This is a genomic window from Achromobacter sp. ACM04, from assembly GCF_014851465.1.
GTDB classification, from domain to species: Bacteria; Pseudomonadota; Gammaproteobacteria; order Burkholderiales; family Burkholderiaceae_B; genus Achromobacter; species Achromobacter aegrifaciens.
Genome location: NZ_JACUZS010000007.1, coordinates 1 through 57,671 on the forward strand (window position 1 = coordinate 1; position 57,671 = coordinate 57,671).

The 57,671-nt window shown below is 64.1% G+C and carries 50 protein-coding genes, 1 tRNA gene and 1 pseudogene (1 of these 52 running past the window's edge); 13 read left to right on the top strand and 39 right to left on the bottom strand.

The features are described from left to right. The first annotated feature begins 107 nt into the window (after nt 1-107). The 4 genes from IB259_RS30065 (at nt 108) to IB259_RS30080 (ending at nt 11,906) form a co-directional block, all read left to right on the top strand. Entirely contained in the window at nt 108-4,745 is a 4,638-nt protein-coding gene (locus IB259_RS30065; protein ID WP_370528724.1) for a VCBS domain-containing protein, read from the top strand. A 161-nt stretch (nt 4,746-4,906) separates the two neighbouring features. Next, nucleotides 4,907-9,142 carry a retention module-containing protein gene (locus IB259_RS30070; RefSeq protein ID WP_192330985.1) on the top strand — a complete coding sequence of 1,412 codons (4,236 nt, stop codon included), beginning with the start codon at nt 4,907-4,909 and terminating at the stop codon, nt 9,140-9,142. A 104-nt stretch (nt 9,143-9,246) separates the two neighbouring features. After that, entirely contained in the window at nt 9,247-9,930 is a 684-nt protein-coding gene (locus IB259_RS30075; RefSeq protein ID WP_175162500.1) for a transglutaminase-like cysteine peptidase, read from the top strand. A 17-nt stretch (nt 9,931-9,947) separates the two neighbouring features. Further along, nucleotides 9,948-11,906, top strand: a complete 1,959-nt coding sequence (locus IB259_RS30080; protein WP_192330986.1) for a LapD/MoxY N-terminal periplasmic domain-containing protein — start codon at nt 9,948-9,950, stop codon at nt 11,904-11,906. Between the two features lie 47 nt (nt 11,907-11,953). Here IB259_RS30080 and IB259_RS30085 read toward each other — a convergent pair whose 3' ends face one another. The 3 genes from IB259_RS30085 to IB259_RS30095 are packed head-to-tail and all read right to left on the bottom strand — an operon-like array spanning nt 11,954 to nt 15,320. After that, nucleotides 11,954-12,793 carry a M48 family metallopeptidase gene (locus tag IB259_RS30085; RefSeq protein WP_054458568.1) on the bottom strand — a complete coding sequence of 280 codons (840 nt, stop codon included), beginning with the start codon at nt 12,791-12,793 and terminating at the stop codon, nt 11,954-11,956. A 37-nt stretch (nt 12,794-12,830) separates the two neighbouring features. Then, the gene (gene aroC / locus IB259_RS30090; RefSeq protein ID WP_054458570.1) at nt 12,831-13,901 is read right to left on the bottom strand and encodes a chorismate synthase; all 1,071 of its coding nucleotides are present in this window, start codon (nt 13,899-13,901) and stop codon (nt 12,831-12,833) included. Between the two features lie 36 nt (nt 13,902-13,937). Next, on the bottom strand, nt 13,938-15,320 hold the full coding sequence (locus tag IB259_RS30095) for a bifunctional diguanylate cyclase/phosphodiesterase (RefSeq protein WP_054458572.1): 1,383 nt from the start codon (nt 15,318-15,320) through the stop codon (nt 13,938-13,940). 509 nt (nt 15,321-15,829) lie between these two features. Between IB259_RS30095 and IB259_RS30100 the strand changes: the two genes are divergently transcribed. Together IB259_RS30100 and IB259_RS30105 are read left to right on the top strand one after the other, a co-directional pair. Next, nucleotides 15,830-17,803, top strand: a complete 1,974-nt coding sequence (locus tag IB259_RS30100) for an EAL domain-containing protein (protein ID WP_192330987.1) — start codon at nt 15,830-15,832, stop codon at nt 17,801-17,803. 95 nt (nt 17,804-17,898) lie between these two features. Beyond that, entirely contained in the window at nt 17,899-19,344 is a 1,446-nt protein-coding gene (locus IB259_RS30105; protein WP_225596984.1) for a sensor histidine kinase KdpD, read from the top strand. 15 nt (nt 19,345-19,359) lie between these two features. Here the strand turns inward: IB259_RS30105 and IB259_RS30110 are convergent, their stop codons facing one another. From IB259_RS30110 to IB259_RS30120, 3 genes are all read right to left on the bottom strand, one after another. Then, a complete protein-coding gene (locus tag IB259_RS30110) occupies nt 19,360-20,079 on the bottom strand; it encodes a response regulator transcription factor (RefSeq protein WP_054458575.1) in 720 nt (239 codons plus the stop codon). A 215-nt stretch (nt 20,080-20,294) separates the two neighbouring features. Then, nucleotides 20,295-21,782 (bottom strand): YdiU family protein, encoded by a 1,488-nt coding sequence (locus IB259_RS30115; RefSeq protein WP_175162506.1) that lies wholly within the window; start codon nt 21,780-21,782, stop codon nt 20,295-20,297. After that, nucleotides 21,779-22,150: a DUF2069 domain-containing protein gene (locus IB259_RS30120; RefSeq protein ID WP_054458579.1), complete on the bottom strand. Its 372-nt coding sequence runs from the start codon at nt 22,148-22,150 to the stop codon at nt 21,779-21,781. The genes IB259_RS30115 and IB259_RS30120 overlap by 4 nt, the downstream gene beginning before the upstream one ends. A 17-nt stretch (nt 22,151-22,167) precedes the next feature. Here IB259_RS30120 and IB259_RS30125 point away from each other — a divergent pair, with 17 nt between their 5' ends. Together IB259_RS30125 and IB259_RS30130 are read left to right on the top strand one after the other, a co-directional pair. Then, on the top strand, nt 22,168-23,481 hold the full coding sequence (locus IB259_RS30125) for a YihY family inner membrane protein (RefSeq protein ID WP_054458580.1): 1,314 nt from the start codon (nt 22,168-22,170) through the stop codon (nt 23,479-23,481). Between the two features lie 38 nt (nt 23,482-23,519). After that, the gene (locus IB259_RS30130) at nt 23,520-23,978 is read left to right on the top strand and encodes a CBS domain-containing protein (RefSeq protein ID WP_054458582.1); all 459 of its coding nucleotides are present in this window, start codon (nt 23,520-23,522) and stop codon (nt 23,976-23,978) included. Between the two features lie 28 nt (nt 23,979-24,006). Here IB259_RS30130 and dusA read toward each other — a convergent pair whose 3' ends face one another. Next, nucleotides 24,007-25,023 (bottom strand): tRNA dihydrouridine(20/20a) synthase DusA, encoded by a 1,017-nt coding sequence (gene dusA, locus IB259_RS30135; protein WP_192330988.1) that lies wholly within the window; start codon nt 25,021-25,023, stop codon nt 24,007-24,009. Nucleotides 25,024-25,208: 185 nt separating this feature from the next. Between dusA and IB259_RS30140 the strand changes: the two genes are divergently transcribed. Both IB259_RS30140 and IB259_RS31060 read left to right on the top strand, forming a co-directional pair. Beyond that, nucleotides 25,209-26,177, top strand: a complete 969-nt coding sequence (locus IB259_RS30140; protein ID WP_119450729.1) for a homoserine kinase — start codon at nt 25,209-25,211, stop codon at nt 26,175-26,177. A gap of 66 nt (nt 26,178-26,243) precedes the next feature. Next, complete coding sequence (locus tag IB259_RS31060) at nt 26,244-27,047, top strand: BPSS1780 family membrane protein (protein ID WP_054458588.1); 804 nt, start codon at nt 26,244-26,246, stop codon at nt 27,045-27,047. 9 nt (nt 27,048-27,056) lie between these two features. Here IB259_RS31060 and IB259_RS31115 read toward each other — a convergent pair. Next, nucleotides 27,057-27,164, bottom strand: a pseudogene (locus IB259_RS31115) (DUF192 domain-containing protein); the annotation flags it as partial. On the opposite strand from IB259_RS31115, the gene IB259_RS31070 reads away from it, so the two are divergent. After that, a complete protein-coding gene (locus IB259_RS31070; RefSeq protein WP_225589319.1) occupies nt 27,133-27,279 on the top strand; it encodes a hypothetical protein in 147 nt (48 codons plus the stop codon). The pseudogene IB259_RS31115 and the gene IB259_RS31070 sit on opposite strands and share 32 nt — an antisense overlap. 7 nt (nt 27,280-27,286) lie before the next feature. On the opposite strand, the gene IB259_RS30150 is transcribed toward IB259_RS31070, so the two are convergent. The 19 genes from IB259_RS30150 to IB259_RS30240 form a co-directional block, all read right to left on the bottom strand. Then, nucleotides 27,287-28,159: a type II secretion system F family protein gene (locus IB259_RS30150; protein ID WP_192330990.1), complete on the bottom strand. Its 873-nt coding sequence runs from the start codon at nt 28,157-28,159 to the stop codon at nt 27,287-27,289. A 14-nt stretch (nt 28,160-28,173) separates the two neighbouring features. Further along, the gene (locus IB259_RS30155) at nt 28,174-29,019 is read right to left on the bottom strand and encodes a type II secretion system F family protein (RefSeq protein WP_119450731.1); all 846 of its coding nucleotides are present in this window, start codon (nt 29,017-29,019) and stop codon (nt 28,174-28,176) included. Continuing rightward, the gene (locus IB259_RS30160) at nt 29,016-30,710 is read right to left on the bottom strand and encodes an ATPase, T2SS/T4P/T4SS family (protein WP_192330992.1); all 1,695 of its coding nucleotides are present in this window, start codon (nt 30,708-30,710) and stop codon (nt 29,016-29,018) included. The genes IB259_RS30155 and IB259_RS30160 overlap by 4 nt, the downstream gene beginning before the upstream one ends. After that, complete coding sequence (locus tag IB259_RS30165) at nt 30,707-32,077, bottom strand: type II and III secretion system protein family protein (RefSeq protein WP_175214373.1); 1,371 nt, start codon at nt 32,075-32,077, stop codon at nt 30,707-30,709. Before IB259_RS30165 ends, IB259_RS30160 begins: the two co-directional genes overlap by 4 nt. Then, entirely contained in the window at nt 32,074-32,928 is an 855-nt protein-coding gene (gene cpaB, locus IB259_RS30170) for a Flp pilus assembly protein CpaB (RefSeq protein ID WP_192330994.1), read from the bottom strand. Before cpaB ends, IB259_RS30165 begins: the two co-directional genes overlap by 4 nt. Further along, the gene (locus IB259_RS30175; protein WP_175162531.1) at nt 32,925-33,710 is read right to left on the bottom strand and encodes a hypothetical protein; all 786 of its coding nucleotides are present in this window, start codon (nt 33,708-33,710) and stop codon (nt 32,925-32,927) included. Before IB259_RS30175 ends, cpaB begins: the two co-directional genes overlap by 4 nt. Next, complete coding sequence (locus IB259_RS30180) at nt 33,707-34,324, bottom strand: pilus assembly protein (protein WP_192330996.1); 618 nt, start codon at nt 34,322-34,324, stop codon at nt 33,707-33,709. Before IB259_RS30180 ends, IB259_RS30175 begins: the two co-directional genes overlap by 4 nt. After that, nucleotides 34,321-35,739 carry a pilus assembly protein TadG-related protein gene (locus tag IB259_RS30185; protein ID WP_192330998.1) on the bottom strand — a complete coding sequence of 473 codons (1,419 nt, stop codon included), beginning with the start codon at nt 35,737-35,739 and terminating at the stop codon, nt 34,321-34,323. The genes IB259_RS30180 and IB259_RS30185 overlap by 4 nt, the downstream gene beginning before the upstream one ends. Next, a complete protein-coding gene (locus IB259_RS30190; RefSeq protein WP_054458606.1) occupies nt 35,736-36,002 on the bottom strand; it encodes a hypothetical protein in 267 nt (88 codons plus the stop codon). Before IB259_RS30190 ends, IB259_RS30185 begins: the two co-directional genes overlap by 4 nt. A gap of 371 nt (nt 36,003-36,373) precedes the next feature. Then, nucleotides 36,374-37,222, bottom strand: coding sequence for a MaoC/PaaZ C-terminal domain-containing protein (locus tag IB259_RS30195; RefSeq protein WP_054458608.1), 849 nt, complete (start codon nt 37,220-37,222; stop codon nt 36,374-36,376). Nucleotides 37,223-37,273: 51 nt separating this feature from the next. Then, complete coding sequence (locus tag IB259_RS30200; protein ID WP_054458610.1) at nt 37,274-38,194, bottom strand: SDR family NAD(P)-dependent oxidoreductase; 921 nt, start codon at nt 38,192-38,194, stop codon at nt 37,274-37,276. A 62-nt stretch (nt 38,195-38,256) separates the two neighbouring features. Continuing rightward, nucleotides 38,257-39,282: a tripartite tricarboxylate transporter substrate binding protein gene (locus tag IB259_RS30205; RefSeq protein ID WP_054458611.1), complete on the bottom strand. Its 1,026-nt coding sequence runs from the start codon at nt 39,280-39,282 to the stop codon at nt 38,257-38,259. Nucleotides 39,283-39,324: 42 nt separating this feature from the next. After that, on the bottom strand, nt 39,325-39,537 hold the full coding sequence (locus IB259_RS30210; protein ID WP_054458613.1) for an acetyl-CoA carboxylase biotin carboxyl carrier protein subunit: 213 nt from the start codon (nt 39,535-39,537) through the stop codon (nt 39,325-39,327). Further along, nucleotides 39,534-40,901: an acetyl/propionyl/methylcrotonyl-CoA carboxylase subunit alpha gene (locus IB259_RS30215; protein ID WP_192331000.1), complete on the bottom strand. Its 1,368-nt coding sequence runs from the start codon at nt 40,899-40,901 to the stop codon at nt 39,534-39,536. Before IB259_RS30215 ends, IB259_RS30210 begins: the two co-directional genes overlap by 4 nt. A gap of 10 nt (nt 40,902-40,911) precedes the next feature. Further along, nucleotides 40,912-42,456: an acyl-CoA carboxylase subunit beta gene (locus IB259_RS30220; RefSeq protein WP_192331002.1), complete on the bottom strand. Its 1,545-nt coding sequence runs from the start codon at nt 42,454-42,456 to the stop codon at nt 40,912-40,914. Nucleotides 42,457-42,488: 32 nt separating this feature from the next. Further along, nucleotides 42,489-43,157: a 3-oxoacid CoA-transferase subunit B gene (locus IB259_RS30225; protein WP_192331004.1), complete on the bottom strand. Its 669-nt coding sequence runs from the start codon at nt 43,155-43,157 to the stop codon at nt 42,489-42,491. Continuing rightward, a complete protein-coding gene (locus IB259_RS30230) occupies nt 43,144-43,833 on the bottom strand; it encodes a 3-oxoacid CoA-transferase subunit A (RefSeq protein WP_054458619.1) in 690 nt (229 codons plus the stop codon). Before IB259_RS30230 ends, IB259_RS30225 begins: the two co-directional genes overlap by 14 nt. Before the next feature lie 59 nt (nt 43,834-43,892). Beyond that, complete coding sequence (locus tag IB259_RS30235; RefSeq protein ID WP_192331005.1) at nt 43,893-45,065, bottom strand: thiolase; 1,173 nt, start codon at nt 45,063-45,065, stop codon at nt 43,893-43,895. Then, complete coding sequence (locus tag IB259_RS30240; RefSeq protein WP_119450742.1) at nt 45,062-45,463, bottom strand: Zn-ribbon domain-containing OB-fold protein; 402 nt, start codon at nt 45,461-45,463, stop codon at nt 45,062-45,064. Before IB259_RS30240 ends, IB259_RS30235 begins: the two co-directional genes overlap by 4 nt. A 150-nt stretch (nt 45,464-45,613) precedes the next feature. On the opposite strand from IB259_RS30240, the gene IB259_RS30245 reads away from it, so the two are divergent. Then, nucleotides 45,614-46,546: a LysR family transcriptional regulator gene (locus IB259_RS30245; protein WP_054458626.1), complete on the top strand. Its 933-nt coding sequence runs from the start codon at nt 45,614-45,616 to the stop codon at nt 46,544-46,546. A 13-nt stretch (nt 46,547-46,559) separates the two neighbouring features. Here the strand turns inward: IB259_RS30245 and IB259_RS30250 are convergent, their stop codons facing one another. Continuing rightward, nucleotides 46,560-47,153, bottom strand: a complete 594-nt coding sequence (locus IB259_RS30250; protein WP_054458628.1) for a YSC84-related protein — start codon at nt 47,151-47,153, stop codon at nt 46,560-46,562. A 328-nt stretch (nt 47,154-47,481) separates the two neighbouring features. Between IB259_RS30250 and IB259_RS30255 the strand changes: the two genes are divergently transcribed. Beyond that, on the top strand, nt 47,482-47,640 hold the full coding sequence (locus tag IB259_RS30255; protein WP_054458630.1) for a DUF6726 family protein: 159 nt from the start codon (nt 47,482-47,484) through the stop codon (nt 47,638-47,640). A 54-nt stretch (nt 47,641-47,694) separates the two neighbouring features. On the opposite strand, the gene IB259_RS30260 is transcribed toward IB259_RS30255, so the two are convergent. The 11 genes from IB259_RS30260 to IB259_RS30305 form a co-directional block, all read right to left on the bottom strand. After that, nucleotides 47,695-47,937, bottom strand: a complete 243-nt coding sequence (locus tag IB259_RS30260; protein WP_054458632.1) for a hypothetical protein — start codon at nt 47,935-47,937, stop codon at nt 47,695-47,697. A gap of 207 nt (nt 47,938-48,144) precedes the next feature. Then, nucleotides 48,145-48,678 (bottom strand): DUF4189 domain-containing protein, encoded by a 534-nt coding sequence (locus IB259_RS30265; RefSeq protein WP_119450744.1) that lies wholly within the window; start codon nt 48,676-48,678, stop codon nt 48,145-48,147. Between the two features lie 81 nt (nt 48,679-48,759). After that, the gene (locus IB259_RS30270; RefSeq protein ID WP_255509616.1) at nt 48,760-49,059 is read right to left on the bottom strand and encodes a DUF2514 family protein; all 300 of its coding nucleotides are present in this window, start codon (nt 49,057-49,059) and stop codon (nt 48,760-48,762) included. Next, a complete protein-coding gene (locus IB259_RS31120; RefSeq protein WP_309600015.1) occupies nt 49,025-49,213 on the bottom strand; it encodes a DUF2514 family protein in 189 nt (62 codons plus the stop codon). The genes IB259_RS30270 and IB259_RS31120 overlap by 35 nt, the downstream gene beginning before the upstream one ends. A gap of 106 nt (nt 49,214-49,319) precedes the next feature. Further along, nucleotides 49,320-49,398: transfer RNA gene (locus IB259_RS30275), tRNA-Ile, on the bottom strand. Between the two features lie 9 nt (nt 49,399-49,407). After that, nucleotides 49,408-51,672 (bottom strand): RNA polymerase sigma factor RpoD, encoded by a 2,265-nt coding sequence (gene rpoD / locus IB259_RS30280; protein WP_192331007.1) that lies wholly within the window; start codon nt 51,670-51,672, stop codon nt 49,408-49,410. Nucleotides 51,673-52,418: 746 nt separating this feature from the next. Beyond that, complete coding sequence (dnaG, locus tag IB259_RS30285) at nt 52,419-54,473, bottom strand: DNA primase (RefSeq protein WP_054458641.1); 2,055 nt, start codon at nt 54,471-54,473, stop codon at nt 52,419-52,421. Nucleotides 54,474-54,492: 19 nt separating this feature from the next. Beyond that, entirely contained in the window at nt 54,493-54,705 is a 213-nt protein-coding gene (rpsU, locus tag IB259_RS30290) for a 30S ribosomal protein S21 (RefSeq protein ID WP_006218592.1), read from the bottom strand. A 390-nt stretch (nt 54,706-55,095) separates the two neighbouring features. Beyond that, nucleotides 55,096-55,638: a phosphoribosyltransferase gene (locus IB259_RS30295; RefSeq protein ID WP_042792860.1), complete on the bottom strand. Its 543-nt coding sequence runs from the start codon at nt 55,636-55,638 to the stop codon at nt 55,096-55,098. A gap of 84 nt (nt 55,639-55,722) precedes the next feature. After that, nucleotides 55,723-57,018 carry an adenylosuccinate synthase gene (locus IB259_RS30300; RefSeq protein WP_042792859.1) on the bottom strand — a complete coding sequence of 432 codons (1,296 nt, stop codon included), beginning with the start codon at nt 57,016-57,018 and terminating at the stop codon, nt 55,723-55,725. A 76-nt stretch (nt 57,019-57,094) separates the two neighbouring features. Beyond that, a protein-coding gene (locus IB259_RS30305; protein ID WP_054458643.1) for an ATP phosphoribosyltransferase regulatory subunit crosses the window boundary here: on the bottom strand, nt 57,095-57,671 show its 3' portion. It continues 581 nt past the right edge of the window; only the last 577 of its 1,158 coding nucleotides appear in the window; its start codon lies beyond the right edge, outside the window; it ends in the stop codon at nt 57,095-57,097.

A 57,671-nucleotide genomic window follows, 5' to 3' on the forward strand; every position in this document is an offset into this window, starting at 1 on the left:
AGGACGGGACGGCCAAGAACCACACCGCCGGCGACGACTCCGTCACCGACAAGTTCACCGTCACCGTCACCGATGCGGCCAACCAGGTCAAGTCCGACGACCTGGTCGTGCTCATCACCGACACCGCTCCGGAAGCCAAGAACGACACGGCGGGCATCACGGAAGGCACGACCGCCCCCATCTCCGGCAACTTGTTGGGCAACGACACGCTCGGCGCCGATGCAGTCACGACGGTCATCACTACCGGCGATGCCAAGTACGGCACGCTGGTAGACAATGGCGACGGCACCTGGTCCTATCAGCTCAACAACAGCCTGCAAGCTGTCCAGGGGCTGCAGGCGGGCGAATTGCTGACCGAGACCATCCGCTACACCATCACCGATGCCGACGGCGACAAGAGCGAGGCCGTGCTGACGATTACGATCACCGGCACGAACGATCTGCCCTCGATCAGCAGCGCCAGCATCAACCTGTCTGAAGAAGGCCTGCCGCACGGCATACCTGACAGCAATGGCACCACGGATACGACGAACGCTGTCACCTACTCCGGCAACCTGACCATCTCCGATTTGGATGTGAAGGACACCCATACCGTCACCTTGGTCAAGCCGGCGGACAACGCCCTGACCTCACAAGGAAAACCTGTCGTCTGGACCCTGTCGGACAATGGCCACACCCTGGTCGGCAAGGACTTCCACGGAAACTCCGTCATCACTGTCACGATGACCGACGCGGGCGGCTACACCGTAACCCTGTCGGGCCAAGTGGATCACCCGACGAACTCGGTCGAGGACGTGCTCCAGCTGGGTATCGGCGTGCAGGTCAGCGATGGCCACGCCACCAGCAACGGCACCATCACGATCAATATCGAGGATGACAGTCCGGAATTCGGCGCCGTCTCCAATACTGTGATGGAGAATGCCGCCACCAGCGCCACCGGCACCCTGGAATTCCATACGGGCGCCGACGCCGTGGGCGCCACGCTGGTCGTGTCGTCTGTCGGTCAGCTGCCGCAGAACTGGACGACCAGCGCGCTCAACAAGTCTTCGGTCGACATCTTCTCGCCCAACGGGACCAAGATCTTCACGGTGACCCTGAATCCGGAGGGCGGCTATACCGTCACCCAGCACGAAGCCCGGCCCGGGACGACCGCGTCGATCGACTTGGCCTCCTCGATCAGCAACAACCCCCAATCCACCTATGACCTCGGCTATGCCACGCTGAGCGCCGGCGGCGGAAAGACGTTCAATGCCAACACGTTCGGCAGCGGAAATTCGTTCGGGATCGGCAACACCTCCTTCGACTCGGGCGAAAGCTTCCGCATGGACTTCAACGAAGCCCTCTCGGATTTCAAGCTGAATGTCGCGGAAGTCAAGGGAAGCGGCACGCTCAATATCACGGTATGGAGCGACGGCGTCTCCAAGATGATCTCCGTACCCGTGAACAGTACGACTGGCGCCATTCACATCACGAAGGAGATGTTGAGCCAGGGCACCCCCTCGTTCACTCAATTCGATAGCATCGAGGTCACCGCGGGCAGCGGCGTCAGGATGTCCTTCCTCACGACCGGCTCCTATACGGAAAGCGTTCCCGCCGGCCCGATGGACTTCACGGTTGGCGTTACCGGAACGGATGGCGACGGCGACAAGGTGAACACGCATTTCAACGTGACCTCCACCGCGGAATCCGCCGTTACGAACGCGACGAACAAGGTGGCGGAAGCCACCGGCGACACCGTTACGGGAACGATGCAGATTTCCGCGGCGTTGGGCATCGTGAGCGTCGACGTAAATGGCGTGGACGTCACCAAGGCGACGAATGCCAACCCCGTCAGCCTGACCACGGGCAAGGGCACGCTCAAGATCACCGGCTACGATCCAGCTACCGGCAAGCTCACTTACACCTATACCGAGAAGGGGAAATCCCAGAATCACTCGAACGGCAAGGACAGCGTGCATGACGACTTCATCGTGACCGCCAAGAATGCTGGCGGCCACGGCAGCAGCGGCAGCCTGATCATCCAGATCACCGACACGGCGCCCGAGGCAAAGCCGGACACGGCCAGTGTGACGGAAGACAAGGTCTTGGAAGCCACCGGCAACGTCATCACCGGCACCGGTGCGGACGCCGTGGGCGCCGACGTGACCACGGTGGTCGGCGTGGCCAAGGGTTCGGCCAACGCGAACAAGGCGATCGAAGGCAACGTCAACGCCGAGGTCAATGGCGTGTACGGCAAGATCACCATCCACGCCGATGGCACCTATACCTATACCCTGAACAACACCGATCCGCGCGTCAATGCACTGGGGCAAGGCGACAAGCTCTCGGACGTGTTCTCGTACACCATCCGCGATTCCGACGGCGACTTCAGCACCACGACCATCACCATCACGATCAATGGCACCAATGACGTGCCGGTGATGACCAACGACTTCCGGTCGGTCACGGAAGATGTGAACGTCACGGGCGGAAATCTCACCGTCAAGGGCGCGGTCACGATCACGGATCCCGATGCCGGCCAGTCGACCTTCGACACCGCCACCCTCAAGCTCACCAACAGCACGCATGCCGGCGGAGCGCTGGGCGTCATCGTAATGAAACCCGATGGCACCTATACCTACAACGTCAACAACGCCGCGATCCAGTTCCTCAAGGCGGGCGAAAGCATCGTCGAGACCTACACGGTCGCCTCCGCCGACGGCTCGGCCACCAGCACCATCACCATCACCATCAATGGCGTCAACGACGCGCCCACGACCGTGGACGGTTCCGCGAACCTGGAAGTTGGCGATAACCAGTACGTCTTCTCGCTGAACGATTTCCGCTTCGACGATGGAGCGGAAGGCAACAGCCTGCAAAGCGTCATCATCACCCAACCGCCCACCAGCGGCACGATGACCTATAACGGCAAGCCGGTCACGGCCGGCATGGAGATTCCGAAGTCGGCCATCGAACAAGGCCTGCTGAAGTTCACGCCGGGCGCCGACAAGCAGGACAGCTCCTTCAATTTCCAAGTGAAGGACAATGGCGGCACGGCGAATGGCGGCAACGACACCTCGACCGAGCACAAGTTCGTCATCTCCGCCGATCACCTGGTGACCCATGGCAATGACGACAGCGGCAGCGGCGGCAAACCGCCGCTGAACGGCGGGTCGGGTGATGACGTCATCCTGGCGGACCAGGGCGGCTACGTCACGAACGTCACCCCCGGCACGAACTACAACATTGCGCTGGTGGTGGACCGTTCAGGCAGCATGTCCGCGCAGTCCGGTTCCGGTGTCAACCGCATGCAACTGGTTAAGGACGCGCTGGTCAAGCTCGCCGCCGACCTGGAGCACCACGACGGCGTCGTCAACGTATCGCTGATCGGCTTCGCAACCCATGCTCAAGATCCGATCACGTTCAACAACCTCACGCAGGCCAACCTGAGCAAGTTGATCGAGGCTATCAACAAACTCACGATTGCGAGCGGCGATACCGCGGGCACCAACTACGAGGCGGCGTTCGACGCTACCGTGAAATGGTTTGCTGACCAAGGTAAAGCGAACCCGAATGGGGTGAAGTTCGAAAACCTGACGTTCTTCCTGACCGACGGCAACCCGACGCAGTACTACAACAACGGAGGGAGCGTCAAGGGACCGGGTAACGATACCGACTACAACACCATGAAGGAAGCCGTCGACGCCTTCAAAGCCCTCAACGGCGCCAGCAAGGTCCACGGGATCGGCATCGGAACCGGCATCGACAGCAACATCCTGCGCTTTTTCGATAACACGGACAGCTCCGGCGATGGCCAGATCAGGCTGCCCACCGGGTGGGACTGGTTCGGCAATCCCTCGGGATACCAAACCGTGTACGGCAAGACTGGCGCAATTGACATCGTCAACACCGCCAACGACCTGGAGGCCGCTCTCAAGGGAGGCAGCAGCACGAGCAATCCGGCCGAAGTCGGCCACGACACGGTCTACGGTGGCGACGGCAACGACATCATCTTCGGTGACGCGATCAACACCGACCACCTCGCGTGGGCCGGCAATCCCGCGGGATCCCACAATGGTGGCGGTCTCGACTCGCTGAAGGACTACCTCAAGGCGGTGGACGGCGTCGCCCCGACGAACGAACGGATATACGAGTTCATCAAGCAGAATCCGGGTCAGTTCGATGCGGCTGGCGACACGCGTGGCGGCAATGACGAATTGCATGGCGGCAAGGGCGACGACATCATCTACGGCCAGGGCGGCAACGATGTCCTGTGGGGTGATGACGGCAACGACAAGCTCTATGGCGGAACCGGCAACGACGAGCTCCACGGCGGCGCCGGCAACGACATCCTGGTCGGCGGCAAGGGCAACGACACCATGTGGGGTGACGGCGGCAGCGACACGTTCAAGTGGCAGCTTGGCGACCAGGGCACCACGGCGCAGCCTGCGATCGACACGATCAAGGACTTCTCGAAGGCCTCGGTCGTCGACGGCGGGGATGTGCTGGACCTGAAGGACCTGCTCGTGGGCGAGAAGGACGGCAACCTGTCGCAGTACTTGAACTTCAAGCAGGATCCGGCCAACTCCAACAATACGCTCGTCGAGATCAACACCCAGGGCAAGCTTGGCTCCCAGGGCGCGGATCAGAAGATCGTGCTGGAGAACGTTGATCTCACCCATGACGCGAACGGTCAGGCCATGAGCAATCAGGCCATCATCAACGACCTGCTGCAGAAGGGTAAGCTGAACGTCGACCACAGCTAAGCAGCAAGCCCCGGGAAGGCCGGCAACGGCCTTCCCGGCGGTGCATTTCCCGCCTAGCATCTGCATTGCTGCTTGACCCTATAAGTGTTGCCAGTATCTAGTCCCGGCAACGACATCTAGTATCTGGCCATCTTGGATAACGCCCTGAAGAGGGAACCAACATGGCCAATACGTCTCCCGCAATCGTCAACGAAATTTCCGGTCGCGCGTGGTTGCGCCATGGCGACGGATCCCTGACCGAACTGCACCTCGGCAGCAAGGTTCCTGCCGGCAGTGACGTCGTCACGGCGTCAGGCGCCACGGTTTCCCTTCAAGTCGAAAACGGCATGCCGATCATCATCGGCGAAGGCCGCGAGGTCGCGCTGACCAGCGAAATGACCGGCACGCTCGACGATGTGTCCGAAGCGGCGTTCACGCCCCCCAAAGGCACCGACTCCGAACGTTTGCTGGCAGCCCTGCGCAATGGCCGCGATCTGTTCGATGAACTCGATCCCACCGCCGCCGTGGTAGCAGGCGGGGGTAGCGCCGGTGGCAGCAGCTTCGTCCGTTTGGCGCGCCTTCTTGAAACCACCAGTCCGCTTGATCTGAGCTATTCCAATCCCGGTCGCAGCGATGCAGTACTGCCTCGCATGTCCAGCACTGGCGCCATCAGCAACGACGACGAGACACCCACGCCGGTCAGCGTCAACCATGCGCCCGCCGCACGAGACGATGCAGGACTAGGTGAGCAGAACCATCAGGTGCGCGGCAACCTGCTCGCGAACGACACGGACCCAGACGGCGATCCATTGGCAATAGCGTCGGTCGGCGGCAGGACCATGACCTCGAGCGGCGTTACGGTCGCGGGCAGCAATGGCGGCACGTTCACTGTTCTGGCTGACGGGAGCTACGTCTACACGCCGGGGAAAGAGCATCAACACCTGGCCGCGGGCGAAACCGCCACCAGTACCGTTTCGTACTCCATCACGGACCCCAGCGGTGCCGCCGCCACGGCAACGGTCGTCGTGACGATCGCCGGCGTCAACGACGGTCCGGTTTCCACCACGATCTCCGATACCTCCAGCCTGGATGCGCAGACGAGCGTGCGCTACGACGTTTCCGGCCACTTCTCGGACCCAGACACCAGCGACAGGCTTACCTTTGCCGCCACCGGCTTACCGCCCGGCTTGAGCATCGACCCGAACACCGGAATTATCGGCGGTGATGTCGACCATTCCGCTTCGCAGGGCGGTGTCGGCGGAAGGTATACGGCCACCATTACTGCGACCGACGCGTCCGGCGCCACGACGTCCCAGGAATTCCACTGGAACGTCATCCATACGATCCCTGTCGTTGCCGACGATACGGGCACCGCGGACGAGGACACCACCCTCAACGTCAACGCCCAGCACGGTGTACTGGCCAATGACAGCGATCCGGATGGCGACACCCTGTTTGTTTTACGCGTCAACGGCAGCGCAGCCAATGTCGGCGTGGCGATCGCCGGGACTCATGGCGGTAGCTTCACGCTGAATGCCGACGGTTCCTACACCTTCAACCCTGGCTCTGCCTTCCAGCATCTCGGCATCGGCGAAAAAGCCCACAGTTCGATTACCTACTCCGTTTCCGATGGAGAGGGAGGCACGGCCATCGCCACCCTCACGATCGAAATCCTCGGAACCAACGACGCGCCAGTCCTTCTAGCCCAAGTCCACCAATTATCGGAGGACCACTCGGCGTCTGGCAACGTGCTCATAGGCGCGGTCGACGTCGACAACGACACGCTGACAATCACAACCTTCACTGTCAACGACACAAAGTACGACGCAGGCAGTACCGCAAATCTCGTTGGCGTGGGTTCGATCCTCATCAAAGCGGATGGCAGCTATGTCTTTACGCCGGATTCGAACTGGAACGGAGATGTCCCGCCGATCACGTACACCGCGACGGACGGTGCGACGACGACCTCATCCACCCTCGATCTCCAGGTCCAGTCCGTCAATGACGCCCCCGTCTCGCTGGACTTCACCGGCAACGTAGCGGCTGGCAATAGCTACATATTCGGTCTCGACGACTTTCCTTTCTCCGATTCAGGGGAAGGCGATTCGATGCACTCCGTGATCATCGACTCCCTGCCCTCCTGCGGCATGCTGTTGCTGGACGGAAAGCCGGTGGTACAGGGGCAGGAGATCAGTGCCGGGGATCTGGCCAGCGGCAAGTTGGTGTTCGAGTCCGGCGCTTTCAATACCGGCATAGACGCCGGCGCCTCCTTCGACTTTCGCGTCAAGGATACCGGCGGCACCGCCAACGGGGGGCACGACACATCTAGTCAGCAAACGTTCAAGCTGCATCTGGACCAATTCGTCAGTGGCAACAACGATGACGAAACCTTGAACGGCGGCTCGGGCAACGACGTGCTGCTGGGCGACCAGGGTGGCATGGTGAAGAACGTGATGCCGGGTACAAGCTACAACATTGCTCTGGTTCTGGATCTGTCGTATTCAATGAATTGGGTTGTTGATTCCAACGCGGCAACACCACTCGATACGGTCAAGACAGCCCTAAAGACCATGCTGGAGACTCAACTGGCGGTTCATGACGGCACCATCAACGTATCACTGATCACTTTCGGGAACCACAGAACCACGCTGCAGAAGACGGTTTCGGGGCTGACACCCGACAATGTTGACGAAATCGTGGACACCCTTCTTGGCCTACAGCCATATAGCTGGACCAAACCATATGGCGCGGCCTTCCATGCAACCAAGGACTGGTTCGACGGCCAGCCAACGGTTGACAGCAACGGCAATCCGTACAAGAACCTGACCTACTTCCTGACAAATGGCGTTCCGGAATTAGAACTGACTTACGACCGCGACGCTGAATTCAGCAATCTCGCCGAAATCAGCGACGTGCATGCCATTGGCGTTGGCACCCTTTCTCATACTTCTGGGACCTTCAAATTCGATAACGCCGTACTCGACAAATATGACAACACCGGCGGCGAATTCACGTACTACAAGAATCTTCTTCAGTTCGACGGCGGTGATTCAGATCTATTGACTGCGAACGATCCCGAGAATTGGCAGCAAGAGGGTGACGGCAGAGTAGGTTATGGCAGCTACGCAGTGAAGGATGAGGGTCCCTTTACGGAGATCGCCCACTTCCTGGTCATTGCCGACACGACGGCAGACGGCCAGCCCTTCGCCGTAACCATGCGCGAAGCCGACAGAATTACGGTGACCCATTCCGCAGGCGTCTCGTTCGACTTCGATACGGTGAATGCGGGAGAATTGCGTGAAGTTGGCACGTTCAAGTGGGTCTTGCTAAAGCGGATCGGTTCGACGTGGGCAGAAGTCGAGGCAGGTACAGACGCCAACACCAAAACACTTATCCACGGTCCTGGCGACTATAGGTACCAGTTCATAGTCAACAATATCAATGGCGGTTTCGGCGCGTCTATCGCTATCAACACGATCCGGATGTGGTACTCAGGCCGCCCAGACAACGGTTCGGATCTCATCGACAGTGACCTTGCTCGTACTGGCAACTCGCAGTTCCTGCAGAGGCCGTCGGATCTGCAAGCGGCCTTGCTCTATGACAGAACGACTCCGGTCGCTAACGACAAGATTCATGGTGGAGAGGGCTCGGACATCCTGTTTGGTGATGCAATCAACACTGATCACTTGCCGTGGAACGTTGACGGCAACGCCGCCAGGCCCGCAGGTCTTCCCGACGGGGCCAGCCTCGACGCGCTCAAGCAGTTCCTGCTATTGAAGAACGGCATCCAACCGACCGACGCCGATCTACACAAGTTCATCTCGGACAACCACGCGCTTTTCGACGTGCAGGGCGATCTGCGCGGCGGCAACGACGAGCTGCATGGCGGCGCGGCCAACGATATTCTTTACGGCCAGGGTGGAAATGACCAGCTCCACGGAGATGAGGGCAATGACGTCCTGTCGGGCGGCACCGGCAGCGACACGCTGTTTGGCGATGCAGGTAACGACGTGCTGATCGGGGGCAAGGGCAATGACATTCTGTACGGCGGTTCGGGCAGCGATACGTTCAAATGGGTACTCGACGACCAAGGCGCCGCAGGCACGCCAGCCGTAGACACGATCAAGGACTTCTCGATCCTGAAGCCCGCCGATGGCGGCGACATTCTGGATCTGCAAGGATTGCTGGTCGGCGAGGATGACGGCTCACTCTCCAAGTACCTGGCTTTCCACCTGGAAGGCAACGATACGGTCATCGATGTGAATACCCGGGGCAAGCTGAGTACCATGGGTGCGAGCCAAAAGATCGTGTTGGAAAACGTGGACCTCACCCACGATGCCCACGGCCAATCCATGAGCAACCAGGCCATCATCAATGACTTGCTGCAAAAAGGTATGCTGGCCGTCGACCATGCCTGAGCAATAGCTCCAGGGAAGACCCAGCAGGATCTTCCCGCGCCCGCATGACGCATTTTTTCCCAAGGCGCATCTAAGATGCCCGGAAAAATGTGAAAATCCGTTTCATGCCATCGTCCCGCCGTTTCCGCCGCACGCTGAATCTGTGCCGATTGGCTTTGCTATGCCTGGCTTGCGGCTGGGGCGGAAGTTCCGCCCTGGAAGTGAATGCCGACCGGCTGCAAAGCCTGTCGGCCAGCCGCTATGGCGCAAAAGGCTCCAAGGCGGTTTCGGAATGGCTGCAATTGATGCGCAGCCCCGCCCCTGCCCAGGAAAAAGGCGCACTGACACAGGCCAATGATTTCTGGAACCGCTCCCTGATGTCCGGCGAGGACATCACCATCTGGAAACAGGCCGATTATTGGGCCACGCCATTAGAATCGCTGGGCAGGGGCGCGGGCGATTGCGAAGACTACGTCATCGGCAAGTACTTCACGCTGCTGGCGCTGGGCGTGCCTGCCAACAAACTGCGCTTCATCTACGTCCGCGCGCGCATCGGCGGCGCGGCCAGCAGCACCCAGATCGCCCACATGGTGCTGGGCTATTACGAAACCCCCAACGCCGTGCCGCTGGTGCTGGACAACCTGATCTCGACCATTTTGCCCGCCACGCAGCGCCGCGACCTGACGCCAGTATTCAGTTTCAATGCGGACGGCGTCTATGTGGACGGCAAGCCCGCCGCGCCGGTTGACCGTCTCAGCCGCTGGCGTGATCTACTTCAACGCATGGAACGGGAAGGCGTGCGCCCCTGATGTCCGGAAATAAGACTATGTCCATACTTCGACAGCTATTGCTCAGCGTTACCCTCGCCATCGGCGTCATCCTGCTGGGCACGCTCGCGCTCAGCGTGAATTCCGCCCGGGAGTACCTGTCCGGCCAACTGCAAGTGCAGAGCACAGACGCTGCCGTGTCGCTGGCGCTGTCGCTGTCGCAGCCCGCGAACAACGACCCGGTCGTGCAAGAGCTGCTGGTGTCGGCGCTGTACGACGGCGGGCATTTCTCGCTGGTGCGCTTGAGCGATCCTGAAGGCAAGGTCCTGATCGAACGGAAATCCACGGCCACCGCGGCGTCGGTCCCCGCCTGGTTTCAGGCGCTGGCTCCCTTGACGACGCAATCGGCCAGCCATGCCGTCAGCGACGGCTGGCGCCAGATCGGCGAGGTCACGCTGATCGCCAACGACGCCTATGCCTGGGAAGCCCTGTGGCGCAGCAGCCTCAAGATGATCGCCCTGGTGGTGGGCGCCGGCATTCTTTGGGCCGTGTTCGCCTTCATGCTGGTGGGCTGGATCAAGAACCGCCTGCTGCGTGAAATCAGCGATCACGTGCGCAGCATCGGCCAGGAATCCCCGACGGAACAGGTCGAGGCGCGCGTGCCTGAACTGTCCGGGGTGGTGCAGGCGTTGAACCAGACCCGCGAACGCATCCATGCCAGCGTCGAAGAACAGAACGCCAAGATCGAATCGCTGGAACTGGAACTGAACCAGGACCCAGTCACGGGCCTGCCCAACCGCAAGTACTTCGTCAACGAGTTCCGCCGCGCGCTGGAGGCCCCTGCCCTCACGACCGTCCGCAGCATCGACGGCGGCCACGTCCTGGTGTTCCGCCAGCGCGACCTGGCGGACCTGAATCGCCATATGCCGCGCGAGTTCATCGACCAATGGCTGCGCACGGCCTGCGAACGCATCCGCGGCACACTCAAGAGCATGCATGTGGCATCGCCCCTGCTGGCCCGTCTGAACGGCTCGGATTTCGCCCTGCTGCTGCCCGGTTGCGCGGCGCCCCAGGCCATGATGGTGGCCGAGCAGGTGCGCGCCGACCTGCACGCGTCCCGCATCCCCGTGGGTGAAGGACATCTGTGCCGCTGGGCGCAGGCCATGACCGACTATGGCCACGGCAGCCAGGCCGGGCCGGTGCTTGCGCGCCTGGACTTCGGCTTGATGCGGGCGGAAAGCGCCGGCAACGACCATGTCGTGATCGCTGGCGCGACCGACATGCAGTCGCCTTCGGAATCGGGCGAACGCGCCTGGAAGGACGCGATCCAATCCGCTTTGGAAGAGCACCGCTTCGAGCTGGCCACGGAAGCCCTGCAAGCCACCGACGGCAGCACCGTCCGCACCGAAGCGATGCTGATGCTGCGAACCGCGGCCGACCAGGTGCCGATACCCGCCACGCTGTTCATCCCGCCGGCCGTGCGTCTGGATCTGGTGGCCGATTGCGACCTGGAGGCCGTGAGCCTGGGACTGGACTGGCTGGCCGCCAACCCTGGCGAATTGGCTGTTCGGGTGGCTCTGCCCTCGTTGCGGGGCCAGAAGTTCTTCCGCCAATTGGCGCTGCTGCTGACCGAACACCGGTCTCTGGCGCGGCGCCTGTACCTGGAAATCGATGCGCACGGCCTGGTGGAATGCCACGAGCAGATCGCCACGCTGGCCCGCGTCGCCTCGGAGTTCGGCACGCATATCGGCGTGCGCCGCCTGGCTCAGCAGTTCGGCGCAGTTGCGCAACTGCACACCCTGCCCTTGTCGTACGTGAAACTGGGCGGCGGCTTCGTCGGCGGCATGTCCCAAAGCCCCGGCAGCCAGCAGTTGACGGCATCGGTGCTGGAAACCGCGCGCGGCCTGAAGATAGCGGTCTATGCAGAAGATGTGCCGGATGCCGAAACCCAACGCATTCTGGCCAGGCTGGGCATCGCCGTCATGCGCGGCCCCGGCGTCAAGACAGCCGCGGCATAAGACAGCGGATCGAGGCGGCCGTAATAGTCACGGCCGCCGCTAGAGCCTCAGCGGGAGGCTTTGCCCTTGGACTGTTCGTACAGCGGCAGCACCTGCTGGGCTGCGGCCTGCAGATCGCTGATGCGCGATGCGGCGGACGGGTGAGTCGACAGGATCTCGGGCGGTGCGCTGCCCTGGTCGGCCGCGCCCATTTTCTGCCACAGCGTCACGGCGGCGCGCGGATCGAATCCCGCCCTGGCCGCAAGCTCCACACCCATGCGGTCGGCTTCGGTTTCATGCGTGCGGCTATTGGGCAGCGTGAACATGACGCTGGTGAACTGTCCGCCCAAGTCGGACGCCGCGGAAGAACCCGTGGCGATCGCCAGCACCGACAGCCCCAGATTGGTCGCCATCTGCTGGGACACTCGTTCGCGCGCGTGCTCCCGCAAGGCGTGCGAAATCTCATGGCCCAGCACCGCCGCCAGCTCATCGTCCGTGGGCTTGATCTTGCCAAGCAGGCCCGTGTAGACAGCGATCTTGCCGCCCGGCATGCACCAGGCATTGATCTCGTTGCTGGACAGCACATGCACTTCCCATTTCCAGCTGGCGGCGTCAGGCCGGAAGACTCCTGCCTGCGCGATCAGCCGCTGGGAAATGGTGCGGACCCGCGCCACCTGTTGGGGGTCGCGGTCCAGCAGGCCCTTGGCCTGCGCCTGCTTGAGTATGTCGGCGTACTGCTGGGTCGCTTCCTGTTCCAGCGCCTGCGAAGGCACCATGCTGGACATGTACTGGGTCCGGTTGACGCCAATGGCGCCCGACTGCGTGGTATTCATGCCCGTGCAGCCCGCCAGGGCTGCCAGCGCGAGCGCTGCACCCGCGTTGCGCAGCAGAAGACGTTTCCGGTTCATGGCAGACCTCCCAGGCAATTCGAAGAGCAACAGCGTATCAGACTACCGGATCGCCACACTGGCCGCGGTGGCGCAAGGCGTGGTCGATCAAGACCAGCGCCAGCATCGCCTCAGCGATGGGCGTGGCGCGGATGCCGACGCAAGGGTCATGGCGACCCAGCGTCTGCACCATGACCGGGTCATTGGCGCGGTTCACGGAGCGGCGCTCGACGCGGATACTGGAGGTAGGCTTGATGGCCAGCGAAACGGTGACTGGCTGACCAGTGGAAATGCCGCCCAGCACCCCGCCCGCGTTATTGGTCAGGAAACCGTCCGGAGTGATTTCGTCGCCGTGCTCCGAGCCGCGCTGAGCGATGCTGTCAAAGCCCGCGCCGATCGACACGCCCTTCACGGCATTCAGGCCCATCATGACGTGCGCGATGTCGGCGTCCAGCCGGTCATAGATCGGTTCGCCCCAGCCCGCGGGCAGGTTCTCGGCCACGACCTCGATCCGGGCGCCGACGGAGTCGCCGTCGCGGCGCAACTGGTCCATGTAGGCCTCCAGTTCGGGCACGACTGCGGCATTGGGCGCATAGAACGGATTATTGGGAACCTCTTCCCAGGAATCGAAGGGGATTGCAATGGGCCCCAACTGGCTCATGTAGCCGCGCACCTTGACGCCGTATTGCTCCGCCAGCCATTTCTTGGCGATGGCGCCTGCCGCGACGGTCGGCGCCGTCAGGCGCGCCGAAGAACGGCCGCCCCCGCGCGGATCGCGCACGCCGAACTTGCGCCAATAGGCATAGTCGGCATGGCCCGGTCGAAACGTGTCGGCGATGTTGGAGTAGTCCTTGCTGCGCGCGTCTGTGTTGCGGATCAGCAGGCCGATGGGCGTACCCGTGGTCACTCCCTCGTATACGCCCGACAGGATTTCCACCTGGTCGGCTTCCTGGCGCTGCGTAACATGGCGCGACGTGCCGGGACGGCGACGGTCCAGTTCGAGCTGGATGTCGGAGGCATCCAGCGACAGCCCCGGAGGACAGCCGTCCACGACGCAACCGATGGCTGGCCCGTGGGATTCGCCGAAATTGGTGACGGTAAAGAGGGTACCTAGGGTATTGCCGGGCATAGGGAGTCAACAGGTGGGGTTTGCAAGCAACCCCGATTATGACACCGCCGAGGCCAAAGCCTGGATTTCGGAGGCCGGTGCGGGACGTCCCAACAGGAAACCCTGCATGACCCGGCATCCCAGCGACTTCAGGATTTCACGCTGGCCCTCGGTTTCGACGCCCTCGGCCACCACCGGCAGATGCATCGCCTGGCACAGGCCGAACAGCGCCGAGACCACCTCGCGGCTGCCGGCGTCGGATTCCAGCGCTGAGATGAAGCTGCGGTCGATCTTGACCCAATCGATCGGCAGGCAGCGCAGGTGGTTCAGGCTGGAATAGCCGCAGCCGAAGTCGTCCAGCGCCACGCCGATGCCCATCGCCCGCAACGTGTTCAGGATCTTCACGTGCCGTTCGTAGTGCAGGATGAAGAGAGATTCCGTGATTTCCAGCACCAGCTTGCGCGGGGCAAGGTTTGCGGCCGCAAGCGCATTCGACACGAGTTCGACCAGGCCATCCTCGTTCATCTGCTTGACTGACAGGTTCACATGCACGCGCCAGGTCGCCGGCCATAACGCAGCCTGGGTACATGCCCGCTCCAATATCCAGGCCCCCAGCGGCACGATCAGGCCGCTGCGCTCGGCCAATTCGATGGTCACCGCGGGCGAGACGCTGCCGAGCACGGGGTGATGCCAGCGCAGCAGCGCCTCGCAGCCCTGCACCATGCCGGTGCCGCTGTCACAGACCGGCTGGTAATACAGTTCGAACTGATCCATGTCCGGCGTGGTCAGCGCCAGCCGCAGGTCGTTCTCCAGCCCCTGCTGGTCGCGCTGGCGCGCCAGCATGCGGAAATCGAACAGGTTCCAGCCCGGCCCGCCGCGCTCCTTCAGCGGCAGCAAGGCGACCTGCACGCAGCGCTGCAGTTCTTCCACGCTGCGGCCATGCTCGGGATACAGGGCAGCGCCGACGCGGAACATCGCCATCAGGGGACGCCCGCCGAGTTCGTAAGGCACGCTCAGGGCTTCCAGCAGCTTGGCCGACACCTGAGCGGCTCCGGCCTCATCCACGTCGGGTGCGCAGACCGTGAACGCATCCGCCCCCGAACGCGCCACCATGCCGCCCATGGACCGGCAGATCAGGCCCAGGCGATTGGCCACCTGCACCAGCAGAGCCTGGTCTTCGCCGGCGCGCAACATGGCGCTGATCTCGGCGTATTGCTCGAAGCTCACCAGAAAGAAAGCGCCGCGGCGCGAACGGCCCTCGGCATCGTTGAGCCAGGCACGGGCGCGCCGGTGCAATTCCTGCTGATTCAGGACCCCGGTCAGTTCATCGCGCGTCAGGCGTTGACGCAGCAGGCGTTCCCTGCGTACGAAGACCCAGCATATCGCTACAAGTGCGCCCGCAAGCGTCAGGCACAGTGCGAGCAGGTAACTCTCACGCACGAAGCCCCCTATCCATAAGCCCCTGGCGTTGCGGTTCGAAAGGGAACCCAAGGACTGTAACATTTTTTAAAATATGCATTATTTTCGCAAAAAACGCCACACTTCAGAGGCAACGCACCTCTTTTCCCTGTATTCCTACGGTTACTTTGGTTGCTCACGGAGGGTTTGGGATGAGCCACGACAGACTGGCGCCGGCCCTTGCGCCATGCTCGCCTACTACTTACGACAGCTACACCCGAAAAATTAATACACCGTGTCTCGATAGTTGTCATTGAAAATCAGACAGCTTCGAAATAATTGCACAGCTTGGCGTCTTACGGCGTGAATTTAGTAATATTCGGCACGTTCTGTGACATGTAGAATTGCTGTACCACTGATGTATTAGTGACTCGTATCACACCCGTATCCCGGCCCTCCAGCCCTGATCTCGATCCGACGCCATTCCATCCGGACACCTGGCAGTCCTCAGTGCAGGCCACGCAACGGCCAGGAAGGGAACCTCCAAATACATGTCCACATTCCGCCGGCTACTTTTCTTCACCGCCCTCCTGATCGGCCTCGTTCTGCTCGGCGCACAGACGGTGGGAATGCTGGCCGCGCACCGCTATCTGAGCGCGGAGTTGGCGCGGCAAAGCGACGACGGCGCTAATGCGCTGGCCTGGGCCTTGTCGCATGCGGCCGCCGCCCCCGAAGAACGGACTGCGCTGGTGGATGACATGTTTGCAGGAGGGGAATATGCGCTGGTGCGCATCACGGACGACAATGGCGCGCCCGTGGTCGAACGGCAAACGCCGCAAACCGACCCACAAACCAGAGAGCACGATTGGCGTGATGCCTGGCTGAACATGGTCGCACCCGCCGTCTCGCGGCCTTACGCTGCGCCAGACGGCAGTTCGCAAGGCGTCGTGACCGTGCAAGCAGATTCGCGGACTGCTCGCGATACGCTATGGCAAGGCGGCGTGCGGGTCCTGGGACTGGTGCTGGCCGCGAGCCTGCTGTGGGCCCTGTTCTGCGTGAATCTGGCGCGGCGAATAGAAGCGCGCATCTCACGCGACGTCCGTGAACGCGAGCGCGCGCTCGCGCCTGGCGACCGCAAGACATCGAATGGCGCCAGCGAACAGGCGGGTGTCGACCAGGCGCTGGTGGACGCTCAACGCCTGGTCGCCGCCACGGTCCAGGAACAGAATGCTCGGATCGAATCGCTACAGAGCGAGATCTACAGGGATCCCGTCACCCGGCTGCACAACCGCAAGTATTTTGTCGACCAATTCAGATTGGCGCTGGCGGACAAGGACCCTGATGCGGGCGGCCATCTGCTGATGTTTCGTCAACGCGATTTGGCGCAGATCAACCGGCACCTCTCGCGCGCGTTCACGGACCAGTGGCTGCGCTCGTCTTCGGACCGGCTGCGCAAGCTGGTCGCTGAATTCGGCGCTCCGGGGGCCATGCTCGCGCGCATCAGCGGTTCGGATTTTGCGCTGCTGCTGCCCCGCGCCTCGGCGCCTCAGGCCAGCCTGCTGGCCGAGCGGGTGCGGCGCGAACTGCGCTCGCTGCGCGTGCCCATGGACAAGCATGAATCCTGCCGCTGGGCCCTGGCGATGGCCACCTACGCGCCAGGAGACAGCATGAGCGACATCCTGGCACGGCTGGATCACGCGCTGATGTGCGCCGAAAGCGCCGACGACGACCAGATAGCCTCGGCCAGCCGCGCGCCGGACAGCACGCACATCGGCGAATACAGCTGGCATGACGCTCTGGTCACGGCGCTCGAACAACACAGGTTCTCCTTGTCCGTGCAGCCTCTGCACGATCTTTCCGGCGGCCTGCTGCACCAGGAAGCCAGCCTGACCCTGCACGACACCAGCGGCGCCGACCCCGTTCCGGCTTCGATCTTCATGCCTCCCGCCGTCCGCCTCGGCCTGTCCGCCGAATGCGACATACAAGCCATCCGCCTGGGGCTGGACTGGCTGTATGCGCGCTCCGGCGCGCTGGCAGTGCCGATTTCGCTGGCATCGATCGCCCAACCGTCGTTCCAGTCCAGGCTTCAACGCATGCTGACCGACCGCCCCGCCCTGAGCGCGCGCCTGATCGTGGAAATCGACGCGGCGGCCCTGGCCGCTCAGGGAACCGACTTGCACCCGCTTTGCGACATCGTCGTGGCTGCGGGCGCCCGCGTCGGTGTAAGCCGACTGTCGTACCAGTTCGGCGCCATCGAGCACCTGCACGAATTCCCCTTGTCCTATCTGAAGCTGTGCGGCGGCTTCATCGCCGGCCTGCTCCACAGTCCGGGCAGCCAGCACCTCGCCGCCACGGTGGTGGCCACCGCGGCCGCGCTGAATATCGCGGTCTACGCCGAGGACGTGCCAGACATTGCCACGCAAAACGTCCTGGCGGGCCTGGGCGTCCATGCCATGCGCGGGCCTGTCGTAAACTCCGCCCAGACGCACGACATCGCACCTGATCATCCATGGGTTTCCAGTTGACGGAAGGCATGCTGCTTCGCATCTGTTGGCTTTTTCGCGCCCGCTGGCCTTCCCGCCTGCGGCGCACCGGTAACGCCTCCGCGGTTCGGCAAGCCATGCTGCCTCGCGTGGGGATGCTGCTATGCGCCTTGCTCGGCCCCGACGCGGCGCTGGCCTACGGCGTAGGCGTTTCACACGAAGACCTGCATCTGGGCCTGACAGCCGGTGTCGCCACGGCCTGTGGCGTGGCCTGCGCAGTCGCATGGGCGGCCACCCGCAATGCCATTTTCGGCGCGGGGCTGGCCTTCATGTTGATCGAAGGGGTTTTCCGCTCCATGCCCACGCTGTTGCCGGCGGCGGCGCTGCAAGCCGGCTCCTATGCCGCCCTGCTGGCGCTCACGGCGCCCATCCTTAAAGAAGCATCCGCCGACAAACTGGCGACGGCCTGCCGCTGGGCCAGCCTGGCCTTGACGCTGGTAGCGGTACTGGCGCTGATCGTCGCATACGCCCCGGGCAACGGCGTCGTGTCCGCCGCCATCGCCGGGGCCTGCGCCATCGCCAGTCTGCCGCTGGCCACCTGGTTCATGGTCCGCGCCGCCAGTCCGTCGCCAGCGCGAGCGACCGCGCTGGCCTTGGCCGGCGCCTATGGCATCTCGGTCTGGCTGCTGGGACAGGACGCCTGGCTGCCCCAGGCCGCGGCAGGAACGATCGCCGAATTGGCGCGACTGCTGCTGGTGTCTAGCGCCTTGATCCTGCTGGCGATCCATCAGCACGGCCACCCGCAACTGGGGTCGAAACGCGCAGGCCACGAGCACGCCGACGCGGAACACCTTGCCCAAGGCGAACTGCGGCTGGCAGAACTGGCCGGCGCGCTGGATACGCAGCGCCAGATGAACGCACTGATCTCGCACGAACTGCGCGCACCGCTGGCCACCGTCAGCGCGGCAGCCCAATCCCTGGACATGATACTTGCCGAGAGCGGCGAGGCCGTGGACAACCGCCTGGCGCGCATTCATCGGTCGGTCACCCGGATGACCGAACTCATGGATCAGTTGCTGAACCAGGACAGGCTGGGCGAACAGGCCTGGATGCCGCGCGGCGAACAAACGGACATGGCGGATCTGGTGCTCGATGTCGTCACCGCCATGCAGCCCGATACGGCGCATGCGCTGATGGTCCAAGCCAGCCCCTCCCTGCCGGTCTACTGCGACCGTCCGCTGACCAGCGTGGTGGTACGCAACCTGATCCACAATGCCATCAAGTATTCGCCGGCGAATGAGCCCGTGCGCATAGAAACCGGCGAAACCCGGGTGGGCGCCATTCCCATGGCGTGGGTCGCCGTCACCGACCGCGGCCCGGGCATAGGCGTCGAGGAACAGGCCAAAATCTTCGAACCGCATTTCCGGCGCACAGCGCACCGCGAAACGCAAGGCATGGGTATCGGGCTCTACCTGGCCCGGCGCATCTGCCAGAACCAGGGCGGCACACTGACCATGGAAAGCGAAGTAGGCGTAGGCACGCGCTTCGTCGTCACCCTGCCGGCCAGCGCTCCGGCGGCTTGACCGCCTCTGGCGGGTTCAGGCCGCGAACACGTAGCCCTGGCCGCGCACCGACAACACGGGGAGCTTCAGGCCCGCGCTTTGCGCCTTGGCGCGCAAACGGCTGACCAGCACGTCGATGCGGCGCAATTCAAAGCCGCCCGGGCTGTCCGGCAGGAACAACTCCGCCAGGACCTGACGGCTGACCGCGCTGCCGGCGGCATCCATCAGGGCAACCAGGAAGGTCCGTTCCTGGGCGCTCAGATGCAGCGAGGCGCCATCCGGCGCAACCAGGATCCAGCCCCCGTCCTGCAGGGACCACGAAGTGTCCGCGGTGGCGCGCGTTTCCGCATCCACCGGCCGAGGCGCCTTCGCAAGACGCATCCGACGAGCCAAACTACGGATGACGGAACTGAGTTCCAGCAGATCCACTGGCTTGGTCATGTAGACATCGGCGCCGCCTTCCAGGCCGCGCACCCGGTCTTCCAGCGCGCTGCGACCTGTCAGCATGACGATACCGACGGGGCTGAGGGCGCGCAGGCGGGTCGCCACGGAGAAACCGTCTTCACCGGGCAGGTGGGCGTCAAGAATGACGATGTCGCAGGGTTGTTCCTGCAACCGGCGATAAAACGCCGCGGCATTATCACAGGCGAATGCCACCCGGAAACCATAGCCACCCAAGCCTAACGCCAACTCCTCCCGGAAGTCGGCGTCATCCTCAAGCAGACCGATACACAGCAAACCATCTGCGCCAGCCATATTTAGAGTGCTTTATTTTGAAGATTATCGACAAATGCCCCGCGGACGCAGAGTCCCCGGGTATTCCGTTGGCGACAATCTTACGTCTTTTACAATGGAAACGAATGATTGCAATGAAAAAAACTGCGATATTCCTTGTCCAAATGGTTATTTTCCCGTAAATCGCGGGAAAACGGCTTTCGTAAATGTCCCGGTTGTTCGGCTGGCGGCCGGTTTCAAGACGAACAGCTGACCTCCAGGCTGCCCGCCCAATCCGGCGGCAAACCCGCATACCGCTCATATCCCGGCTGGGCCTCGTAGGGGTTGCGCAGCAACCTCATCAAGGTATCGATCTCGCTGGCATCGCCGGTTTTGGCCGCCCGAATCGCCTCTTCCGCCAGGTGATTGCGCAGCACGTATAGCGGATTCACGCGATTCATGCCCGCAGTTACATCCTGCATCGGCCGGCCGTCCTGCGCGTGCCGCGCCACCAAACGATCCAGCCAGGCTCCTGCCGCCGGCCGGTCGATGAACAGGTCCTCGAACGCGCTACGCTGGCCCGACAAGGCGTCGGCCAGGCGACGCCAGGTCAAGGTGAAGTCCGCCTGATTGGCGTCCATCAGCTTGAGCAGATCGTCCAGCAACGCTTCGTCGGCCGGTCGCCATGCGACCAGGCCCAGCTTGGCGCCCATGCGGTCATGGAAGGCACGCGTGAAGACCGGCTCAAATTCATCCAGGACTGCTCGCAGGCCTTCTACATCCTGCACCAGCGCGTGCAGGCTGCCACCCAGGCGATAAAGGTTCCAGAGGGCGACGGACGGCTGGCGGTTCCAGGAATAGCGCCCTTCCGAGTCCGAGTGATTACAGACATGGCCCAGCCGGAAACCGTCCATGAAACCGTAGGGGCCATAATCCAGCGTCAGCCCCAATATGGACATGTTGTCGGTATTCATCACGCCATGGCAGAAGCCCACCGCCTGCCAGTCCGCCATCAGCAGCGCCGTACGCCGGGTGACGGCGCGCAGCAGGTTGATATAGGGCATCACGTCATTCGAGGGCTCGCCCGTTCCCGCTTCCCGGCATTCCGGGTAATAACGGTCTATGACGTAATCCGCCAGCGTCTTCAGCATGTCGGGCTGGCGGCGCGACGACCAATGCTCGAAAGAGCCGAAGCGCACGAAACTGGGGGACATACGCGTCACAATTGCGGCTGTCTCCACCGTTTCCCGCATGACCGGGTCGTCGGACACCACCAGCGCCAGCGCCCGCGTCGTGGGCACGCCCAGCCCGTGCATGGCCTCGCTGGCCAGGTACTCGCGCACCGACGAGCGCAGCACCGCGCGGCCGTCGCCCATGCGCGAATACGGCGTCATGCCCGACCCCTTGAGCTGCAGCTCCCAATTGCCCTGCGGCCCCTCGACCTCGCCCAACAGATGGGCGCGGCCATCGCCCAACTGGCCGGCCCAGACGCCGAACTGATGGCCACTGTAGACCGCCGCCAGCGTATCGCCGCCTGGCAGCGGTTGGGCGCCGGAAAACACGCTCAGGAACTCGGGCGTGGACAGGGCCGACGGGTCCAGGCCGATCAGTTCCGCCGCTTCCGCATTGCCGTGCAGCAAGCGCGGATTATTCAAGGCCTGAGGCGCAAGCCGGGTGTAGAAGGCTGCGGGCAATGCCGCAAAGGAATTGACGACGCGCAGGTCGGACAACGTATGGGCGCTCATGCGCGTTGCCTCCTGGCAGCCCGTTTGGCAGGCCGCACGTAGAAAATGGCGCTAAGGAAGAAAATGGCCGACAGCAGGATCTCGCCCCAGGCCATCAACACGGATAGCGGAGCCGGATCCGACATGGCCCGCACCGCGCCCTCCATCAGGTAGAGCAGCGACAGCATCGAGGCCCACTGATAGGTATAAAGATTGCCGCGCAGGATGCCGCGCAGCGGAAACGCCAGCGGCAGGGCCTTGAGCAGCATCCAGGAACCGCCCGGCCGCAGCGGCGCCACCACGGTTTCCCAGGTGACGCAAAGCACGATCAGGGCGAACAGCGATACCGAGGCCAGCAGGCGCAAGCGGGGGTTGAGTTCAGGGTTCATGCTGCTATTATCGCCTGATGAATCGCCCCGCCGAGCCTGCCGCCGCGACGCCGGCGGCCACCGAGCACTCGACCTCGCGCTCTTCATGGATCGCGAGGGCCGGACGTGTTGTGCGCTTCAGCGCCGAACGCGCCAGCGAAGAGAAACTGCTGCAGGTCGCGTCCAGCCTCACCTTCACGACCGTCCTGGCCATCGTGCCGATGCTGGCCGTGGTCCTGTCGCTGTTTACTGCTTTTCCGGTATTCCAGGAATTCCGCGTCGCGCTCGAGGATTTCCTGACCAACAGCCTGATGCCGCCGTCCGTCTCGGACAACATCATGGATTACCTGAATCAGTTCGCGCGCCAGGCTTCACGCCTGACCGCCATCGGCGGCGTATTCCTGCTGATCACCTCGCTGTTGCTGATCATGACGATCGACAAGGCGTTCAACGACATCTGGCACGTGACGCGCCAACGCCCGCTGCGGCAGCGCGCGCTGGTGTACTGGGCCATCATCACGCTGGGCCCCGTCGTGGCCGGCGCCAGCCTTTGGGCGACTTCGTTCGTGGCGCGCGAATCGCTGGGCCTGGTGCGGGACGTGCCCGAAGCCGTCAGCGTTGCGGTGTCGTTCATCCCGCTGGTGTTGACCGCCCTGGGTTTTGCCACGCTGTTCGTCATGGTCCCGAACCGCGAGGTTCTCTGGCGCGATGCCCTGGTCGGGGGCTGCGTGACTGCGATCGTGCTGGAAATCATGAAGTCGGCCTTCGCCTACTACCTGACCCGCTTCCCCACCTACACCGTCATTTACGGCGCATTCGCCACCCTGCCCATCTTCCTGCTCTGGATCTACCTGTCATGGCTGGCCGTGCTGCTGGGAGCCATCCTGGCGTCCAGCGCGCCGCTGATCCGGCTGGGCCGCTGGGAAATCAACCGCTATCCGGGCGCGCCCTTCGTGGACGCCGTGGATGCGCTGCGCACGCTGCGCCAGGCGCAGACGGCCAATCCGCCCGGACTGCCCGCCAATCTGCTGGCCGCGCAATTGCGCCTGCACCAGGACGAACTGAACGAAGTCCTCGAAACCCTGGCTGAAATGGGCTTGGCGACGCGCAGCCCCGAAGGCCTCTGGGTTCTGACCTGCGACGCCCGGCAAACCTCGATGGAACCCGTGGTGGACCGTTTTCTGCTGGACCGCGGCCAGCCCAGGGTCCGCAATGACCCCGAGATATTGCGAGTCGCCTCGGCCGTGATTTCCCAGCAAAATGCGCCCACGCTGGAAGAAGTCTGCGGAGAAGCGCAAAATACCGAAAATGGAATCGCTCCCGTGCTGCAGCTGGAAGCGAAAAAGAATTAGCAAATAGCATTAGGGCGTAAACCGCCCAGGAGGAACCGATGTTGAAGGTCAGCGAGATTTTGCGCGTCAAGGGCGATACGCTCTATACGGCGTCGCCCGACATGCCTGTGTCCCAGGCCGTGCAAACAATGAGCGAGCAGGACATAGGCTCGCTGGTGATCATGGAATTCGGGACGCTGACCGGCATGCTCACGTTCCGCGAGATCATCCGCCACATGCATGCGCATGGCGGCGCCGGCGACACCACCATCCGTTCCATCATGGACGATGCCCCGGTCAGCGTGTCCCCCAACACCAGCGCCGACGAAGTGCAGCGCCTGATGCTCGAAAAGCACGCGCGCTACATTCCGGTCATGGACGGCCCCACCCTGATGGGCGTCATTTCGTTCTACGACATGGCCCAGGCCATCGTGGCGGCCCAGCAATTCGAAAACAACATGCTGAAGGCCTATATCCGCGATTGGCCCACGGAAAGCGCCGAACCGGCCAAGTCCTGAGCCCGCGGCCAGCTTGGCTGGCCCCTCGTCAAACCCCAGCCGGCGCCGCTTCGATCGCGGCGCCGCGCATATCCGGCGCATGCCGCTGGCTGCGCCAGGCATCGTAGATCAGTTCAGGGTTGTTCGCGGCCAGCAGGGCCGGATCGGACAGCATGCGGCGCCAGCGGCGCGCACCGGACTGGCCATTCACCAGCCCCAGCATGGGCCGCGTCATCACCCGCAGGGGCACGCCCCGCGCGACCTGCCGCGTCGCATATCCCATCATCGCGTCCACCACCTGCGCATCGCTGGGCAGCCGCAGCGACGGCCATAGCTGCAAGGACACCTCGGACAGCACTCGCGGCGTGTGCCAGGCAGCCCGGCCCAGCATGACACCGTCGAAATCGCCCGCGGCGCGCACGGACTGCTCGGCGTCGGCCAGACCGCCGTTGAGCACGAACGTGCAATCCGGGAAGTCGCGCTTCAATTGCTGCACCACGTCGTAGCGCAGCGGCGGAATCTCGCGGTTGTCCTTGGGCGTCAGGCCCTTGAGTACCGCATTGCGGGCATGGGCGATGAACACCCGGCAGCCGGTGTCGTAGATCTTGCCGACGAAATCGCGGACAAACGCGTAGGACTCGTCGTAATCCAGGCCAAGCCGGTGTTTGACGGTGACAGGGATATCCACGGCATCCTGCATGGCCTTCATGCAATCGGCCACCAGGGCGGGCTCCGCCATCAGGCAGGCGCCGAACGCGCCCTTCTGCACCCGTTCTGACGGGCAACCGCAATTCAGGTTGATCTCGTCGTAACCCCACTTTTTTCCCAGCCTGGCCGAATGCGCCAGGGCGTCGGGTTCGCTGCCGCCCAATTGCAAGGCCACGGGATGCTCGGCCTCGTCAAAGTCCAGGTGCCGCTCGACATTGCCGTGCAACAACGCGCCGGTGGTGATCATTTCCGTGTACAAGCGTGCGCGCGGCGCCAGCAGCCGGTGGAAATAACGGCAATGGCGGTCGGTCACATCGATCATGGGGGCGACGCACAGCCGCCAGTCGGGGGAGTCCAAGAATCACTCTACAAAACAAGGGGATGCGGTATTTTACGGTGCTTGGCGGCTTTGTGTCTGGCGGGCGGCCGTATCCGCTCCACCGCAAGTCGGACAGACTGGCCCGCCATGTGGTCTAAAATTGCGCCGCCGCAGCCGAAACCGGCATGCGCGCGCGCCCGTCAACCCCTAGATCCCGCACATCAATGGCCGTATTCACCCCTGTCTCCGAAGACGACGCTCGCGCCCTACTGGCGCATTTCGATCTGGGCGAGTTTGTCTCGCTTCGGGGGATTACGGCGGGTATCGAGAATACCAACTACTTCCTGTACACGACCCGCGGCGAATATGTGCTGACGCTGTTCGAGGTGCTGACGCAGGCCCAGTTGCCTTTCTATATCGAGCTGATGTACCACCTGGCCGAGCGCGGCATTCCCGTGCCCCGGCCCCAGACCCTGCGCGACGGCACTCGCCTGACGACCCTGCACGGCAAGCCCTGCGCCATCGTTTCACGCCTGCCCGGCGGCTACGAACCCGCTCCCGGCCCGGCGCATTGCGCCCTGGCCGGCGCCACGCTGGCCCGCGCCCACCTGGCCGGACGCGACTTTCCGCTGCACCAGCCCAACCTGCGCGGACTGTCCTGGTGGCTGGAAACGGCACCCAAGGTCATGCCCTTCCTGGAACCGGCACAGGCCCAACTGCTGTCGGCGGAGCTGGCCGACCAGCAGGCCGCCGCCGCAACGCCGGCCTGGCAGACATTGCAGACCGGCCCGGCCCACTGCGACCTGTTCCGGGACAACGTCCTGTTCGCCGGCACCTTCGAAGATCCGCTCATGGGCGGCATCATCGACTTCTACTTCGCCGGCTGCGACACCTGGCTGTTCGACGTGGCGGTGAGCGTCAATGACTGGTGCATCGAACGCGACACGGGTGAATTCGTGCCCGAACTGGTCGAGTCCTGGTTGGCAGCCTACGCGGCCGTGCGCCCGTTCACCGACGCGGAACGCGAGGTCTGGCCGCTGATGCTGCGGGCCGCCGCGCTGCGCTTCTGGATATCGCGCCTGTATGACTTTTTCCTGCCGCGGCCGGCTCAGACCCTGAAACCGCACGACCCCCGGCATTTCGAAAGAGTGTTGCAAGCGCGCCACCGCCCTGGCCTGCCAATATTGCCGTAACCGTTGCTCCCCCCATAATGGGGATAGCGCGTCCCTTTTTGAGAGATCTCCCCCCTTTAAAGAGCCATGCAAGCAGCATTCCTCCCCGCGACATCCGGCTGGCAATGGGTCCGAGACGGCTTCCGTCTGTTCCGCAAGCAACCTCTGGCCATGTTCACCTGGGCCATGGCCATCAGCCTTCTGGTCATCTTCGCCACCGCGACGCCGCCGGTCGGACCCATACTGGTGGTGGCGCTGATGCCCATCATCACGCTGATGACGCTATCGGCGTGCAAGCATGTCGAAGCCGACCGCATCATGCTGCCCTCGATGTGGGCCAAGCCGCTCAAGCAGCCTGGCGTATTCAGGAAACTGTTCCTGATGGGGCTGCTGTACGCGGCGCTCTGCATTGCGACCGGCCTGATCATCTTCCTGCCATTCACGGACGCGATGGTCGAGGGCATGCGCATAGCCTCCGTGGAAAAGTCCATGGAGCCCATCCTGTCCGCCATGGCCGTTCCGCTGACTTTGTTCGCGATCGTGTATGTCGTGATCGCCGCGCTGTTCTGGCACGCCCCCGTCCTGGTCGCCTGGCATGGGCTGCGCCTGGTCCAGGCGCTGTTCTTCTCCGGCATCGCCTGCTGGCGCAACAAGCTGCCGTTCCTGGTCTACGGCGCCACCTGGATCCTGGTGTTTCTTTTCATCGACCTGTGCGCCGGCCTTCTGGTCGCCATCGGCCTGTCGCCCCAGCTTGCCGGCACGCTGCAGATTCCCTTCAATATCGCCGCGGGTGGCGTGCTGTACTGCAGCTTCTATCCTGCCTATACCTCCGTATTCGGTATCGAGAACGCCGGCGCGCATCTCGACGACGGCAACGGCGCCCAGGCATGACGCCACGCGGCAGGGCGCCAGCGCCCTGCGCACCGCAAGCACCCTTCCCTGCCGCGATATGAATGCCACGTCGATGGCATAGCGCATGCCAAAGGTATGCACCGCGGCGCAATGCATCAGCAAGATGCCGGACCGCGGCCCCGGCGGCTTGCGTCCCAGCAAGCCGCGCGCGCGGCCGCAGCAGCTGGCGACCTTGAGTAGCCTGAGTCCGCCGCGCCGCGCCGATGGCTGACCGCCAGTCATTGCACGCTCTGCAGCAATTGCACCATGACCGGAAAGGCCAGCACGATGAACGTGCAGGGGAAGATGCAGCCGATCAGCGGCAGCAGCATCTTCACCGGAGCCTGCATCGCCAGCTGTTCCGCACGCACGTGACGATCGCTGCGGGCTTGCGCCGCCTGTGCCCGCAATACTGGACCCAGGCTTATCCCGAGCCCTTCGGCCTGCGCCAGGGCGGCCGCCCAGTTACGCGCAAGCGGGCTATTGCTGCGTTCCGCCAAGGCCTTGATCGCGGCGGTCCTGGAAACCCCCGCACGCATCTCTGCCAGCGCGTCAGCCAGGGCATCTCGCAGTATGCCCGCCGGTCCGCTCTGGGCGGCCATCTGCAATGCCCCATGCACGCTCAGCCCCGCTTCCACACACAAGGTCATCATGTCGAACACGAAAGGCAGGTCGCGTTCGATGCTGCGCCGCCGGTTGCTGCTCAAATTGCGCAACCAAAGCCCCGGCGCGGCGCCTGCCGCCAGCGCTGACGCTACCATCCAGGGAATCCATTCCCAGGACTGCGCCTGCGCCAAGACGATGGCGACCGCCGCAGTCAACCCGCCGGCAGCCATGGCTGCACTCCAACACAGCGCCGCGACATGCGCGTAGCTGATGCCGGCAGGCAGCGCCGCCCGCTCGATGGCGCGAGTCAGCCGTATGCGCCAACGCCAGGAACATAAAGGCCCAGCCACGGGCGCCACCGCGGAAATCCAGGGCCAGGCCGCTCGCCACCACCACGGCAAGGCGGACGACGCACCCTCGCTGTCCAGCAGCAATGGCTTAAAAACCACCCATGCCAACCATCCCGCAGCCAGGGCGGCCGTCAACAGGCTCAAGTACAGCCACATCGCATCCGCTCCCGTCAGATATCGATCCGGACAATGCGCCGGATCAGCAGCATGCCCGCGGTCTCCAGTACCGCCACGATCGCCAACACGCCCCAACCCACGGGCGTATGCCACAGCAGGCCCATGATTTCCGGCTCCAGCCGGTCCAGCACGGCAAGCAGCAGCAAAGGCAAAGCGCCCACGATCCAGGCCTGCATACGTCCCTGCGAAGTCAGCGCCAGCAGCTTCGCCTGCAACTGCAGGCGGGCGCGCAGGGTCTGCGCGATGCTTTCCAGCGCCTCTGCCAGGTTGCCTCCCGTCTGCGCCGCAATGCGCATGGCTGCTACGACGAGCGCGGTCGAATCGGCCGGCATGCGGCCACGCAGGTTTTCAAGCGCGCCGTCCCATGGCACGCCCATGCGCTGCTCGCGCAACATCAGGCCGAACTCCTGGGCCAAGGGCGCGCTGCTCTGCTCGACGACGTGGCGCAGGCCGGTGGTCAATGCCACGCCAGCGCGCAGGGCGGAGGCGAGCATCAACAGCGCCATCGGCAGTTGCTGCTCGAACCGCCGGGCACGGCGCCGCCGCAACCCATTCACCAGCGTCCTGGGCAGGCGCGAGGCAAGCGCCGCGGCCAAGGCGGCGACAAAGCCGCTGCCCGTCGCAGCAAAGGCCAAGGCCGCCGCCATCGCCGCGCAAGCCACCGCGCCAGCCCACAATTGGGCGGGGTCTATGAATAAGAACACCTCGCTCAGACGCAGGCCCGCCTCCTGGGTGTAGACCTCGCGGTAGCGGCGCAGCGCTGGCGCAAACCAGTGTTGGGCACGCCACGCCAGCAGCAGCACGCATACCATGGCGGCTCCCGCAGATAGCCAGATCATGTCGCTCCTTGCGCAAAGACGGTGGTCCCCGGCGCCGCCTGCTCGGTGTTGGAGAACCAGGCGGGATCGAAGGCCTCCTCGGCCTGCGTCCATTCGCGCGCAAAGCCGGGCAAGGCGCCGCAGCCCGTGAAGCCGCCCATGCGGTCGTAGCGGAACAGATCCTGCAGCTGTATGCGTCCGCTTTCCATGCCCGTAATCTCCGCTATCGACGTCACGACGCGACGCCCGTCGCCCAGCCTCGCCTGCTGCACCAAGATATCCACGCTGGCCGCGATATGCTCGCGCACGGCGGCCAGAGGCAGATCGAGCCCGGCCATCAGGATCATCGATTCCAGCCGCCCCAGCGCGTCGCGTGGCGAGTTGGCATGCAGCGTCGTCAGGGAGCCTTCGTGCCCGGTGTTCATGGCGGTCAACATGTCGAATGCCTCCGCCCCGCGGCACTCGCCCACGACGATCCGGTCTGGCCGCATGCGCAGCGCGTTGCGCACGAGTTCGCGGATGTCGATGCGCCCTCGCCCCTCCTGGTTGGCCGGACGCGCCTCCAGCGCCACCAGATGATCATGGTTCAGGCGCAGCTCCGCCGCATCTTCGATGGTGACCACGCGCTCGCCGTCGGGAATCTCGTTGGACAGGATGTTGAGCAACGTGGTCTTGCCCGCCCCGGTCCCTCCAGATACCACCAGATTCCTGCGCATCCTCACGCAGAGCGCCAGGAATTGCGCCATGGCGCCGCTCAGCGTCCCCGCAGCGATCAGATCGGACATTCCGGGGCGCCGCTGTGGAAATTTGCGTATGGTCAGGCTGGCGCCCCTAAGGGCCACCGGCGGAATGATGGCGTGCACCCGGGACCCGTCGGCCAGGCGCGCATCCACCATCGGAGAACTTTCATCGATGCGTCGCCCCAAGGGTGTGACGATGCGCTCTATGACCCAACGCAGCGATTGCTCGCTGGTAAAGGCCGCCTGATGGCGCGACAGGCGGCCGGCGCGTTCGACATAGATCTCGTCGTGGCGATTGACCATGATCTCCGTGATGTCGGCAGCGGCGAGCAAGGGCTCCAGCGGCCCCAGGCCGACGGCCTCGTCAAGCACCTCGCGGCAAAGCACAGCCCGGTCCACCCCCGGCGGCAAGTCGGTGTCCGTGGCGACGATATGCGTCAGCAGCCGTTCGGCCTCGGCGCGCAGCATGCTGTCGCTCATGCCCGCCACGTCGCGGCGGCGCAGATCCAGCGCCGCCAGCAGCGCCGCGTGCAGCCGCCGGCGCTCCTGCAGCGGATGTGGCAGTGGCAGAACCGGCACTGGCGTCGCCGGCGCGGGCAGCATCGGCGGTTCCTGCACGGCAGCCATGTCGCGGGCGACGCTTTCAGCCGCCGCACCGTCCGCCCCACCGTTGCGCTCCGGGATGTCCGCCAGCGACACCCGCAGCCGGCAGGGCCCGATCAGTATTTCGTCGTCGGGCAACACCGGGGCGTGGCGCACGACCCTCGCGCCGTTCACGAGGGTTCCGCCCAACGTACCCAGGTCTTCGAGCACGATCCCCGCCGCTTCGCGCAACAAGCGGGCGTGCTGGCGCCCCACTCTCCAGTTCACGATGCGCACCCCGCAATGCGCGCCCCTTCCTATCAACGCGGGAACAGCCACCGTGGATCTGTGCACGGAGGCGTCTTCAAACATCATTTCCACGTCGATCATGGCCGAGTTTCCGAAGAAGGAATCGGCGCGCCGTCTTGCGGCGAGCCCCACTGCGAACCGGTGCCGGCGTGGGCATCCCACCCTGCCGCGGCAGGCACGGCGGTGCCCAGGCGGGGCGGCACAGGAAAAGCCGCTTCGAGTACGCCACGTCCCCGCCGCACGCGGTCCGCCATGGCGGGCTCGGCCTGCGTAATCAGTTTGGGCGTCACGAATATGGCAAGTTCGGTTTCCCGCAATTGATAGCGCCGGGACGAAAACAAGGCCCCCAGAACCGGGATGTCTTTCAGCCATGGCAGGCCATCGCTGGTCTCGTCCCGCTCGCGCGACAGGAAGCCGCCGATGACCAGCGTATCGCCGGACCGCACGTTGAATTCGGTGGATGCGCGGCGCGTGCGTAGCGCCGGTCCGCCCGGCACGCTCAGCGCGTTGTCCACCGAACTCGCCTCTACCTCGATCAAGGATCGGATGATCCCGTTGCGATCGATGCGAGGGGTGATCCTGAGCATGACGCCATAGGGCTTGAACATCGTGGTCGCGTTGCCGCGCGTGTCGGTCGACGAGTAAGGAACCTCTCCGCCGGCCAGGAAGGTGGCGCTGGCGCCGCTGCGCGCGAGCAATTGAGGTTGGGCCAGCATGACGGCCTCGCCGCTTTGCGCCAGCATCGCGATCCGGGACGACAACAGCGCATTGACGCCGAAGTAGCCAGCCGCCGAAGAGACCGGGCCCACCGTTTCTATGATCCCTTCGCCTGGACGGTTCATGCGCCCCCTGGACCCCGCATCCCAGGCCAGGCCGGCGTTGATGCCGCCTTGCGACAGCCCGTCCCAGCGCACGCCCAGATCCCTCAGCCTTGAGGTGGGGATCTCCACGACCTGAACGTCCAGCTGCACCATGCGGTCCCAACCCACTTGGCCGGTAAAGTCCAGCACTGCGGGATAGCGGTCCGCCAGGGCCGTGATGCGCAATCGGTCATCGTCGGAAAGATCGTCGCCCTCGATCAGGATGCGACCGCCCACCTCAGTACTGCGCGCGCCGGGGATGCGGGCAAGCAAGGCCTCGACCTCTGCTCGCAGACGCGGCGCGCCGGCCGGCACGACCCTCAGTTCATAGGCCTTGACGCGCCCGGCGTTTGCCCAGATGTGCAGTGACGAAACACCCTCGGCGCGGGCAAAGACCACAACCTCGCGCCCTTCGGCCTCGATGGCGCCCACGACCTGGCCGTTGCCTATCGCCACGCGCTTGACCCCGGGGTGCGACAGAATCCGCGTTTCACCCACCTGAAGTTCAATCACCTCATCCTCCGCCCGCGCTGCGGGATTGGCCAACCAGAACACGCAGGCAAACATGCTGATGACGACGCGTCTCATGGCCGCCCCCGTTGAAGTCGAGCCGGGCCTGCACTTTCCACATCCATTGCTCCTGTGCCTGCCGAGGGGTCCAGCCTGTCTCCGTACAGGATGGCCACACCCGGCGCATTCCGGGGTTCCAGGTCCAATCCGATCAGGGTGGCAAGGTCGCCCTGCGCGGCGCCGCTGACCATTGCGGCATCATCGCGATGGCGCAACATCGCGGTCAGCGCCCCGCTCTGCCGCGCCGCCACGAATCGCATTGCCTCATCTGGCGTCGCTGCCAAGGTGATATTGCCGCCCTTGGTTTCGCCCTCGGCGTCGCCTCCCACCATCAGCACGCGCATGCCTTGCAGGAGGGGCACCGTCATCTCCCGCTGCCGATGCGAAAAACTCACATAGATGTCGATGGCATCGCCTACGCGCAGGACTTCCGCCAGGCCGCCCAGGTCCGTCGCCGCCACGGTCAATGCGCGTTGCCCGCTGCGCAAGCGGGACGCCAAGGCCGGGGCCGGAGGACTGAATGTCAGATGCCCCCGCAGCAAGGGCTCACCATTGGCGACATCGGCCAGTAAGGTGGCGCCAAGCAAACTTGCAAGATCCAGGGGATCGATGCTGGCCCGGGACACCCAAAGCTGCGGAATCTCGCGCACTGCCAGGTGCACCTCTTCGAGTTGCGTGCCAGCAGGCAGGTCGTACGCCGCGACCAGCCGGCTGACCATCGGCGTGCGCGCCTCTGCCTCCAGCGCCTGGACCCGCTGCTGCACGTGTTCCCGCACCGCCCACGCGGATACCAGACCCGCAATCAGTGCTATGGCATACACGCCCATTCGGCGCAGACGCGGCGCTACATGGGTGATCCAGTTCGTCATGGCACTCTTCCGCTGACCAGAAGGCCGGTGCCACCGTCCAGCGGCACCAGCGACAGCCGCATGCGGGAGCCGGAGCGGACCCACCAGTGCGCCGAATCCTCGGAGACGGGCATGCGACGCCAGCCGTTCCGGAGCAGGTGCTGCTCCAGCTGCGCAGCCAACTGCCCCGGAGGCAAGGCGTATTGCCAGATCCGCTCGGAAACGCGTACGCCGTCCTCCATCAAGGCGATGTCCAACCTGAGGCGGCCGCCGGCGGGCAGCCAGGCAGGCGAAGCGCTTTCAGGCACGGCCAGAAGGCTGACGGCTGAAATGCTTCCGGCTGTCCGACGGGAGCCCAGGCCTTCCAGCTGGATGACCCATTGCTCCTGCCCCACCTTACCCGACAGAATCGCCTGACCTGACAACACGTTGAGATTGACCAGGGCGGGCTGCTGGGCAGACAGGTAACGGATCAGCTCCGCCGTACTGAGCGGCGCATCGAACACCAGCACACGCGCCGGGATTCCATGCAACCAGATGCTTTCCCCTAACAATCCGCGACGCGAACCTGCGGGCAGACGCAAGGCCTCCAGCGCGGTAACGCCTGGCCTGCTCCCGCCGGCCTCCCCGCCGCTCGTCACGAGATGCTGAGCTGCGGCGACATTGCGCCACCCTACGGCCGCAACAGCCACGGCGCCGGCCATCAACAGACGCAGCGTCTTTGTCATAGCCACGGTTCGCCAGCCGTCTTCCCGTGATGGGGCAAAACCCGCAAGGGGCGCCGAAAAGCGCAGGCCGATCATTTGCCCGCCCCCTTGCGGCTGGCAAGCCGCTCCCCAGGCACCACATCCGCCCATTCAGACAACCAGTCCAGCGACAGGCCGGGCCTGCGCCAGGGTCCGTCCAGGTGATCGACAACAGGCTTCAAGCGTCGGGCCTCGGCCACCGAGGCGCGTTCCGCCCTGTGCCAGGACGTAGGCGCCCGGCCGATCCGGCGCTGCGCGTCGGCATCGCCGTCCGCATAGCCGGCGCCGCTTGCCACATGCGTGCGGCGGGCGATGCGCAACCAGGCCGCGCTGTCCCGATCGAATCGCGCAGCGCTTGCCGTCACCGACAGCAGTCGCAGATCCGCGCCAAACCATTCGGCCTGCAAGGCGTTGACCTGCGCGGGTGCGATACCCGATAAGGTGCTGGCCTTGCCCGAGAGCGCCATGCCGCCCGACGCGGGCAAATTCCGCATGGGTTGTCCCAGGGCGCCTGCCATTGCGGTCTTGCGGCTGGCCTGCGCCATTTCCTGCGCTGCGAATTGCAATCCGCCAATCCAGGACGCCGCCCATAGCAGCAGGGCCAGCAGGGGCAGCATCAGCAATGCTTCGACCAGAGCCTGCCCCTGCTGCCGCACGAGGATCGGGTTCATGGCGCCCGCCTTGCCTGCGCGGCCTCGGCGGCGCTGACGGCGGACAAGCGCGCCTGCCAATAGGGGCGAAATAGCGTGGCCAGTTCATTCCGGCCATCGGCCCGGTGTTCCGGGCGCGCAAAATAGGTTTCCGCCGCGGAAGTGACGGTGACGGCGTCTTCCGGTCCCAGTGCGGCATAGCGGAACGCCCCCAAGGGTGTCCGGACTGCGCTGTCGCCATCCGTGGTTTTCAAGGATGCGCCGGCAAGCCGGACGGTCACCGCGAAACGCAGGGGATCGCCGCTGCGTGGCAAGGCGATGTCGCGATAGGCTGGCAGGCCCCGCCCCGGCCAGCGCTGAGCGGCAGCCATGGCGTACGAATTGGCCATGGGATTGGTGAAGCCGTCGAGCAGATCCCAGTTGGTCGACTGCTCCACCCAGCGCCAGAAATCCTGTTCGGAAAAATCGAGCGGTGGCTCTTCCACGTACTCCAGGCCTTCGGGCGCCTTGATCTTCTGGCCTTGCGCCGTGCCCCAGCCCACGGCGTACTCGCGGAAGTAGCAGCCCCTCCAGCGGTTGAAGCGCAGCGCATGGTAGGACTGGGTATCAAGAGCGCCCCAACGTCCATCCGGCCCCAACCAGGTGGAACCGCGGCGCCGCAACTCGTGGCGATGCAAAGGGCACAGCGGATGGACCATCCACGGATTGCGGCGCGTGACGTTGCGGCGGTGGAGAAACCCGTACCGTTCCGCCGCTTGTTCGACAGCGGGCCGCAACCCCGCCTCGCGCGTGGCCAGGCGACGCCCCACGTATCCGGGCCAGCCATCGGTCAGCAGCCGCAGGCTCAGGCCCCGGACATGCGCGGCATCGCCATCGGGCAACGGAGCATCGTCCGACAGATTGGCGGACAGCACTTTCTTCATGATGCGTTCGCGCGAAGCCGCCAAGCCTGAAACAGCGGACGCCGCGGCTGCTTCCAGAACCTGGTGGACCACTCTGTCGTGCTCGCCAAACGCCGACGCGAGCCTCTGCTCGGCGTCGGGCACTGCCCGCACAGTTTGGTAGGCTGCCCCCACATCGGGGCCGAACAACATGGCGATCAGCCCGGCGGGCGGATTGCGGCGGTCGCGCTGCGATTGCATGGTGCGGGCGTACTGCGCCGAGGCAGCCAGCGTGACCAGATGCGCCATGGCGACCTGATGCGCGATCTGTGTGCGGTTGATGTAGGCCAGGGCATTGAGCGCGCGCGCTTGCTCCAGCGCGCCGCTGTAGGCGGCCGCGTCCGCGGCATGCGTCAGCCGCTGCCGCGCTCCCACGGTTTGCCCCAGGTTGTACAGCACGACCAGGGATATGCCTCCCACCGCCGCCATCAACAGACCCAGCACCAGCGCCTGGCCGCGCTGTTGAGCAAGCGGTGCGCAAGAACGCGCGTTCACTTCGCGTCCGTGGCATTGCCGGTGAAGGACTTGAGCGAACGGGCCTTGGTCTGCGCCGCCGCTTTTTGCGCCGCCTGTTGTGCCGCGCGGCTCTGCGCACCGCCGTCTTCGCCGGCAAGTTCACGCGCCATGGCGGCGGTCTGCGATCGCACCACCTGGCCGAAATACTGGTACACCGCGATGGCCGCCACCGCGACCAAGGCCACGACCACCACGTATTCCGTCATACCCTGTCCCGACTGACGCTTCCGCAACCCTGACATATCCGTTCTCCGGCACTGTGAAGACAGGCTTCAGTGTCGGCGTCTGCCCCCGGCCTCGCCATTCGCGGATGCCGAGGCGGATAAAGTGATCACGGGTCCGTTGACAGTTCACGGGCGGCGGCAGCCCGCCCAGGCTGGCCACCGCGCAAAACGGCATGAATCTTGTAACCCTTTAATATTCAAGGGTTTTCCCTATTGTTCGACCTATGGCTCAGCAGTAGATTTGAGTTGCCGGGCTGTCTGACACCCATCGCGTGCGAAGCCGGGCAGGAGCGCCTCAGACTCACCTTGAGCTGGGGCGCTCTTCCATTTTGCGGCGCGCAAATGCCCCGCTCGGGACAACAGCCCGGACTCGCCCGCCCTACCCAGCGCTAAGCGACCCGCAACACCCCATTGTCAATGACGATCGCGTCGCGCTCGATGACTTTCGCCCGGAAGGAGCCATCCCGCCAGACGTCTACGCTCAGCGTCTCGCCGGGATACATCGGCCCGGAAAACCGCAGCGACACGGAACGCACCGCCCCGTTGCCCGCAGGCTGCAACTGCCTGGCGACAGTGTGCGACACCAGGCCAAACGTACACAGGCCATGCAGTATGGGGCGGGGAAAGCCGGCTGCCTGGGCGACCTGCGGATCGCAGTGCAACGGGTTGTAGTCGCCATTAAGGCGATACACCAGCGCCTGCTCGGGCCGGGTGCGCGCCTGCACGGTCCAGTCTGGCGGCCCGCCGGGCATGGCGTGCGCCGGGCGCGCCTGCCTGCCCGCGTTCGCCATGCCGCCATCGCCCCTGAGCACGTGGGTCGCGAAAGTCCGTGCGATGAGCTGCCCCGTGCCGGCATCCGTCAACGTTTTTTCGGAATACAGCAACAGCCCCTTCTCGCCCTTGTCGACAACCTCCACGACGCGGGTCTTGCCTGTCAGTTCGCCGGCGGCGGGTATGGGATGGAACAGTTCCATTCCCTGTTCGCCGTGCAGCAAGCGCACCGTATCGGCCCCGATATCGGGCGCATCCAGCCAGAAGCCTGGATAGCCCAGCACCACCGCCATGTAGGGCAGCACCAGCGGATCATGCCGCCTGCCCACGTAGGCCAGGTCGGAGGCATCCACAGGATCCTGTCCCAAGCCCACCGACAGCGCGTACAGCATGACATCCCGCTCGGTGTAGCGCTGCCTGATTTCCGGCAATTCGTAGCTCATCAGTTGCTCATGGCTCAAGCGCATGACGTTTCTCCCTTTGGTCCCGAAGACACATCCATGACCACGGCGTCCGGTTCAGATCGGATCCCAGCTCATCACGTCGGGCGAACGCTCCAGCGGATAGAAGTGCTTCTGCATTGCCGGAATGGCGACCTCGGCAATGCGCTGCGGCGTCCAGCCTTCGCTGAAATGGACGGAGCGCAAGGGCCGCGGCTGGCTCATCAGCATGATTTCGTTGGCACGCACTGCGAATATCTGGCCGCTGACCTCGCGCGCGGCGTCGCTGAGCAAGTACACGGCCATCGGCGCAATCTTGCCCGCCTCCATTTTCTTGAGCTTTTCCACGCGGTCCCGCTGTTGCGGCGTATCGGTGGGGATGGAACTGGTCATGCGGCTCCAGGCCGAAGGGGCGATGCAGTTGGAGCGCACGCCATACCGCCCCATATCCAGCGCAATCATCTTGGACAGGGCCACGATGCCCAGCTTGGCCGCTCCGTAATTGGCCTGGCCAAAGTTGCCGATCAGCCCTGAAGTCGAGGTCATGTGCACCATCGCGCCGCTCTCCTGTTCGCGAAAGTGCGTGGCAGCAGCCCTGCTGACGAAGAATGTGCCATCCAGATGCACCGCGATGACGGCCCGCCATTCTTCCTCGCTCATCTTGTGGAAAGAGCGGTCGCGCAGGTTGCCCGCGTTGTTGACCACGCCATCGATGCGGCCGAAGTGATCCATGGCGCACTGGACGATGGCGTTGGCGGACGCGTACGTCGCGACTGAATCGAAGTTGGCGACGGCCGTCCCGCCCGCGGCGCGGATCTCGGCGACGACTGCGTCCGCAGGCGCCACCGCGGCGGACAGGTCATCGCCATTGAGCGCGACCCCGATATCGTTGACCACGACCTTGGCGCCCTCGGCCGCCAATTGCAAAGCTATCTCTCGGCCGATGCCGCCCCCGGCCCCGGTCACCACCGCCACTTTGCCTTCCATCATGCGTTCCATGCCTGTGTCTCCTCAAAGCGGGCCTGCCGGCTGCCTGCGGCAGACCCGATACTGTCGATTGCCTACTCGGTCGTTACGTTGGCGCGGCGCACCACCTCGGCCCACTTCCTTCCCTCGCTGCCGATGAAGGCGGCGAACTCCGCGGGCGTATCGGGATTGGGCACCGCTCCCTGGTCGCGGATCTGCTTCTGCATGTCGGGCGTCTGGATGATGGCGACCACCTGCTTGTTGATCTCCGACACGACGTCGTCCGGCGTCTTGGCGGGCGCCCACAGGCCGAACCACGACACGACCTCGTAGCCGGGCACGCCCGCCTCCGCCACGGTGGGCACGTCGGGCAGCTGGTCGCTGCGCTGGGCCGAGGTCACTGCCAGCACCTTCAGCCGGCCCGCCTTGATATGCGGCAACGCCGAAGGCAGGTTGTCGAAGATCATCGAGATCTGGCCGCCCAGCAGATCCGTCACGGCCGGCGTGCTGCCTTTGTAGGGCACATGCACCATGTCGACGCCGGTCATCATCTTGAACGTCTCGCCTGACATGTGCAGCGTGCTTCCGTGTCCGGAAGAGCCGAAGGTGAGCTTGCCGGGATGGGCGCGGCCGTAGGCGATCAGCTCCTTCACGGTGTCGTATGGCGCGTTCTTGGGCACCACCAGGGCATTCGGCACCATGGCGGTACGCGTGATCGGCGCGAAGTCCTTGATCGCGTCGTAGGGCATGGATTTGTAGAGACTGGGATTGATGGCGTGCGTGCCTATCGTGCCCATCACGAGCGTGTAGCCGTCCGGCGCGGCGCGCGCCACCTGCGCGGTGCCGATGTTGCCGCCCGCGCCGGGCTTGTTTTCGACCACCACGGACACGCCCCAGTGTTCGCTCAGGCGCTGGCCTATCACGCGTGCCAGGATATCGGTCGTGCCGCCCGCCGAGAACGGCACGTTTATCGTCACCGGCTTGTTGGGAAAGCCCTGCGCCGTCTGCGCGCCCGCCGCGCCGGCGCCCAGCAGGGCCGCCACTCCCAGCAACGCCAGGAACGTCAGGGGACGCTTGCGCGCAGAAGCTGCGGGCGCGTCTTTTTTGATTGTCTTGAACATAGTCTCCTCGCTTTTCTTATCCAGGTTCAGAGGCGGTCCGCCTCAATCCAGCACAGCAAGATCCTGCCCTTCCTCCACTTCATCGCCGACCGCAACCAGAATCTGCGCGATACGGCCTGCTGCCTCGCTTTCCACGGGAATTTCCATCTTCATGGACTCGACCTTGAAGGCCTCGTCGCCCGTCTGAATCCGTGCACCCTCTTCCACGCAACACGCGACCACACGGCCTGCCACGTTGGAGACGATTTTTTTCATGCCAGCTCCTTTACCGACTCTGTTGAAATCACTGCCTGCAAGCCGTCAACGGTCATCGCACCGGCCTGGAACCGCTCCGACGCGAGCACCTGAAGAATCATGGGAATGTTGGTCTTGATGCCCTCTATCCGCATCGCGCCGAGCGCGCCGGTCAACTCGCGGATGGCGGCGGCGCGATCATCGGCATGCGCGATGACTTTCGCCACCATGGGGTCGTAATGGCTGGAAACCCGGTTGCCCCGCGCGTAGCCCGTCTCTATCCGCAGGCCTGGGCGAGGCGGCGGCAACTCGAACGCTTTCAGAACGCCGGGAGATGGCAGGAAACGCACGGGATCCTCGGCATACACGCGCGCCTCGATCGCATGTCCCGCGACGGCAGGCGGCCTGTCAATCACCGACGACAGCTTTTCGCCCGCAGCCAGGCGGATTTGCGCCTGCACGATGTCCACGCCGGTGACCGCTTCCGAGATGGCGTGCTCGACCTGCAGGCGCGTGTTGACCTCCAGGAACGAAAAGCCGCTGTCCGGCGTGTACAGCATCTCCACCGTTCCGATAACGTCGTAGCCGATCTTCCCCAGGATCGCCGACAGCCGTTCGGCCATGCCAGCCACGGCCTGGCGGTCGATGGCCGGCGCCGGCGCTTCCTCGATCACCTTCTGGTATCTGCGCTGGGTGGAACAGTCCCGTTCGAACAGGGACAGGACATTGCCAAACCTGTCCGCCAGGAACTGGAATTCGATATGCCGCGGCGACGGCACGAATCGCTCCAGGTACAGCGCGGCATTGGCAAACGCCTTTTCGGCCATGCCGCTGGCGCGTTTCCAGCAGTCGGACAGCGATTGCGGATCGTGGACGGGGATCATGCCTATGCCTCCGCCACCGCCCGCAGGCTTGATCAGCACCGGATACCCGAGTGCGTCGGCGGCCTGGCGTACCGCGACCATGTCGTCGCGAGGCAGGATGCCGGTGCTGCCGCCTGCCTGCAGGCCATGCCGTTGCATCAACTCGCGCGCGCTCGCCTTGTTGCCCAGCACATCGATCCACCTGGACGAAGGTCCGATGAAGCAATGCCCCGCCGCTTCCACTCTGCGTGCGAATTGCGCGTTCTCGGAAAGGAATCCGTAGCCCGGATGCAGCGCATCGGCTCCACAGCGCGCCATGACCTCAAGCAGCAGGTCCTGGTTGAGATAGCTGGCCCGCGCCGGCGCGGGCCCGATGCAGTAGCTCTCATCGGCCTGGAGCACGTACGGCAGGTCGGCATCGGTCTCGGAGTACACCGCCACGGATTGCAGGCCCAGCGCCTTCACGGCACGCAGGATGCGCGCGGCAGCGGCCCCCCGGTTGGCAATCAGGATCTTCTTCATCTGCATCCTCTCAGGGCCGGTATCCGGTGGTCACCTGGCCGGGCCGGCGCAGCGGCGCGGCCAGATTGGCGAACTCGACCAGGCGCGCTCGCGTGCAGGCCGGATCGATGATGTCCTCGATGACGAAGGCCTCCGCGCTGCGGAACGGGGACGTCAGGGCCCGCACTCTTTCCTCGATCTCCGCGCGCTTGGCTTCCGGGTCGACGGCCGCCTCGATCTCGGACCGGTACGCCACCTCCAGGCCGCCCTCGATGGGCAGCGAGCCCCATTGCGCCGATGGCCAGGCATAGCGGAAGTTGAAGCGGCTGGAATTCTGATGGCCGCCCGCTGCCACGCCGAAAGCGCGCCGCATGATCAGCGAGAACCAGGGCACCGTCGACTGCGCGACCGCCGTCAGCGCCCTCACCCCGGCGCGCATCACGCCGTCCTTCTCGGCTTCCAGACCGATCTGGAAACCCGCGATGTCGACCAGGTTCACCACCGGCAAATGGAAGGTCTCGGCCAGATCGACCAGGCGGGTGAATTTCTCGGCGGTATGCCGGTCCCAGCCGCCGCCATAGTGATAAGGGTTGCTGGCGGCGAACAGCACCGGCCAGCCATCCACCCGGGCCAGGCCGCCGACAATGGCCTTGCCCCAATGCCGGCCGATTTCGAACACGCTGCCGGGATCGAACAAGGTTTCCAGTATCGGCCGGATCTTGTAGACCTTGCGCGTGTCCTTCGGGATGGCCGTGCGCAGCCAGTCCTGGTCCGCAGCCACGGTCGGGATCTCGCCCCTGGGCGCAAGATCGTGCACGGAGGCGGGCATGTACGACAGGAAGCGCCGCGCGGCCGCGAAGGCCTCGTCCTCGGAATCCACCTCGTCGTCCACCACGCCATTGCGCGTATGGATGGCGCTTCCACCCAGTTCGTTCTTGCCCAGGTTCTGGCCGATCTTGGCCACCACCGGAGGACCCGCGATGAACAGCTGCGAAGTGTCCTTCACCATGACGGAATAGTGGCTGCCCGCCACGCGCGCAGCCCCTTGGCCCGCCACCGACCCGAGGGCCAGCGACACCACCGGGACCTGCGCCAGGTTGCGCGCCACATAGGCCCAGATCTTCATCTTCGGCAGCAGCGCATGCCCCATCTTCTCGATGTTCCTGACCGAGCCGCCGCCGCCCGTACCGTCGATGAGGCGCACCAGCGGAATGCGCAGATCGAACGCCATCTGCTCGGCGAATATCATCTTGTCGCCCACGGCGCCGTCGTTCGCGCCGCCGCGCACGGTGAAGTCGTCGCCCACGACCACGACGTTTTTACGGTCCAGCGCCGCGCGCCCCATGATCACGTTCGAGGGCATCACATGGACCAGGCGGCCCTGTTCGTCATATTCGCCGCTGCCGGCCAATCCGCCGACTTCGACGAACGAACCGCCGTCGACCAGCCGTTCGATCCGTTGGCGGATGTCCAGCTTGCCTGCGTCATGCTGACGCTTCACCTTGTCCTCGCCCCCCATGCGCAGGGAAAACGCCTTGCGGCGCGCCAGTTCGTCCAATTCCTGCGTCCAGCTCATTGCTTCCTCCCATGACGGCGCCAGCCTGAAACTCAGGGCGCCAGTTCGATCCACGCCTCGTCCAGCGTCAGTTCCACCGCGGTCCGCGCCTGCAGCGCCGCGAAATCCAGGCCGCTCACCATCGCCCGCACATGCAGCCCGTCCGGCCTGATGTCCAGGATGGCCAGATCGCTATAGATGCGATCCACCACGGCCTTGCCGGTAAGGGGATAAGTGCATGCGGGCACGATCTTTGGCCGGCCGTCGCGATCCACGTGCTGCATCATCACGAAGATGCGCTTGGCGCCCGCCACCAGATCCATGGCCCCGCCGACCGCCGGTATCGAGTCTTCGCGCCCCGTGTCCCAGTTGGCCAGGTCGCCGTCGGCCGACACCTGGAAGGCGCCCAGCACGGTGAGATCGATATGGCCGCCGCGCATCATCGAAAAGGACACGACGTGATCGGTGATCGACGCCCCGATGTCCAGCGCGACGGGCTCCTTGCTGGCGTTGAGCAGATCCCCGTCGACCTCGGCGCCTGGCGGCAGGCCTTTCATGCCCAGGATGCCGTTTTCGCTATGCAGCACCACGCCGCGCTCCGGCTTCAGGTAGTCCGCCACCGACGTCGGCATGCCTATGCCCAGATTGACGTACGAACCGGGCGGAATGTCGTCGGCGACGATCTGCGCCATGCGCGCGCGGGACAGGCTATTGATGCTCATTGGGGCACTCGACGATGCGTTGAACGAATATTCCGGGCGTCACGACCTGTTCCGGCGCCAACGCCCCCAGCGGCACCACCTGGTCGACCTGAGCCACCGTGAGCCTTGCGGCCATGCACATCACAGGTCCGAAATTGCGGCTGGCGTAGCGGTAGGTCAGATTGCCCGCGCTGTCGCCGTACTGGGCCTTCACGAAGGCCACATCGCCCGGCAACGGCTCTTCCAGCACATACCCCCGGCCGTTGATGGAGCGCGTTTCCTTGCCTTGCGCCAGCCGCGTCCCATAGGCCGTGGGCGTGAAGAAAGGTCCCATGCCCGCGCCAGCGGCGCGCAGGCGTTCGGCCAAGGTGCCCTGCGGCACCACCTCCAGCTCGATCCTGCCCGCCGCATACCATTCGCCGAACGCGGCGGCATTGGGCTTCCTGGGATTGGAGGAACGGGCGAAGGAGCAGATCACCTTGCGCACCCGCCCCGCACGGATCAACTGGCTCAAACCCGGCTCGCCATTGCCGGCGTTGTTGTTGACGATGGTCAGTTCGCGCGCGCCGGTTTCCAGCAGCGTCTGCAACAGTTCCGTTGGCACGCCGGATGCGCCGAACCCGCCGATCAGCAGTGTGGCGCCATCCTCCACCCCGGCCACGGCGGACTCCAAAGTAGGCACGATCTTGTTCAACATTGCTTTCCCCATGGCGATGGATGCGGTCGTTCCGCCTCTACCGCAAACTTGTCGGACGGTCAGAGCGCAGGCAAGGCGCTCAGGATCGCGGTGGACTGGCTGGACAAGGTCCCGCCGTTGCCATGCACCAGAGCCAGGTTCGGATCCTTCAACTGGCGCGCTCCGCATTCGCCGCGCAACTGCCTGACGGCCTCGACCATGAGAAATACGCCGTACATGCCGGGATGCACGCAGGACAAGCCGCCGCCGTTGGTATTGACCGCCAGCCGCCCGCCCGGCGCGATTGCGCCGTCGTCCACGAACGCGCCGCCCTCGCCCTTCTGGCAGAAGCCCAGGTCTTCCAGGAACAGGATGGTGTTGATGGTGAAGGCGTCATACAACATGGCCAGGTCCATGTCCTTTGCAGATACGCCGGCCATCTCGTAGCAGCGCCTGCCCGATTCAAGCGCCGCCGTCACCGTTAGGTCATGCATGGAGGAAACCTGCCGGTTCCACACCGCGGTGGCGTTGCCCATCACGTACACCGGCTTCCTGGCGCAATCGCGGGCCCGGTCCGAGCGCGTCAGCACAAAGGCGCCCGCGCCATCGCTGACCATGCAGCAGTCGCGAACGGTAAAGGGCTCGCAGACCGGACGCGCAGCCTCCACATCCGCCAGCGACAGCGGCTCGCGCATGGCGGCGTCGGGGTTCAACTGCGCCCATTTCCGCGCGGCCACCGCCACTTCCGATAATTGCTTGCGCGTGGTGCCGTACTGGTGCATGTGGCGGCTCGCGGCCAACGCATACGCCGCCACCGGCAAAGGCGGGTCATAGGGCGTTTCGTAGGGCTGAGGGTCAAGGGATTTCCGCGCGCGAGTCAGATCGGCGCGGTTGAACTTGGCGGTGCGCTGGGTGCTGCCGTAGCAGACCAGGACCGCATTGCATTGCCCGGACGCCAGCGCGTGCATTGCGGGCAGCAGATGCGCCACGTAGCTGGAGCCGCCTATCATGGTGCTGTCCAGGAAGGTCGGCCGTATGCCCAGATACTCGACCACCGACATCGCCCACATGGGCGACAGGGAACTGCATGTCGTAATGCCGTCTATGTCCTTCAGGCTCAGGCCCGCATCGGCGATCGCAGCCATGGCGGCCTGCGCCAGCACCTCCTGCTCGGTATAACCGCGGGCCTGACCCAGCCCGGCCTGCCCCACGCCCACCACGGCAGTCTTGCCCCTCAAATCGCGCAGCGTCATGCCACTGCTCCCATAGGCACAAAGACCACTTTCGCCGCCTCGCCGTCTCCAACGATCCTGGCGCTGACGCGCATGCCGATCCGCACATGTCCAGGCGCGATCTCCGCGACACGGCTCATCATCCGCACGCCTTCCGGCAGATCCACGAGGCACACGTTGTAGTCGCCGCCCTGCTCCGCATCGCGATACACGGTGGTGCTGGCGTACACCACGCCCTCCCCCGCGGGGCTGAACCAATCCAATGCCGCGCCGCCGCAATGGGGGCATACGCAGCGCGGATAGAACACCGCCTGCCTGCAATCGGCGCAGCGTTGGATCTGAAACCGGCCTGCCGCCAGGCCCTCCAGATAAACCTGCTCGGGTCCGCCCGCTGCCTGCGCACTGCTCTGGATCTCCACCCTTGTCTCCTGTCATCTTTTTGAACCTGCCAACATTGCGGCTCAGTGTAGGGACAGGCGTGCGGCAGATAAACGGACCCGAGGGCAAATCACCTTTAACTTTGCGCGCGGGAATGGCTAAGATGGCGTGCACCCATCAGTCCGACCGCCATGTACATCCTGATAGACCATCTCAAGCATGTTCTGAATTTCGTACGCGTCGCAGACAGCGGCAGCTTCACGGCCGCGGCGCACCGGCTCGACATCTCCACCGCATCGGTGAGCAAGAGCGTCTCGCTGCTTGAGGCCAAGCTGGGTGTGAAGCTGCTCAATCGCACCACGCGCAACCTGTCGCTGACCGACGATGGCGAATTGCTGCTGCAGCGCTGCCGCCACATCCTGCTGGAAGTGGAAGCCGCCGAGGCCGAAGTGACTGGCGCCAGCGTGAGCCCGCGCGGCAAGCTGCGCGTGCATGCACCGGTCGGGTTGGGCAGGAAGGTCATCATGCCCGCGCTGCTGTCGCTGACCGCGCGCTATCCGGAGCTATCGATCAATGCCGATTTCAGCGACCGCATGCCCAATCTGGCCGAAGAAGGATTGGATGCCACCATACGGATCGGCGTCACGGCGGATTCGCGCGTCATCGCCAAGACCTTGTCCCGGCTGCGCTACGTCACGTGCGCCAGCCCCGCCTATCTGGCCGCACACGGCACGCCGGCCACGCCCAATGAGCTGGAACGGCACAACTGCCTGGCCTACGTCCAATGGCAGACGGGCCGATATCACGAATGGGATTTCCAGAAAGGCGATGAGCGCTACACGATCACGCCCGGCGGCAATCTGAACGTGAATCATCCGGAAGCCATTCTGGACGCCGTGGTGGCCGGCGCGGGCATCGCCCGCATGGCCAGCTTCATCGCGGAATCCGCCGTGCGGGACGGACGCCTGAAGCTGGTGCTGACGGACTGGATGGCGCCCGGCGCGCCGGTCCAGCTGGTCTATCTGCCGAACCGGCACCTGTCGCCGCGCATCCGGGCCTTCGTGGATGCGATGACAGAGGCCTTGCCGCCGCAATTGCCTTGGGAAAAGGCAATGGGGCTGTAAGGGTGCGGGCCGCTTACAGCAGCAGCGGTGAAATCTTGCTGCCGTCCACCGACACCCCGGCCATGAGGCCGCCGTTGTTCAAGACGAAGCCGACGATGGGCTGCTGCGCGGTGTAGGTATCGATGCTGCCGTTGACGCCCACATTGGCCACCGCGACCGTCGCGTCCGCCCCCACTGTCCAGCCGCTGCTGGCCCGGAACTTGGCCAGGGCGCCGTCGGTCATGAACAGCACCACCATCGCCTTGGACTGCGCGCCGGCCTGCAAGCCGATGGAGCCGCCCGTGATGCTGTAGTAGCCGGTATCCGACCCGCCTACGCGCAGCACGCCCGTTCCATGCTGCGCGCCTACGATGAAGCTCGCGCTCAATACGCCCGGAAACACCAGCACGCCACGCGCGCGTTCCACCAATTGCTTGGCCTGGGACGAGGACTGATAAAGCTTGGTCAGGGTCGCGTCGGCTGCGGTATCGAGTTCCTGCCGCTTTTCCGCAGCCGTAGCCGAGGATTGGGCGGTGGTCGTGGTGCAGCCGGTGAACGCCAGGCTGGCCACGCCGAGCATCGCTGCGAGCACGCCGGCCCGACCTGCCTTGGGGAGAGTATCAAGCATGTAGCGCTCCTTATTGTTGTTGGACGCCCTTCCAGGCGCGCCCGGAAGGAGAACGCCACCATCCTACCTGGGATTTTCCGGCCTTGGCGCCATACAAGCGGGATCTGCGTTACTTCCTGTTCCAGGACGAGCAAGTGTCATTACACTTGGCCAGCATTTCCCCACTAATTGCCGTGCGGACGCAAAGCAGAATGCCGCTTCCGCCATGCATCGTGCACATTCTCTTCAGATGGAAATCCGCGTCTGAACATGATCGGCATCGACGCCGTGCGACACCGTCAGCCCTTCCTCGGGCAGCGCCTTGACCAATTATTTTCGAGCACGTCCGATGAAGTGGATCCTGGTCTCAATGCTATGCATGTTCGCGTCCGGCTGCGGTGTCGTCGCCGCCCCGTGCCGTATCGCATCTGCCGCCATCAAGATCGTGCCGGTCGTCGGCGACGTCGCGGCGGCGCCGACGGATGCTTGCGCGGAAGTCATCGACTGATGCGTTGCCTACGCTGTTCCCTTGCCCGCGGCAGACACAGTTGCTTGATCCCGCTTAGCTACATGTGACAACGCTGACCATGCTCAATGCGCTGGTCAGGTATTGGATCGCGGCTGCTTTCTCCGGAGTCTGGTGAACGGACGAATTTTCCAGCTTTACCAAGGCATGCCTCATCAACTCGCCGGGAGACATCATTGAGATGTCAGACGCCATTGGGCGAGCGCCGCTCCACGCCAGGGCTTCCGCCTCGAAAGCCAGAGGGTCTGGGGCAGTACCAGGCAGGGCGTTGGATTTCATCGGAGTTCTCCATTGCTGTCTTGCACAAAAGGAGATCAGAGCGAGGGCCGACACGAAAGTTCCGGTGTGACGGCAGGCCGTCGGTACTTGGCGCTTGCAGATGACGTTAGATCACGGCCGGACAGCGGGTCAAACGCCGACTATCGCCCGATGGTGCGCCGCCCACGCCCCATACAGCAGAGACAGCGGGAGGGGACCCGCAGCGGCCTATTGTATGAACTCCGCCTGGCTGCAATTGGAGAAATGGACGGTGCATTCCGTCAGGTTCTTCTCTTTGCAGATGTCCATGGCGTCGTCGGTCGCCTGCTCGATGGTGTAGTGCTTGCGGAACATGGTGAAGTACTGGCCATTGCCGACCGCCCCCGAAGCCACGATCGCGCACTGATTGTAGAACGTCATCGCCGTCTTGCAGTCGGTGCCGCCCTTCGAGACACAGTGAGCAATGGCCGCCTTGGTCGCTTCGCGCTCGCTGCCACGGTTGCCCGCCATGCCGACCAGGTTTTCCTTGCTGGACGCGAATGCGCCCCAGCGGGTTTCCCAATGCCCCTGCGGACGCGGCGGCGGCGGCGGCACGCCACCGCCCTGCGGCACTTGGTAAAGGCCAGGGATGGGGATGCACTGGGCCGGCCCCTGGGTGGACATGGTGTAACCATCGCCGCATCCCTGCTCCGCCGCCGCCGGACGCGCAGCGATGAGGACCAGGGCCGCAAACACAAGGGCAAGACAGGGAGCGCGCTTCATCCAGTTTTCCCGTAATGATGGCCGAACTGCCGGAATTTGCGGATATTAGCAGTTCCATGTGGCCGCACATGGTCGCAATACTCAACCCCCACCCTGGCCGTTGGGGTCTCGCACCTCATCGTAGGCCCGTTCGCATGTCAGTCCCGCGATGCGGGCACGATCTGCAACGTCCGCAAGCGCTTCAGCTCGATCGATAGCGCGGCCAAGCATGTAGGCGAGCAGATCGACGGCAGCGGCTCCTGACGGGCCTGCGTCGGCAAGGGCGGGCTGTTCGGCAACTGCGGCGCGAGCCAACGTGTTTGCGCGGGCACGCAGCCGGTCACGCTCAACACGAGTGCCAGCAGCATCAGCGACCGCGACAGCGGCTTTTTTTCTGGGCATTATCGCGGGCTTGCTCCATGGCGGCAGTGCGTCGTCGTTCTTCGGTTCTCGCCGCCTCAACAGCGGCAACAGTGGCCTGGGATTGCGCATCCCGCTCAATGGCCTGGACAGCACGCAACTCGGCCACCTCCCGGCCGTGGAACGCGCCCAGCACGAACCAAGCGACGCCGAGAACGTCAAGATTATGTCAATATCGGAGCCGGAAAAGAAACAGCCGCCATTGCTGGCGGCTGTAGGTGCCTGAATTAACAGGACTTTCTTGGTAGGCCCCCCGAGAGTCGAACTCGGCACCAACGGATTATGAGTCCGCTGCTCTAACCAGGCATGAGCTAGAGGCCCTAAAAACTTTTACTGCCCTTCCAGGAAGCTCTTCAGCTTATCGGCCCGGCTGGGGTGACGCAGCTTGCGCAGCGCTTTCGCTTCTATTTGGCGGATGCGCTCGCGCGTGACGTCGAATTGCTTGCCCACTTCTTCCAGGGTCTGGTCCGTGCTCATTTCGATGCCGAAACGCATACGCAGAACCTTGGCTTCACGCGGGGTGAGAGAGTCTAGCACTTCCTTGACCACATCGCGCATGGAACCGTGCAAAGCCGCGTCGGAAGGCGCCAGCGTGGACGTGTCTTCGATGAAATCGCCCAGGTGCGAGTCGTCGTCGTCACCGATAGGCGTTTCCATGGAGATCGGTTCCTTGGCGATCTTCAGGATCTTGCGGATCTTGTCCTCGGGCATGTCCATCTTCTGCGCCAGGGTCGCGGGATCCGGCTCGGCGCCGGTTTCCTGCAGGATCTGGCGGCTGATCCGGTTCATCTTGTTGATCGTTTCGATCATGTGAACCGGAATACGGATGGTGCGCGCCTGGTCGGCGATGGAACGCGTGATGGCCTGACGGATCCACCAGGTCGCATAGGTCGAGAACTTGTAGCCGCGACGGTACTCGAACTTGTCCACGGCCTTCATCAGGCCGATGTTGCCTTCCTGGATCAGGTCCAGGAACTGCAGGCCGCGGTTCGTGTACTTCTTGGCGATCGAGATCACCAGACGCAGGTTGGCCTCGGTCATTTCACGCTTGGCCTTGCGGGCCTTGGCTTCGCCGGTGGCCATGCGCTTGTTGACGTCCTTCAGGTCCTTCAACGGCAGCACGACGCGCGTTTGCAGGTCGATGAGCTTCTGCTGCAGTTCCTGCACGGCGGGAATCTGACGCTCCAGCGTTTCGGCGTACGGGTGGCCGGCAGCCACTTCGTCGACGACCCACTGCATGTTGGTTTCGTTGCCCGGGAACACCTTGATGAAGTGCGTGCGCGGCATGCCGGCACGGTCCACACACGTGTGCAGGACAGCGCGTTCGAGCTGGCGCACTTCCTCGACCTGCTGACGCAGGGTGTCCGCCAGCTTCTCGACCATCTTGGCCGTGAAGCGGATGCCCATCAGTTCATTCTGGATGGATTCCTGGGCGCGCACGTAGACGTCCGACTTGTAGCCGTCCTTCTCGTACGAGTGGCGCATCTTTTCGAACTGCTTGCCGACTTCGTCGAACTTGGCCAGGGCCTTCACGCGGAGGTCTTCCAGCTGCTTGCTGGACATGCCGCCGGCGGGGCCGTCGTCGCCTTCGTCTTCCTCGGCGGTGACGCCGGCGCCGGCGTATTCCTCGCCGTCTTCCGGATCGACCAGGCCGTCGACCACTTCGTCGATCTGGGCCTGGCCTTCACGCACGCGCAGGATGTGAGCCAGGATCTCGTTGATCGTGGTCGGGCAGGCCGAGATGGCCATGACCATGTGCTTCAGGCCGTCTTCGATGCGCTTGGCGATTTCGATTTCGCCTTCGCGCGTCAGCAGTTCCACCGAGCCCATTTCACGCATGTACATGCGCACGGGGTCCGTGGTGCGGCCGAAATCCGAGTCCACGGTCGTCAGCGCGGCTTCGGCTTCGTCTTCGACGTCGTCGTCGTTGGACGCGACCGGCGCGTTTTCGCTCATCAGCAGCGTTTCGGCATCGGGCGCCTGGTCGTAGACCGCGATGCCCATGTCGCTGAACGTGCTGATGATGCCGTCGATCGCTTCCGCGTCGACCAGATCGTCGGGCAGATGATCGTTGATTTCGCCGTAGGTCAGGTAGCCGCGGTCCTTGCCCAGCTTGATCAGCTGCTTCAGGCGGTTGCGGCGCGCTTCGTATTCTTCGGGCGTGACGGGGCCGCGGGCGATCAGATCCTTGGGATCGGCCTTGCCGCGCTTGCCGCCGCGCTTGGGCGGCTTCAGATCGGGCAGAACTTCGCCGTCGCCGTCCATGGTGTCGTCAAAGCCGTCGGAATCGTTGTTCGCGTTCTTGGCGGGACGTCCCGGGCGCCGGCCGCTGGGCGCGGGGCGCGCGCTGCCCACCAGGTCGGCGAGCTTGTCTTCGGCCTTCTTGGCGCGAGCCTTGGTCACCTTCTCGGGCTTGTCAGCCGCGGCAGCCTTGGTCGTCTTCTTGGCGGCCGTCTTGGCTGCGGGCTTGGCGACCTTCACCGCCGTCTTGGCGGGCGCCTTTTCCGCTGCCATGCTTACGACGCGCTTGGTCGTGGTGGCCTTGGTTTCGGCCGCATCAATTGCAGAGGAGGATTTGCCGGTGGATTTGGTCATAGTCGCTTCCGTGGTCGTCGCAACCCGTTCGGGCATGTTGCACCGCATGAAGCCGCTTTGGACAGCGGTCCAACGCGGCGGCTATACGGGTAAATCTGGTGAATCAGCGGAGATCACGCGGCTGCGTTGTTCGCAGCGCCGGCTCTCGCGAGCCCGCTTGGCGCCGTTGCGGTGCAATACCGTACTCGCGCGTTGCGTGCATGACCTCATCCTGCGTAGGCTCCCGGGCGTCGGGGGGGCTGCCTGCCTATAAATAGGCTTTGCTTGCTTATCGGGCCTTTGCCCCAAGCAGCTGAGTAGACACAGCACCCAAACCACTAACGCCATGCGGAGATGACCGCCGCCGAACTGCTTGATTCACCGCTTAGCTATATTAATTAACCATGTAACAAAGTTGACGCGCGCATCCGCTTTTATTTCTGCCGTTGCGCATCTGACGTTCCGTTTTCTGGAGCATCCGCCACGCCCGGATCGCCGGTCCCGCGTCAAACCCTATACATCCATTAGATTCTGGCTGCCGGAATAGATTCCGCCCGCCGAATGCATTTCTTGTTGCTCACGCCTCGTGGCACGAGGACTAGCGCCAAATTCAGCAAGAATCAGGCCGCAATCAACTGCAAGCGCCACAATCCGCGTACATCAGAAGACAGACCTATCAGGCAGGCTCGCGCCCAACCTCACACTCCCGTCCCGCCCGTCGCAAAAAAACTCGCTTCGCAAGCGGACAACCTTTGATTTTAGCGCATTTAGCGCACGCCAGCACCTTTCAGCACGGCCATGCGGCTGGAAAGCTCCTGATAGCGTTTACGCGCCTCTTCCGTGGCCAAGCCCGCCGCAGCGAGCTTGGCCATTTCCAGCTTGGCCGAGTCAAATTCGATCCGTCTCAAGGCGTCGTCCCATTCCGTTTGCGGATCAGGCAGGTCTTCCTGGGACAGGATGTCGGCCCGCAGGCCCTTCAGCACCGTCGCCAGATCCGAATCCGGCTCCGCGGCTTCCAGCAGGGCGCCGACATGGCGGGCGCCGCTGGACTGCGCCAGCATGATCAGGTCTCTTACAAGACCTAGATGGGGGCCGTGGTCGATGACTTCAAGCTGCTGATCACCCATGGAGTCGACCAGTTCGGGATGCGCCAGCAGCAAGCCCAGCAGGCGCTTGGCCAGCGACGGCATGGTGCGGCGGCCTTCAAACCCGCCCACATCGTTGTCGCGCTTGCCTTTCCAGCCGCCTTTGCCGCCCTTCCAGTCACCCTTGCCCTTCCAGTCGCTTTTGCCCTTCCACTCCTGCTTTCCGCCGCCGCGCTGAGCTCCTCCGCCACCAAAGTCGGAACCCTGGGACGGTAGATGAACCTGGTCCGCGTAGTCGGACTCGTCGGCCGGGATGTCATGAAAATCGTGTCCGGCGAAATCGTAGCCAGCGTCCGTATAGCCCGGCTCGTGGCTCGGCGCCGCAACCGCGCCGGCATCCCCTCCCGTGGCGCCCGGCTTGGGCGCGGGCGCGAAGGGTTTTGCGGGCTGCTGAGCCAGCACCTGCGCCATTTCCTCGGGCGTCAGCTGTACCAGCTTTGCCATTTCCCGCTCGATCTGAACGCGCAACGCGCATTCGGGAATGGCAGCCAGCAAGGGCTTGGCCTCGTGCAGGCAACTGGCCCGCCCTTCGGCTTCGTTCATGTTGTGCCGCGAGGCCAGCTCGTCCAGCAGGAAGCGGGACAGCGCCACGGCCTCTCCCAGGCACGCCCGGAAAGCTTCCGCGCCCAGTTCGCGCACATACGAGTCGGGATCGTGCTCTGACGGCAGAAACAGGAAGCGGATCGCAATGTCGTCGCGCAGCACGGGCAGGCAAGCCTGCAGTGCACGCCACGCGGCGCGCCGACCCGCGCCGTCGCCGTCGAAGCTGAAGATGACCTTGTCGCTGGCGCGCAGCAGCTTCTTGACGTGGTCCGGCGTGGTAGCCGTACCCAGCGTCGCTACCGCGTTGGCGATGCCTTGCTGAGCCAGGCCGACCACGTCCATGTAGCCTTCGACCACAATGACCTGCCCTTCCTGGCGTATGGCCTGGCGCGCCTCCCACAGCCCGTAGAGCTCGTGTCCCTTCGAGAACAGCGGGGTTTCGGGCGAATTCAGGTACTTGGGTTCGCCCTTGCCGATGATGCGCCCGCCGAAGCCGATGAGACTGCCCCGCGCATTGCGGATCGGGAACATGACGCGTTCCCGGAAACGATCGTAGCGACGTCCGTCTTCGGATTCGATAACCAGTCCGGATTCCACCAGGACGGGGTCCTCGTAATTCGGGAAGACCTGCGACAGGCCGTGGCGGTCTGTGCCGGACCATCCCAGGCCGAAATGCGCCGCGATTTCACCGGTCAGGCCGCGCTGCTTCAAATAGCGGATCGCCGCGGGCGAGGCCCGCAATTGCTTGAGGTAATGCGCCTGAGCGGCATCCAGCACCTGCGTGTGGCGGGATTCCTCGGCCTTGCGGCGCGCGGTTTCCTGCTGCTGGCGTGGACTGCGGTTTTCTTCGGGGACCGTCATTCCCGCCGATGCCGCGAGCGTGCGCACGGCATCGGGGAAACTGGCGCCCGTGTGTTCCATCAGGAAGGTGATGGCGCTGCCATGCGCTCCGCAACCGAAGCAGTGATAGAACTGCTTGGTGGGGCTGACAGTGAACGAGGGACTTTTTTCGTTATGAAAAGGGCACAGGCCAAGCAAGTTGGCCCCGCCCTTTCTCAACTGCACGTATCGCCCGACTATGTCGACGACGTCGACTCGGGCGAGCAAATCCTGGATGAATGATTCTGGAATCAATAGATTCGGGAATCAAAAATCAATACAGGCGCGGGGGCAGTTGTTGGCTACGGATGCGCTTGTAGTGGCGCTTCACAGCGGCGGCGTGCTTGCGCTTGCGCTCAGCCGTGGGCTTCTCATAGAACTCGCGCGAACGCAGCTCGGTGAGCAAACCGGTCTTTTCGATGGTGCGCTTGAAGCGGCGCAGAGCGGCTTCAAACGGTTCGTTTTCCTTCAGTCGAACGATAGGCATAAAGTGATTGGCCTGCTTGTAGGGTAACAAAAGTTGATGACAAACCTGGCTTGCTTACCAGCAACGCTGCGCGGGTCCAGGTACGCGTAAACGGCCTCGTCGATACCAAAATCATACCAACAGAGGCAGGTACCGCGAACGGGGAACCTTGAAAGCGCAATCCAGGCGCCGGACTCCGGCTTCAGCGCTGCTTGGCAGCCCTGAACCACAGACCCATCCCGGATTTCCGCTGGCTGTTTCCGTTACCCAAAGACTACCCAAAGAGTAACAAGCCAAGTTCGGTTTAGCGATAACCAGCGATTCTAGCATGGTCATGGCTGTTTTGACTACTGGAGGGACAGTCTGGCGCCCTGGGCGGCCAGAATGCCCTCTCCTGCCGAAACGCCATGCTCAGCTCTTGGAGCCCTTGCGGATCCAGGCCTCGAGCTGGTGCGGACGCAGGCTGTCGTAGTCTTCGAAAGGCTGGTGGATCCAGGGGTTCGTCGGCAGCTTGTCGACGTAGTAGTCCGGCGTCGCCTGGGAATGCCCCTTCCACCACAGCACCGCGCTGCGCAGCTCGGTGATGTCGGCAAACTGGCTTTTCAGGTGATCGTAGACCTTGCTGAAGGTCTTGCCGGTATCGACCATGTCGTCCACCAGCAACACTCGCCCAGACAGCGTGCCGCGCGTGATGGTGATGAACTGGGCGATATCCATGTCGCCCTGCTTGGTGCCGGCCGCTTCGCGATAGCTGCTCGTGGCCAGGATGCCCAGCGGCACGTCAAAAATACGGGACATAACGTCACCGACGCGCATGCCGCCGCGCGCCAGGCAAAGAATCTTGTCGAACTTCCAACCCGATTGATGCACCTGCAAAGTAAGGCGCTCGATCAGGCGGTTGTAGTCGTCCCACGTCACCCACAGATGGCTGTCATCATTGGTCGGCGTGCTCATAGGCAAGCATCTCCTGCTTAATAAATACGAAAAGGCCGCCGCCGGTATGAGACCGGCGGCGGCCTTGCGAATAATAACCCGATGTCAGCCCTTCAGGGGATGACGCAGCACAATGGTTTCATTGCGGTCCGGGCCGGTCGACACCAGGTCGATGGGCACGCCGCAAACTTCGGCCACGCGCTCCAGGTAGCGACGCGCCGCCTGGGGCAGCTTGTCGTACTCGGTGATGCCGACGGTGGATTCGCTCCAGCCCGGCAGCTCTTCCAGCACCGGCTGCGCCTGCGCCACGGCATGCGCGCCATAAGGCAGCACATCGCGGAATTCGCCGTTGACGCGGTAGCCGACGCCCAGCTGGATGGTTTCCAGACCATCGAGCACATCCAGCTTGGTGATGCACAGGCCGGTGATGCCGTTCAGGCGGACCGAGCGCTTGAGCGCGGCGCCGTCGAACCAGCCGCAGCGGCGCGGACGGCCCGTGACGGAACCGAATTCCTTGCCGATCGTGGCCAGGCGGGTACCGATCTCGTCGACCAGCTCCGTGGGGAACGGACCCGAACCGACGCGAGTCGTATAGGCCTTGGTGATACCCAGGACGTAGTCCAGTTGCTGCGGACCGACGCCCGCGCCTGCCGAGGCGGCGCCAGCAACGCAATTGCTGCTGGTGACGAAAGGATAGGTGCCGTGGTCGACGTCCAGCAAAGCGCCTTGCGCGCCTTCGAACAACAAGCGCTTGCCTTCCTGCTGCATGGCGTACAGGTTGCTCGACACGTCCTTGACCATCGGGGCGATGGCCGGAGCCAGCGCCATGGCCTGGTCGCGCACTTCATTGGCGGAAACCGCCTCGGCGCCCAGGTACTTGGTCAGCACGAAGTTGTGGTAATCCAGCACTTCGGCGAGCTTTTCGTCGAACAGCGCGGGATTGAACAGGTCCTGCACGCGCAGCGCGCGGCGGGCGACCTTGTCTTCATAGGCCGGGCCGATGCCGCGACCGGTCGTGCCGATCTTGCCGTCGCCCTTGCGCGCCTCGCGCGCCTTGTCGATGGCGACGTGGTACGGCAGGATCAGCGGGCAGATTTCGGAAATCTGCAGGCGCGAACGCACGTCCAGACCGGCGGCCTCAAGCTCTTCGATTTCCTTGAGCAGGGCTTCCGGGGACAGCACGACGCCGTTGCCGATGAAGCAGGTGACGCCGGGATGCATGATGCCCGACGGGATCAGGCGGAGAATCGTCTTCTTGCCGTTGATCCACAGCGTATGGCCGGCATTGTGACCGCCTTGGAAGCGGACCACGCCCTGGACGGATTCCGCCAGCCAGTCGACGATCTTGCCCTTGCCCTCGTCACCCCACTGGGTGCCGATTACGACTACGTTCTTGCTCATGTTACGAATCAATATCGAGTTTCTCGGGAAATCCGGAAATCTCCCCGCGGCCCTCTCGTTGCCGAGAGGGGGTTAGTCACAGCGTTCTGACCGTCCAGGCGCCATCCTGCAGCGCCAGCTCGCGATCGCAAACGAATTCGTCCTGATCCTGCTCGTGACCGGGCAATACCTGAACGACAATTTCCCCCGACCGGCGCAGGCGGCGCACCGCCTCGGTCAGGGCGGGGGCTTGCCCCCAGGGCGCACGTACCGCACGCGCCCTTTCCGCCGGCGGCAAACCCGCCGCCAGCTTGCGTAAATCAAGACTGAAGCCGGTGGCGGGACGGGCCCGGCCAAACGCACGGCTGACATCGTCATAACGGCCGCCGCTGACCAGCGCATCGCGCCAGCCTTCGGCATACAGCGCGAACTTCACGCCGGAATGGTAGCCATAGCCGCCCACGTCGGCCAGGTCCACGCCGAACGCCACATTGGGCATGGCGTCGACCACCAACTGCAGCGCGTCCAGCGCAGCCACGACACCCGGCAGCAGAGGGAGTTCACGGCGCGCCTCCTGCAGCACTTCCGGCCCGCCGTATAGCTTGGGCAGCAATTGCAGGGCTTTCAGGGTCTCTGCACGCAACCCGGGAGCCCGCTCGGCCAATTCACCCAGT

Excerpts from the sequence above, each read along its gene's own strand:
- IB259_RS30070 (WP_192330985.1), top strand. The coding sequence starts at position 4,907 with ATGGCCAATACGTCTCCCGCAATCGTCAACGAAATTTCCGGTCGCGCG.
- IB259_RS30075 (WP_175162500.1), top strand. The coding sequence starts at position 9,247 with ATGCCATCGTCCCGCCGTTTCCGCCGCACGCTGAATCTGTGCCGATTG.
- IB259_RS30080 (WP_192330986.1), top strand. The coding sequence starts at position 9,948 with ATGTCCATACTTCGACAGCTATTGCTCAGCGTTACCCTCGCCATCGGC.
- IB259_RS30085 (WP_054458568.1), bottom strand. The coding sequence starts at position 12,793 with ATGAACCGGAAACGTCTTCTGCTGCGCAACGCGGGTGCAGCGCTCGCG.
- aroC (WP_054458570.1), bottom strand. The coding sequence starts at position 13,901 with ATGCCCGGCAATACCCTAGGTACCCTCTTTACCGTCACCAATTTCGGC.
- IB259_RS30100 (WP_192330987.1), top strand. The coding sequence starts at position 15,830 with ATGTCCACATTCCGCCGGCTACTTTTCTTCACCGCCCTCCTGATCGGC.
- IB259_RS30105 (WP_225596984.1), top strand. The coding sequence starts at position 17,899 with ATGCTGCCTCGCGTGGGGATGCTGCTATGCGCCTTGCTCGGCCCCGAC.
- IB259_RS30110 (WP_054458575.1), bottom strand. The coding sequence starts at position 20,079 with ATGGCTGGCGCAGATGGTTTGCTGTGTATCGGTCTGCTTGAGGATGAC.
- IB259_RS30115 (WP_175162506.1), bottom strand. The coding sequence starts at position 21,782 with ATGAGCGCCCATACGTTGTCCGACCTGCGCGTCGTCAATTCCTTTGCG.
- IB259_RS30120 (WP_054458579.1), bottom strand. The coding sequence starts at position 22,150 with ATGAACCCTGAACTCAACCCCCGCTTGCGCCTGCTGGCCTCGGTATCG.
- IB259_RS30125 (WP_054458580.1), top strand. The coding sequence starts at position 22,168 with ATGAATCGCCCCGCCGAGCCTGCCGCCGCGACGCCGGCGGCCACCGAG.
- IB259_RS30130 (WP_054458582.1), top strand. The coding sequence starts at position 23,520 with ATGTTGAAGGTCAGCGAGATTTTGCGCGTCAAGGGCGATACGCTCTAT.
- IB259_RS30140 (WP_119450729.1), top strand. The coding sequence starts at position 25,209 with ATGGCCGTATTCACCCCTGTCTCCGAAGACGACGCTCGCGCCCTACTG.
- IB259_RS31060 (WP_054458588.1), top strand. The coding sequence starts at position 26,244 with ATGCAAGCAGCATTCCTCCCCGCGACATCCGGCTGGCAATGGGTCCGA.
- IB259_RS31070 (WP_225589319.1), top strand. The coding sequence starts at position 27,133 with ATGCCAAAGGTATGCACCGCGGCGCAATGCATCAGCAAGATGCCGGAC.
- IB259_RS30150 (WP_192330990.1), bottom strand. The coding sequence starts at position 28,159 with ATGTGGCTGTACTTGAGCCTGTTGACGGCCGCCCTGGCTGCGGGATGG.
- IB259_RS30155 (WP_119450731.1), bottom strand. The coding sequence starts at position 29,019 with ATGATCTGGCTATCTGCGGGAGCCGCCATGGTATGCGTGCTGCTGCTG.
- IB259_RS30160 (WP_192330992.1), bottom strand. The coding sequence starts at position 30,710 with ATGATCGACGTGGAAATGATGTTTGAAGACGCCTCCGTGCACAGATCC.
- IB259_RS30165 (WP_175214373.1), bottom strand. The coding sequence starts at position 32,077 with ATGAGACGCGTCGTCATCAGCATGTTTGCCTGCGTGTTCTGGTTGGCC.
- cpaB (WP_192330994.1), bottom strand. The coding sequence starts at position 32,928 with ATGACGAACTGGATCACCCATGTAGCGCCGCGTCTGCGCCGAATGGGC.
- IB259_RS30175 (WP_175162531.1), bottom strand. The coding sequence starts at position 33,710 with ATGATCGGCCTGCGCTTTTCGGCGCCCCTTGCGGGTTTTGCCCCATCA.
- IB259_RS30180 (WP_192330996.1), bottom strand. The coding sequence starts at position 34,324 with ATGAACCCGATCCTCGTGCGGCAGCAGGGGCAGGCTCTGGTCGAAGCA.
- IB259_RS30190 (WP_054458606.1), bottom strand. The coding sequence starts at position 36,002 with ATGTCAGGGTTGCGGAAGCGTCAGTCGGGACAGGGTATGACGGAATAC.
- IB259_RS30195 (WP_054458608.1), bottom strand. The coding sequence starts at position 37,222 with ATGCGCTTGAGCCATGAGCAACTGATGAGCTACGAATTGCCGGAAATC.
- IB259_RS30200 (WP_054458610.1), bottom strand. The coding sequence starts at position 38,194 with ATGGAACGCATGATGGAAGGCAAAGTGGCGGTGGTGACCGGGGCCGGG.
- IB259_RS30205 (WP_054458611.1), bottom strand. The coding sequence starts at position 39,282 with ATGTTCAAGACAATCAAAAAAGACGCGCCCGCAGCTTCTGCGCGCAAG.
- IB259_RS30210 (WP_054458613.1), bottom strand. The coding sequence starts at position 39,537 with ATGAAAAAAATCGTCTCCAACGTGGCAGGCCGTGTGGTCGCGTGTTGC.
- IB259_RS30215 (WP_192331000.1), bottom strand. The coding sequence starts at position 40,901 with ATGAAGAAGATCCTGATTGCCAACCGGGGGGCCGCTGCCGCGCGCATC.
- IB259_RS30220 (WP_192331002.1), bottom strand. The coding sequence starts at position 42,456 with ATGAGCTGGACGCAGGAATTGGACGAACTGGCGCGCCGCAAGGCGTTT.
- IB259_RS30225 (WP_192331004.1), bottom strand. The coding sequence starts at position 43,157 with ATGAGCATCAATAGCCTGTCCCGCGCGCGCATGGCGCAGATCGTCGCC.
- IB259_RS30230 (WP_054458619.1), bottom strand. The coding sequence starts at position 43,833 with ATGTTGAACAAGATCGTGCCTACTTTGGAGTCCGCCGTGGCCGGGGTG.
- IB259_RS30235 (WP_192331005.1), bottom strand. The coding sequence starts at position 45,065 with ATGACGCTGCGCGATTTGAGGGGCAAGACTGCCGTGGTGGGCGTGGGG.
- IB259_RS30245 (WP_054458626.1), top strand. The coding sequence starts at position 45,614 with ATGTACATCCTGATAGACCATCTCAAGCATGTTCTGAATTTCGTACGC.
- IB259_RS30250 (WP_054458628.1), bottom strand. The coding sequence starts at position 47,153 with ATGCTTGATACTCTCCCCAAGGCAGGTCGGGCCGGCGTGCTCGCAGCG.
- IB259_RS30255 (WP_054458630.1), top strand. The coding sequence starts at position 47,482 with ATGAAGTGGATCCTGGTCTCAATGCTATGCATGTTCGCGTCCGGCTGC.
- IB259_RS30260 (WP_054458632.1), bottom strand. The coding sequence starts at position 47,937 with ATGAAATCCAACGCCCTGCCTGGTACTGCCCCAGACCCTCTGGCTTTC.
- IB259_RS30265 (WP_119450744.1), bottom strand. The coding sequence starts at position 48,678 with ATGAAGCGCGCTCCCTGTCTTGCCCTTGTGTTTGCGGCCCTGGTCCTC.
- IB259_RS30270 (WP_255509616.1), bottom strand. The coding sequence starts at position 49,059 with ATGCCCAGAAAAAAAGCCGCTGTCGCGGTCGCTGATGCTGCTGGCACT.
- rpoD (WP_192331007.1), bottom strand. The coding sequence starts at position 51,672 with ATGACCAAATCCACCGGCAAATCCTCCTCTGCAATTGATGCGGCCGAA.
- rpsU (WP_006218592.1), bottom strand. The coding sequence starts at position 54,705 with ATGCCTATCGTTCGACTGAAGGAAAACGAACCGTTTGAAGCCGCTCTG.
- IB259_RS30295 (WP_042792860.1), bottom strand. The coding sequence starts at position 55,638 with ATGAGCACGCCGACCAATGATGACAGCCATCTGTGGGTGACGTGGGAC.
- IB259_RS30300 (WP_042792859.1), bottom strand. The coding sequence starts at position 57,018 with ATGAGCAAGAACGTAGTCGTAATCGGCACCCAGTGGGGTGACGAGGGC.